This is a genomic window from Nonomuraea sp. NPDC003707 (assembly GCF_053587055.1).
Genome location: NZ_JBSFNK010000002.1, coordinates 731,671 through 789,341, shown reverse-complemented (window position 1 = coordinate 789,341; position 57,671 = coordinate 731,671). Strand labels below are relative to the sequence as shown.

Genomic DNA, 57,671 nt, shown 5'->3' with positions numbered 1-57,671 from the left:
GACCGGCACCGGCTCCGGACCGGTGATCGTGTACGCCTGGTCGTGGTGCTCCTCCGGCGCGCTGAGGACGGCCACGGCGACGTCCGCGATGTCGCGTGCGTCCACCCACGCGATCGGGGCACCCCCCGAGGGCAGGCTCAGGACGTGGTCGTCCCGTATGGCGTCGCGGTAGAACCGAGGGTCGGTCAGGACCTGGTGGAACCAGGACGGACGGAGCAGTGTCCAGGAAGCGGCCCGGGTGACGAGCGCGTCCTCGACCCGGCGCGCCCAGTGGTCCGGCGAGACGGTTTCGGCTCCCTGCTCGGACAGGAGGACGACGTGCGCGTCCGGGTTCACCTCGATCAGGCCGGCGACGAGTTCGGGGGCGGCGGGAAGGCCGGGGCGCATCAGGAAGATCGCGTCCACGGCTGTGGCCGCCTCGCGCCAGGTCTCCTGGTCGTGCCAGTCGAACCGAACCAGATCGGTCCCGGTGGCCGGCGTCCTGGCGGGCTGCGACGACCCGGCGCGGACGAGGATCCCGGAGCGGCGTAGCCGGGCGGTCACCTCGCGTCCTGTCTTGCCTCGGGCTCCGGTCACCAGCACTGCACGGGTCATGCCTGCTCCTTCAGCCGGACGACGGCCTTGCCGATCGTGGGTGCTCCGCCGTGCAGCAGGCCCAGCAGGGCTTCGGGCACCCGCTCGATGCCGTCCAGCACCGTCTGCCGGTGGACGATCTCACCCGAGCGCACCCAGGAACCCACCTCGGCGCGGAAGGCGGGCATCTGGTCCTGGTGGTCGGTGACCAGGAAGCCGCGCGCGGTCGCCCGTTTGGTGACCAACTGGTACAAGTTCGGCAGGCCGTGCGGCTCCCGGCCGTCGTACTGGCTGGCCATCCCGCACAGGGCCAGCCGGGCGCCAACCCGGAGCTGGTCGATCGCGGCCTCCAACTGAGCACCGCCGACGTTGTCGAAGACCACGTCGATGCCGTCCGGCGCGGCCTGTGCAAGGTGCTCACCGGCCGCACCGTCGTGATAGTCGAAGGCGATGTCGAAACCGAGGTCGTCCACCAGATGGCGCACCTTGGCTGACGATCCCGCGCTGCCGATCACCCGCTTGGCTCCCCGCAGCCTGGCGATCTGACCGGCGATGCTCCCGACCGCCCCGGCCGCGCCGGTGACGAACACCGTGTCGCCGGATCGCACCGACGCCACCTGGGTGATGCCCAGCCATGCGGTCAGGCCTGTCACACCGAGCACACCGAGATAGGTTTCGGCGGGCAGATCGCCGGTGTCGATCGGGACGACCCCGGCCGCCTCGATCACGGTGGCCTCGCGCAGCCCCAGGAAGTGCTCGACCACCTGGCCCGGCTTGACGCCGTCCGCGCGGGACTCGACGACCACGCCGACCGCTCCCCCCTCCAGCGGCGCGTTCAGCGGGAACGGAGGGATGTAGGACGGGCGGTCGTCCATCCGGCCACGCATGTACGGGTCCACCGACAGGTGTGTGTTGCGTACCAGGACCTGGTCGGGCCCCAATTCGGGAATCTGGGCTTCGACCAGTGCGAAGTCGTCTGCTGACGCCTGCGCGTGCGGCCGTCGTGTCAGGTGCCACGCCCGGGCCCGTCCCCTGCTGGTGACCGTCATCGGAATGCCCTTCCGGTAGATACTTGATTCACTCAAGTATCTACCCTGACATACATACTTGATTGCATCAAGTTCTTGGTAGAGTGGCCCCATGGCCGTACCCACGGGGCCCGTCACCGCCTCGACCGATGCCGAACGGGCGATGTTCGACTTCGTCGATGCCTACGACCGCGCCTACGAAACCGCCGCCCTGGAGCACGGGCTGAGCGTGGCGCAGGCCTGTGTGCTCGGGCGGCTCACCCGGCAGATCGGGATGCGGGAACTGGCCGACGAACTCGGCTGCGACGCATCCAACATCACCCAGATCATCAGCAGGCTCGAGGCGCGCGATCTCGTCCGCCGACACCCCCACCCCGACGACCGCCGCTCCCGGCAGATCGTCCGAACCCCCGACGGAACCGCCCTCTACGCCGCCTTCGAGGAGTCCTTCGAGTTCGCCCGGTCCGCCACCGCCAATCTGAGCTCCCGCGAACAGGACCAACTGGCCACCCTGCTCCGCAAGGCCCTCAACGGAACAGCCAAACCGTGAGTGGTGCCGCCGAAACCGGCACATCGGCAAGGGACTGAAGATCCCGTCCCGGGAGAAGCCGAGCGGTGGGAACGAACGCTGGGCAGTCAGCCTCGAGACACTCTGCCCCGGCTGCCGCCACCGGAGGTGATACCTCCTCTTCTTGTCTTTCCACGTCCGCCAAGGCGCTCGCGCCGCGCGTTGTCCCGTTGCGGGATCGTCAACCGGTCCGGGTGCGGAGGCTGCGCGCCAGGATGGGGATCATCACCGTCGCAGGGACGAGGTGTAGCCCGAGGAGGGCGGTGATGGTGGCGGTGTTCGCCCCGGAGAGGAAGGGCGGGACCAACGACATCGCGGTCAGCGACACTGCCGTCCACACGAACCGCTCGGCGGGACGAGCGCTCCAACGAAGCAGAGCGACGGCAATGACGATGCCCACGACCGAGAAGAAACCGGTCACCACGGCGAACCCGAGCAACGGGATCGTCTCGCCACCATCGGGGACCTCGAAATCGACGCCAACGGCCTGGGCGAGCGCAGCGGCGAGGGTGGTGGCCACCATCGCTGCGAGCGCGGCGACGAAGCCGGTGCCGGCGAGCCCCCGGAGTCGGTGGGTGTGGCTGGTCTGGCCCGATGCCGGGCCTGCGACGTCCCCGGTGTCATTCATGCTGTTCATGTCGTTCCTCCATCATTCGATAACTGGCATGACGGTTCTGGCCCCGGGACGACGATGCGCACTCTCGCCGTGCGACGGCCGGGGTTCCGCAGGGCGCGGACGCCGGTGCCGCGGAGCCAGAACCCGGCGCCGCGTCCGAGGACCGGCCCGGGCTCGCCGTCGCGCAGCTCCAGCTGCACCCGCCCGCGGGTGACGACGCCGAACGCGTCGTACCACTCCTCCGCGACCACCGCGACACGCGCGCCACCGCGCAGCGCGAGCGTCCACACCGGGACTACTCCGTGCCGTCCGCCGGCAGGCGCTCCGGCAGCCCGAGCCGCGGGAACCGGTCGTCGTGGAACGTGACGATCTCGGTGATCGCCCCGCCGGTGACGCGCAGGACGTCGATCGTCAGCGGCAGGTACGCGCCCTCCCGCTCCCGCCAGAGGTAGAAGGCGACGGCGGGCTGCCGGTTCACGGAGGTGGGGACGGCGCGCAGGTGCTTCATGCCCTCGAAGCCGCTCTCGACCCAGTCGTTCACCACCGCGTCGCGGCCGACGTACAGGCCCGGCGTGGGCGGCATCGAGCAGCGGACGTCGTCCCGCAGCAGTGCGGCGAGCCCGTCGATGTCCGTGGCCACGCTGGCGTCGGTATAGCGGCGCACCAGCTCGCGCGTCCCGGCGTCCTCCTCGCCGCCGGTCCAGTCCTGCCGCTCGGCGGGCAGGTGCTCCCGCATGCCGGCGCGGGCCCGCTGCAGCGCGCTGTTCACGGAGTTGACGGAGTCCCCGAGGAGCTCCGCAACGTCCTTCGCCGGCCAGCCGAGCACGTCCCGCAGGATCAGCACGGCCCGCGGGCGCGGGGCGAGGTGCTGGACTGCGACCAGGTACGCCAGCTCGATCGTCTCCCGCGCGACGGCGACGGTCTCCGGCTCGTCCGCGTCGCCCGCGGGCAGCTCGTCGAGCAGCCGGTCCGGGTAGGGCTGCAGCCACGGCACCTCGCCGCCGGTCGCAGGCTCCGGGCGGCACTTGGCGAGCAGATCCAGGCAGGCGTTGGTGGCGATCCGGTACAGCCAGGCCCGGAACGTCGACCGCCCCTCGAAGGTCTCCCGCCGCCGCCAGGCACGGAGGAACGTCTCCTGCACGGTGTCCTCGGCGTCCTCGAACGACCCGAGCATCCGGTAGCAGTGCACGTGCAGCTCCCGCCGGTGCCGCTCCGCCAGCCCCGAGAACGCCGGCTCGTCGACCTCGCCCAGACCGCTCACACCCAGCCCGCTCACGCCCAGCTCCTCCAGCCGCGTGTCCGCACTCATCACGTCATCCTTCCGCCTCGTCGTGTCCCGTCGTAGGTGTGACGGGTACGGGCGCGACAACTCATCACTTGGGTCGGCCGGCATGGCTGATCCGGTGGCGGAGCACGACGCGCGGTAGGGCGAGCACATCAAGATCGATTCAGGCCTGCCAGATCACAAAAGACCCGGGTCAAACCATAAGCAATATCGCACAATATTTACGATCCCATGAAAATAGGAGCGTCCAATCCAAATCCGGCATGGGCCACTCACAAGCCTGAGTGGATAACAGAAAATCCTCTTGTCAGCCAATCGACGACATTGCTATGGTCAGTAGTCGGAGACGAACCGCGACCTTCGGGAATCACATGGCCGATTCTGTTATTCGCCGGACCATGGGCTGGGAGTTGGAACGCTTCGCCGATCTGACGGGCGCCTTCATATTCGTTCGCAAACCCGTCGCAACATTGATCGTCGACAGATTCAAGCTCTATTTGCTGGAGGTCTGCGACGGCCAGACCGCAGCGGCGACGGCGCAGCGCGTTTCTCACATCATGCCCGCAGTAAACATCGATCAGTGCATTGCTCTGGTGAACGAGCAACTACGCCAACTCGCGGCCCACGATCTGATTTCCCTGGAAGGGTAATACCGTGTCGTCGACCCCAGTGCACCAATCGGCTGTTGAGGCGGAGACAACGGTTTCGGAGGTGGAGAGCCACCTGGCCACAGGAATGTTCGGCGATGGCGACAACGCCGACCGGACGGCCGACGTTTATTACCGAGGGCTTGGCAGACTGTGCGCCGATGTGATGCAGATCGATCGGGAGGCGCTCAACGCCTGTGCGGCCCCTCAGCTTGAGGCCCTGCGCCGGGGTGCTCTGGATCTCGCGCTCCGCGAATTCCAAGCCGGGCGGAAGGAAGCCGCTCACGCGGCCATCAACGATTTCCTGACCATCGCAAGCGGCAGCGACGGGCAGCTCACCGCCGACGAGTCGCGGTCCAGGCATTTCCGTCCTCGCGTATGCCGCGCCATGCGGGGCACATGCGCCGGCGAGGAGGTCCTGTCCCGCTGGAACGCGCAAACCGTCGCGGACGGCGAAAACCTTCTGGTGAAAGCCGTTGAGGTCGGAGACGACCTGGAGCGCGCCGCTGACCACGCGATGGACCTGCTCGCCGAAGCCCTGCCCGTAGTCGCTCCCGACGTCCTGCGGTGCGCCTACGGTCTCGTGCCGCTCACTGGAGCGATCATCAGCGGGCACTTCGCCCAGACGCCCAAGCTGATTTTCGTCAATGTGTCCGCCCTGCGGAATGTCTACGATGCCGCCGAGTCGATCTTGCATGAGTCGCTCCACCAGAAGCTCTTCGACATCGGGCTTGCCCGCACGATCTTCCGGCCAGGCTACGTGGACGCGGAGAGCCACACCATTCCCATTCCCTGGAGCGGGGACGAACTGAGAGTCCGCCGGTTCAGCGCCGACCGCGCCATCAGCGCCTACCACGTGTACGTGCACCAAACTCTGCTCTACCTGGCGTTGCTGACCCGCCGTCGCTCTTATGCCGAACCGGACCCGGAGATTCTGCACAGAACCGCGGTCGCATGGGCACGGGCGCGTGAGTTCAGGCGAGGCCTGCACGGCGATGGCGCCCGGACCGAACTCGGCGAGGACGGGCTGGCCTTCCTCCACTGGCTGGACAGGGCGCACGACGCTCTCGGAGCTGTCGTTCTGCCCGACGGCTCCGCGCTTGCCGGCCATGAAGGGAGTTACGCCTCGTCCGCTTACAGACGACCCGCGGCGTCCGCCACGGGTTAGCCAAGAAAGGGGAGCCAAATGAATGCGATTGAGCTGCTGGAACGGGATCTGGCCGACTTGTTCGCCGATGTGGAATCGCTCGACATCCGGGAGACCCCCGTGGTCGGCACCGAGATCCGTGAGATCCGCGACGACCTCACGATCCTGGCGATGAACAAGCCGAAGACCAACTGACTCCTTCCGGCGTGCCCTGCCGCCACGGCGGCGGGGCACGCCTCTTTATCATCAAGCAGGATTGATGGATGATTTCTTGGCGGTTGAGCAGAACCTGCTCGCCGAGCTTGTCCGGGAGATAATGGAGCTGCCTAACGAGGACCTGCCGGACTGGCGGTTGCTTCACCACCGGCTCGCGGGCGTCGACGTCACTCGGGGCCTCTTGGCCGAACACGAGCTCGACCGAGCCGCGGAGACACTCAGGTCGCTATTGCTGAGACGCGCTCACGCGATGAGCGAACAGAGATTCCGCTCGCCCGACACGATGCTCCGGACGGTACTGCCCAGCGGGTGCGAGCTCGACCACAGCTATGAACGGAACATGACGGCTTCTCACCTGGAGGCACGGCTGGCTGCTGCCGTGGCGGAGCATGTTCCCACCGGATGGGCGCTGGAGAGCGTTGCTTTCTCCAGCGGAATGGCCGCACTCACCCATGTGCTGCAATCGCTCATTCATATGATGCATCCGACCGAGGCACACCCGTTGAAAATCGCATACTGGGGTGACTACTTCGAAACCGATCTCCTCCTGGAGTACCTTGCGTCTTCCGCCGTCTCTCACGAGAAGATCCCGCCGTCGGCGTTGACGGACCCGGCATCGTTTTCCGGCGCCGACGTCCTCCTTGTCGAGCCGGTTCGTTACAGCCGCACTCTGGATGTTCTGCCGCTGCGGCGGTGGCTGCGCGCCTGGGCGGAAGATCCGGCTCGCCCCCGGGTGGTGATCGCGGATACCACGCTGATCTCCCCGGCCTGGCCGATGCGGCAGGTGCTGGAAGCGATGGCGGGTCGTGACGCTGTCACGTTCATCGAGGTGCGCTCGGCGCTCAAACTCGACCAGCAGGGGCTGGAACTGGCCAATCTCGGCGTCGCCAATGTCCTCCATCACCAAGGGATGGTCGGTGGGGTGCCGCGAGCGGGCGAACTGGCGAAGGTGCTGCGGCTGGTGCGTGGGGTGACCGGCGCCGGGCCGAGCGCCGCCGATATCGCGGCGCTGGACGCTCCCTTCCTGTTCCGCCCGGCCTGGCATCGACGGCACGCGGGCCAGGTGTACGCCAACAATCGGTATGTCGCCGAGAGGCTGGCAACGGTCAACGGCGTGTTCAGCTCAGTGGTTCACCCCTCGCTCGCCTCGGAGAACGACATCATCCGCGACGCCCCGTTCGTCATCATCGAATTGGCCGAGGACAGCGCAGAGGACAGCGTCGCCAATCATGGGTTCGTCCTGGGTGTGCTGCGCCACGCGGCCGCCACCCGAGGAATCCGCCTCGTCCACGGCGCGAGCTTCGGTTTCCGATCGCACCGGTTCGACGCGGTCATCCCGCGTGTCAGCCGACCGCGCGGTCTGCTCAAATTCGCCGCGGGATCACGAAGGGGACCATTCCTCGACGCCGCAGCCGACATCCTCGCCGAGATCGGCCGCGTCGCTGGAATGGACGCCCTGCGAGCGCTTTATCCGGACGTGAAGGAGATCCCCCTCCTACCCCTTGAGGCGGATGTCGAGGAGCAGTCGTGAACCACCTTGCGCTGTCTGACCCCATTCGGGAGAACAAGAGGGCAGTCGGCCTTCTCGTCGGGCTGGCCATGGTGCAGTGGGGCGCGGAAGCGTTGATCCCATGGTCGCTGGGCAGAATTCTCGCGATTCTGATCGACGCGACCTCCGGCGTTGTGGGCTCGATTGCGCTCCTGGCGACGCTGGCGGCGGTCACCATCGCGGCATCGATCACCCGTTATGTCGTGGCGGCCAAGTTGAAGATCCGGGTGTCATTCGACTTGAAGGCCCGTCTGGGCGATCGGGTCACCAGAGGCGTGCAGGGCTCCACGGGCGAGCTGGGCACCTCGGTCAACTCCGACACCGACGCGATCGGAGGGTTCCCGAATGCCATCGCACGGTTGCTCGGTTCGATCGCCGCGATGGCGGTGATCGCCACGTACCTGCTGGCGGAGTCCCTGGCGCTCGGCGGGGCCGTCCTGCTGGGCGTCGTGCTCGTCTCCCTCCTCACCACAAGGATCGCGGTGCCGCTGGAGGGCCGGCAGCGGGCCCACAGGAAACTCCTCGGCACGCTGAATGAGCTGGGGGTCGACCTCGCGGGAGGGCTGCGGGTGCTCCGTGGTCTCGGGGCGCAGGCCACCTTCGAGGAGCACTACCGAGTCGTGTCGAAGCAGACGCTCCGAGCGGGCGTCGCGGTGGGAGGCACCCAAGCGCTGTTGTCGGCCTCCGCCGTCTTCCTGCCGAACCTGCTGCTCATTCTGGTCACCTGGGCCGGCGGACGACTGGCGCTGAGCGGCGAGATCGAACCAGGCGCACTGGTCGCGTTCTGTGCCGCGGCGGTGTTCCTGGTCGAGCCCGTCGGATCGGTCGCAGACTTCGTGAGGACCCGGGCCGGGGCATTGGTCGCGACAGAGAATTACAACGCCTGCTTGGGAGGCCCCGACCGGGAGCAGCTTCCCGTAGACGAATCGGGCGTGCTCACGGGTGAACTGACCACACCTCGTACGGGGATCGTGGTCCGACCGGGAGAGCTGGTCGTCGTCGTTCCCGAATCGCCGGCCGACGAGACGCGGATCGCGGAACACCTGGCGGGGCTACGAGCCGATGATCCCGCGTGGCGAGCCTCGATCGGCGGCACCGCACTGGCCGAAGCCCCTCGCTCCGACGTACGCAAGACGGTGCTCTATCACGGCGCGCAGCCGTTCCTCTTCTCCGGAACCATCCGTGAGGCCGTTGAATCGGCCGGTGGCCTCAGTGATGACGAAGTGCTGGAGGCCCTGCGCACAGCCGTCTGCGACGACCTGCTGACCATGAGCTCCGAAGGCCTGGACCTGACGGTGGGACCGCGTGCACGCAATCTGTCGGGCGGTCAGCGCCAACGGCTGGCCCTCGCCTCCGCTCTCGCACGTCAGAGCCCCTATCTGGTCATGGTACGGCCGACAGAGGCGCTGGACAGCGCCACCGAGCAGGAGGTCGCGTCGCGCCTGCGCTCCTTCCGGCAGAAATCGGGCACCGTGGTGCTGACCCGGAGCCCGGCGTTCCTGGAGCTCGCCGATCGGGTGCTCTACCTGGAACGCGACCTCGTCAGCGGAACCCACCGTCAGCTGCTGACGACCTGCAAGACCTACCGAGCCGTAGTCGCACGGGAGATCCAGGATGTCTGACGCCACCCTGCCGACAGCCGACAACGCGAGGATCCGCGCCGAAGTCCTGCGGCTGCTGAGGTCCAACCGCGGCACACTGGGCGCCGTCGTCTGCCTCTACCTTGTGGCGGTAGCGGTCGGGCTGGTACCGCCGATGCTCCTTGGCGATGTCGTCGACAGCATCGCGCACAGGTCGCCAGGATTTCCCCTTGACCTCGCCGTCGCGGGAATCGCGGCGTGTGTCCTGCTCCAGGGCGTCCTGGTGTTCTTCGCCAGGAAGTCGGCCTTCAGGCTGGGCGAGAGAGTGTTCGCCGACCTGCGCGAGACGTTCGTCAGCCGCGTACTGCGGATGCCGTTGCAGCGGGTCGAGAGCGTGGGGACGGGTGAGATCCTCTCCCGGTCCACCAACGACATGGAGGTCATCCATGAGGTCGTGAGATCCGGGTTGCCGGAGACGGTGGCCGCGCTGCTCACGCTGGTGCTCACGGTCACTGCTTCCTTCGTGGCCAACCCTCTGCTGGGCTGGACGGTGCTGGTCGGTGTTCCGATCATCGTGGTGGCGACGCGCAGGTACGCCAAGCGGCTCCGGAAGGCCTATCAGGACGAACTCGCCGCCCAGTCACGGCTGTCGACCCTGGTGCTGGAGACCGCGCAGGGCGCACAGGTGGTAGAGGCGTTCGACCTTGGCGGCCGGCGTGGTCGACTGATCGCTTCCGGTGTGGCCGAGGCCAGGGACGCTTCTGTCACCCCTGTTGATCTGTCGGCCCGGTGGTTTCCCCTCGTACAGATCGGCTATTTCCTGCCCTTGGTCGTCACCGCCGGCGTCGGGGCATGGATGGTCGGCATCGGGCTGGCGGACGTCGGTGAGGTGACAACCGTTGTCCTCTACACGCAAGCCCTGATCGGGCCGCTCGACGACCTCGCCGACTGGTTCGACGAGTTTCAGAGCGGCTCAGCCGGGCTGGCCAGAATCGTCGGAGTGCCCGAGACGCCGTGGGAGAGCGAGAAGTCCGGCCCCGAACCGGTCGACCGATCGGTAGTGGTGGAAGGCGTGACCTTCGCGTACAAGCCGGGCCGTCCCGTGGTCGAAGACGCCCACCTGCGCATCGAGCACGGCACAAGAACGGCCATCGTGGGCCCGTCGGGGGCGGGCAAAACCACCCTGGCTCTGCTCATGGCCGGAGTCCAGCCCGCGTCACAGGGACGCATACGTGTCGGCGGCACCGACATCGCCAGTTTTCCGCCAAGCGTTCTGCGCCGTCACATCGCGCTGGTCACTCAGGAGGACCACGTCTTCAAACGGAGCGCCGCGGCCAACCTACGCCTGTTCATGCCTGCAGCCACCGACGAGCAGGTGACCGCCGCTTTGGAAGCCACCGGCGCGATGTCCTGGATCTCGCAGTTGGACGGAGGCATCGACGCCGAGCTGGGAGAAGAGGCGTATGTCCCGACTCCAGCGGAGTCGCAGCAACTCGCCTTGGCTCGAATCCTGCTGAATCCCCCGGCGATCCTCATTCTCGACGAGGCCACCTCCGCGCTCCCCAGAACGACGCAGCGGCGGCTGGACGACGTGCTCCGCCGCTCACTTCATGGCCACACGGTCATCCAGATCGCTCACAAGCTGGACACGGCCGCCCAGGCGGACCTGATCATCGCCATGTCGGGCGGCCGTATCGCTGAAGTGGGCTCTCATGACGAGTTGCTCCGGCGCGACGACATTTACGCAAGGCTGTGGCGTGTCTGGGACACCGGCAGCAGCCCGGAGCGTACGCCGAATGCCTGAGCAGGAAGCGTGGTCGGCGCTGCCGCTCGTGATGGTCCGCATGCCCGTCCTGCCGTACGACATGCCGGACCACAGTCACGAGGGGGATCCCATCATCCGGCTGTGGTCGAACGCCGTCCTGGCCGAGGCTGTCTGGGTGGCCAACCCGCGCTTCGCGAGCCGCCTGGATCTCTATGCGTCGGGAGCCTGGCAGCCTGATCCCGAGGCCCGGCAGCGCATGCAGCGGACCTTCCTCAAGTACGTCAACCGTATGAGCCATCGTCCCACGCCCTTCGGTCTGTTCGCCGCCACGGGCTTCACCACCTGGGGCGCGGACCAGGGCGAGATCCGCCCACGCGCCTTCACCAAGAGGGTCAGGTTGGACGCCACCGTGGCGTGCCGTCTCGCTGACAGCACCGCTGCCACGGTCGAGGTGAACCCGAGCCGGCGGGTGACCGCTCGGCGGATCCTGTTCGCACCGCCCGGTAACAACGTGACCATGCGTTCGGTACGACGGCTGCCCGTCGTCGACACGATCTGCGACTACTGCACCGAGCCACGTGACATCGACTCTGTTGCCGAACTGGTTCACATCACGGACCCAGGGCTCCTCGATCCTCGCGCCTTCGTCAGCCGGCTGCGGGAGGCCGGGCTGCTGGTGAGCTCTGCACGTCGACCTGCGCCACATGAGTTGGGCTATCGGGTTTCCCTGCTGCGTCAGCTCGAGCAATATCCTCTCGGGGAGGGGATCGACGCGGTCAAGAAGGCGACTGAGGTCTTTGAGTGGCGGGATGCCCGCGCGTGCCTGGCCATGGATCTGGCGATGTCCGTGGACGGCCGAGCGCCGAATGCCCTGAAGCACGCCCTGCTCGCGGCCATGCCGATCCTCCTGCGGTTGGCCATGGCGCAAGGGCCGGACCGGTGGATCGCCGACTTCGCAGAGAGGTTCGCACGACGTTTCGGGCATGAGGAGGTCCCCTTTGAGCGAGTGCTGGACGAGGAACGGCCACCGGCACCAGGCGTGGCCGATTCCCCGCGACTGACAGCGCTCCGGGCTGCCCTGATCCGGCGTGCGGCAGCGAACAGGGTCTCGATCGTTCCGGAGGACGTCGCAACCCTGCCTGTGCTGAGCCGGGCTGCCGTGTCGTACGACGTCTTCGTCCAACGAACCAAGACGGGCGATCCACGGGACCCGGGCTGGGTGCTGGGGCCACGAGGATTGGCCGGCCCCGGCGGCCGGGCCTTTTCACGCTTCGCCGGGCTGGACCCGCGGGTAGAGGAACATGTCGCGGCGGCGGTGCGTCGTGAGGGCTCGGAGGCGCTTTTCCTGGCCATCGACTATTGGCAGGACGCTTTGCGCAACCTCGCCACCGGCTGTTCTCCCTACGAAGGGCTGCTCGCCTGGTCGTCGGCTCCCTCAACCGCGGAACGGCCCGTGACACGACCCGCCGATTTGGTGGTCGGCGTTTCGGATGGCGTGCCGTACCTGCGGTCGCGGACTGACGGGCGCAAGGTCGTCGCACGTACCCACCACCTGGTCAATACCGGTGATGCGCCCCCACTACTGGATTTCGCCCATCGGGTGTCCGCCTTCGGCACTGCCGTACCCGGCTGGGACTGGGACGCCCTGCCCGCGACGAACAGTGCACTGCCGCGGGTGGAGATCGGCGATCTGATCGTCTCCCCGGCCAGGTGGCGGATCGACGCAGCGCTCGGCGGTCCGGCGATGCCCAGGTACGTGCATGTCGGGGAGGGCGATACCCGGCTTCTGCTCGACCTTGAAAACCCCCTGCACCGGGACCTCCTCGCGGACGAAAGGCGCCGTGGACGCGAATGGGTCGAGGAGTCCTTTGTCAGCGAGCTGGCTGACCGCCCCGTCGAATTCGTCGCCACCATGGTCAACACGGAACATCCCCGCATACCGGCGGACGTCTCCCAGGTGACCGAGCCGGTCGTGCACCTTCCTGGCGACCGGTGGTGGGCCTTCCACATCGTCGCGGATCCCGATGACGAGGACGAGGTGATCCGTGTCCTCGGTAACCATCTTGAGCGCCGGAAGGCGCAGTGGTTCTTCGTCCGGTACGACGATCCCGTCCGGCATCTCCGAATCAGGATCCGGAGCGAAGACACGAATGTCATCGAAATGAGTCAGGTGCTTCGGGTACTGGCCGGAAAGGACCTCGTGACCACCTTCTCCATTGAGCCCTACCGCCCGGAGACCCGCCGATATGGGGGTGCTGAAGGCCTGGCAGCCTGCGAACGCTCCTTCTGCGAAGACAGCAGATCCGCACTCGCCTGCCTCAGGCCGCTCCGGCGGTCACAACAGGACAGGGCCTTGCTGGCGGCCGCCTTGACCCATCTCTATCTCGAGTCTTTGCGCGCTCCTGCTGATGTCGTCACTGAGGTGCTGACCCGTATGAGCGCGGGGCTGCCGGCTCGGAAGGTGTCACGACGACGTGCGCATGAGGCCCGCAAGGAGCTCATGAACTTGCTGACGGAGGGGCAGGCGCCCTGGCTCACGCACATTCGAGGGTTGTACGAAACCCGCACGGCGGACAGCCCCTCAGATTTGGCCGACAATATCGGCGTAGTCCGCAGCCTGACCCATATGCATCTGAACAGACGCGGCATAATGCCGGCCGATGAGCAAGTGGGAGCGCTGTGGCTATTGGAGACTCAGCGACGGCTTTCGGGCCGCCATCACTCCAGTAGGGCAGACAGGCGATCTCAGCGAATCTTCCGGTAGCCGGTCTCACGCCGCGGCCCGGGCGGCTGAGGTTCCGCAGGCCACCTGGTACCGCAAGAACCGCCAAAGCCCAGCTCAGGTCCGCCCGGTCAGAGCGCGCAAGCCGCACCTGGCCGCGCTGTCGCAAGCCGAACGTGAGCGCGTCCGCCGGGCTGACCAACTCGAGCTGCGTGAGCGCGGCGAGCCGTGGGGTTCAACCCCTTCGAGTCACGCTGAACGTCGCCGGCCGTCATCCCTGGTCGGCGACCGGAGCTTCGCTGTCGCCTATTCAGAAATCGCGGTTCCCGACCGAGAAATCGCGGTTCCCGGCTGAGAAGTCGCGGTTGCCGACTGAGAAGTCGCGGTTGCCGACTGAGAAGTCGCGGTTCTCGGCGCTCGCCGGAGCGGCGGCGAACGCGAGTCCAGCCCCGGTGAACGCTAAAGTCGCGGCCAGGGCAAGAACGCTCTTGCGCACTTTTCCTCCTGATGCTCGTGTCTCTCGGTCTCCTGCAGTGGATCGTACGGAGAGGCGGAATGCCGGACTATCCGGTAAGCGAGCGGCCTGCGGCGCGATCCGGATACCGGACGATCGTTTCCGGAACGGGCCGCGCGTCACGCGTCTCGCAGCCTCAAGCGTCGCCTTCACTATCGTCCTCGACGCGTGACGGAGGGCGCGTGACCGTAGGTCTCGCGGTAGAAGGAGGCGAACCGGCTCAGATGCACGAAACCCCAGCGGAGCGCCACCTCTGTAACAGTGGTCTGGCTGCCTGTCGCTGCGATGTGGACAAGATCGGCGTGGGCCCGGGCCAGACGTACATTGCGCAGATAGGCCATGGGCGTTGTCTGCAGGTGTTCGCGGAAGCCCGCCTGAAGGGTACGGACGCTCACCCTGGCCGCAGTGGCGATGTCTCCTAGAGTGATCGGCTCAGCGGCGTGTTCTTCGCAGAAGTGGCGTGCGCGTCGAAGCGCTGCGGAGGTCGACGGGGCACTGGGCCCGTCGAGGTCGGCAGAGTAGGTATGGGGCTGTGAGCCGAGCATGGTGTGCAGCAAAAACTGCTCGAAATGGTGTTCGGCGAGAGATGAGGCCGCAAAGGGGAACGGTATTCCTGCCGTAGCGGGGACGGAAAGTGCGGTGAGTGCTCGGCCCAGAGGGCTCCCATCGGTGACTTGTGGCTCGAAGTGCATATCTTTTTTCGGGGCGTCACCGAGCTGATCCTCAAGGAGGCGATCGACAAGTACCTCAGGAATCTGGATGATCATGACATCGTGATCGACGCTCCAGTTCATGTCGATGCGCTGCCGAGGGCCGATGATGGTAAGTGGTGCGGCAACGTCCTGGCGCCCGACCGTCAATCTTCCACCACCGGTCAACGGCACATGAATGTTGTAGAAGTCGGGCAGCGCCGGTACTTCGACACGGATTTCGGCCCCGTACGCCAGTGTGTGCAAGACGATGTTCCCGCGGTGCAGAAGCCTGTACCGGCCACCGTTCGAATGGCTTTTGATGACCTTGAGGCCGTGCGGCGAGAAGTTCTGCGAGACCTGCGCTCGCATTTCCTCTACGTCGCCTTTGAATATCAAGGCCGGTGCGGATGGACTCGGGAGGCTTCCCAAGCTCTGTGATCTCAATTCATTCATGGTCTTGATCCCCCAGCTCCCGTGGCTGGACCTACCCAATTGGCCGGACAGAGGTGTGTCAAGAGACAGCGTGTCCGGCCCTGATCGCGGACGTCGTGCCCATCCTGCGTCGATTTCCGCCTCACGGCATGAGGCGCGGATGAGCCTAGCGACGCACAGCGGCAGGCAATATCCGCGTTACGACTGATCCACTGCGCGTTCGGGATAGATTCCGTCCAGTCGGTGGACGCGGTAGGTGCGTGACGAGGCGTCGCAGGCAGTTCTCGCCGGAGTTCAAGGAAGAAGCCGTCCGCATGGGGCTGGACGGTCGCGTCGGTGGCGCGGGAGTTCGGGATCAACGGCACAGGCGCAGGTCGCGGATGGCCGGCGCTCTCTGCACCCCAGGGCAGGGGAGAGTTCGGCCTCAGGGCAGTTGGTCAGGGGTCGCCGTCAGACCGAAGTAGATGCGCGGGGCGCCGTCCAGCCGGACCTTGACCTTGCCTTCTCGGGCGGTGAGCCGTCGTTCCCTGCCGATGCAGTCGAGCTCCCTCACCGAGCTCCCGGCGGCGGCCACCTTCAGATCCGTCTTGGTCGGCCAGCCGTCCACCCACGGTTCCGGTGCGGCGAACCAGGTGGAGCCCGGCGCGTGGTCGGTGTTGAGCAGGTATCCGTCCTTCCTGCTCCACAGGATCGAGACGGGTCCTTCCGGCGTGCTGAACAGCAGTCCCTTCAGGTCGGGGTCGGCCAGCTTCAACCAGCGTACGAACGTCGCCCCGTCCAGCACCTGCGCGGCCGTGGCGTAGGCGAGCATGGACGGCTTGGCGCTGGTGTCGCGGTTCATGAGCCCGTAGTGGTACTCGGGGTTGGCCGGGTCGGCCATCTGCGGCTTGCCGAGGACGCTGTCGTGCAGCTGGTACCAGTTCACGCAGCGCACCCCCTCGGCCTTGGCCAGCGCCAGGGTGAGCAGGACGTTCTCCGCGGCCTGCCGGTAGGTGTCGTGCCACCAGCTGTTCGGCTTCGTGCAGGCGTAGGCCTCGGTCAGCCACAACTCCTTGTGCCCGTACTCCGCGATCATCTCGCGGGCCTTGCGCAGGCCGCCGAGGAAGTTCCAGTAGGAGCCGTTGCTGCCCTGCGTCCATTCCTCAGGAGGCGGCGCGTAGTCCGGCGTGAAGTTGCCCCTGCCCGGATGGAAGGCGAACCCGTCGATGAGGTCCCAGCCGTCGGCGTCGTGGAAGTTCTTGGTCCAGACGTGATCCATGCCGGCCAGGCCGGCGTTGAGCACCTTGGTGGGCGCTCCCGCGGCGGTCAGCCGGTCGCGTACCGGGCGTAGTCCGTCCCGCACGTAGGCGGCGGCGGTCTCGCCACTCATCCATGGCTTGTTCACCTCGTTGGCGACCTCGAAGTAGCCGGCACCCGACCCGATCGCCTTCTGCGTGTTCGTGTCGGCCCAGGCGGCGACCTCGTCGGCCGTTCCGCCCAGGGGGATCCCGGCGAGCTCGATGTTGTGACTGATCCCCGCCGCGTCGAGGGTGGCGGGCGGGAGACCGGGCCCGCCGTCGTAGGAGATGCGGACACGCTGGATGCCCAGGCGTTTCATCAGTCCCACGACGGCGGCGGTGTCGGGCTTGAGCAGCCAGGGGTAGTTGGCGATGCCGAACATGCTGTCGGCGCCCGCCTGGTAGGTGTGCGGCGGCAGGACGGCGAGGTTGGTGCGGGCGAACGCGCTGTCGGTGCCCGCGGTGGCGCTCACCTCGGTGAACACGATCCCGCGGGGTGGCGAGGTGACGGTGAAGGTCTGTTTCCACGCGGCTCCCGCCGCGACCGTGCCGGTCACGCTGCCGCTGGCCAGCGTCTTGCCGTCGAAGTCGCGCGCCCACCACGACAGCTTGACGTTGCGGGCGGCCTTCCCCCCGTTGGCGACCTCCGCGTGCAGGGCCATGGGCCGGCCGCCGGCGTCCCAGAGGGAGAAGGGCTGGTCGGTCCAGACCTCCACGCCGAGTGGAAGGCCCGCGCCCATGGTGCCGCCCGCCGCGGGCCGCATCGAGCCGAGCACCAGGTCGGCCTCCGTCACGGCCGCGCTCGCGGTCCCGGTGCCCGGCGCGTGGATCCAGGTGGCGTTGGTCCAGGCAGGGGTGGTGGTGGCCAGCCGGAAGTAGGCGCGGGTGTCGGCCCAGGTCTCCTGGTAGACGACCCCGGCGTTGCTTTCGTACGGCACTCCTCCCCCGGCGTCGCGGTTCCACGTCGTCAGCGCGGCGAAGGACTCGGGCGCCGAGGGAGAGACGACGGTGCGGCCGAGCATGAAACCGGCCGGGATCAGCGTGGTCGAGCCGCCGACCTCCCAGCGGAGCTTCGCGCGGTGCGGCGCGACGCTGAAGACGCCGCGGACGGTGATTCCGGCGGCCGTGCCGGGGAGCGTGTAGTCGACCTGGATGGCCTGCGTGCCGTCCTGGAGCGTGATGAGCGACGGCGTTCCGCCGGTGGTGCGCTGGATGCCGGTGACGGAGTCCTTGGCCATGAACCCGGTGAGCCTGACCCGCTCGACGCCACCGCCGTCGCGGACGGTGACGCCGCCGTCGGTGGCCGCGGTCAGCGTGATGCCGTCGGCGGAGATCGAAGGGGTGTCGGCCTGGGCTTGTGCCGCGGGAACCAGCGCCCCTGCGAGTCCGGCCGCTACGGCTCCGCCGAGGAAACGGCGTCGGGGGATGTCGGACATGAAGATCTCTTCCCTGTCGACCTAATGCGGATTAGGAAGAGGTGTACTCCGGCCGGAACGAGAGTGTCAAGGGTGATTTGTGTGCATCACGTAATCTGCCGGTAACGCCTTGACACGTCCTCCTAATGCGGATTAGATGCCACCTAATCCGCATTAACCCAGAGGAGTAGCCATGGATGTGCCAGCCCCCAGAAGGTGGATGGCGGGGGCGCTCGTGCTCGCCGCCGCGACGGCGGGCTGCTCGTCCGGCTCGTCGGGTGAGGACTCGGGCAAGACCACGATCACCGTGGCGGGCATGCCTCCCACGACCGCCGCGAAGACCCGCACGCAGTTCCTCGACGCGGTCGCCGCGTTCGAGAAGGCCAACCCCACCATCAAGATCAAGCCGACCGACACGCAGTGGGACGCCAGGACGTTCGCGACCAGGCTGGCCGGTGGAAACGCGGAGACGGTGCTGACCGTGCCGCTCACCGAGCCGCCGGGGCTCATCGCCCGGCGCCAGGTCGCCGACCTCAGCGCCGAGATCAAGAGCCTGCCGCACGCGGGAGACTTCGACCCCCGCGCGCTGGCTCCCGCGACCGGCGCGGACGGCAAGGTCTACGGCCTGCCCGTCACCGAGTACGCGCTGGGCCTGGTCTACAACCGCGCCCTGTTCACGAAGGCGGGGCTCGACCCGGACCGGCCACCCGCCACATGGGACGAGGTCAGGGCGGCGGCCAAGAAGATCGCCGGGGCGGGAGCCGCGGGGTACACGCAGATGACGGTCAAGAACACCGGCGGCTGGATCCTGACCGCCATGACCTACTCCTTCGGCGGGCGGATGGAGAAGCAGGAGGGCGACAAGTACGTGCCCTCGCTCCTGGACGGCCCGGCGGAGCAGGCGCTCCGGCACCTGTCCACGATGCGGTGGCAGGACGACTCCATGGGCGCCAACCAACTGCGCACCCAGCAGGACGCGGAGCGCGACTTCGCCGCCGGCAAGATCGGCATGATGATCGGCACCGTCAACAGCTACAGCCGCTACACCACCCTCTACTCCGGCAAGCCGGACGACTTCGGCATCGCGGCGCTGCCGCAGCAGGGCAGCGGCAAGGCGACACTGCTGGGCGGGCTGGTCGCGGCCGTCAACGCCAAAGCCACGGCCGCGCAGCGAGCCGCCGCGGTGAAGTGGATCGACTTCTACTACCTCAAACCCAACTACGACCCGGCGGCCGCCGAGCAGCTGGCCGTGGCCAACGCCGCCGACAAGCTGGCCGTCGGCCTGCCCACGCTCCCGTTCTACGGCACGTCGGTGTCAGGCCCGGTGAACGCCGCGATCGCCAAGCACGGCAACATCCCGGTGTCGAACTTCGCGCCCTACGTGAAGGACACCGACAAGCTGGAGTACGTCGTCGAACCCCCCGTCGCTGCCCAGGACCTGTACGGCGCACTCGACACCGCCGTGCAGGCCGTCCTGACCCGCAAGGACGCCGACCCGCGCGACGAGCTGACCAAGGCGTCGGCACGGGTCGCGCCGCTGCTTGAGAAAGCCCAGTGACGCGGGGCAAAGGCGTCGCGGCCGCGCTGTTCCTCATCCCGACGGTGCTGGTCTTCGGCCTGTTCTCGTGGTGGCCGATCATCCGCAGCGTGGTGCTCGGATTCCAGCAGACCAACCTGGTCGAGGCGGCGACCTTCGCGGGCCTGGACAACTTCCGCACCCTGCTCGCCGACCCCCTGCTGGGCACGGCGGTGCGCAACACCCTGCTGTTCACCGGCCTGGCCCTGCTGATCGGCTTTCCGCTGCCGATCTTCCTGGCGGTGCTGATGTCGGAGCTGCGGCGCGGCTCCGGGCTGATGCGGGTGCTGGTCTACCTGCCGGTGGTGGTGCCGCCGGTGGTGGCCGTGCTGATGTGGAAGTGGTTCTACGACCCGGACTCCGGCCTGTTCAACCAGCTGCTCGGGCTGGTCGGGCTGGGACCGTACCCCTGGTTGCAGTCCACGGGCATGGCGATGCCGAGCCTGGTCCTGGAGGCGACCTGGGCGGGCGCCGGCGGCGTCGTGCTCATCTACCTGGCCGCGCTGTCCAGCGTGCCGACCGAGCTGTACGAGGCGGCCGAGCTGGACGGGGCGTCGGTGTGGCGCAGGTTGTGGCATGTGACGCTGCCGCAACTCCGGCCCATCCTGCTGATCATGCTGCTGCTCCAGGTGATCAACACCTTCCAGGTGTTCACCGAGCCGTTCGTGCTGACCGACGGCGGGCCGGAGGACTCGACGGTCACGGTGCTGCTACTGATCTACAGGTACGCGTTCGTCAACGGCGACTACGGCACGGCGGCGGCGTTGAGCGTGAGCCTGGCCGTGGTGCTGGCGGTGCTGTCCGCCGTGTACCTGCGGCTCACCAGAGCTTGGGGGACGAAGTGAGGGGAGTGATCTCCGACACCGAACGGCGTGGGCGCGGGATGCGCCTCGGACTGGGCACCACCCAGGTGCTGCTCATCATGGCCCTGCTCCTGGAGGGTGCCGGGCCGATCTACTGGATCTTCAAGGGCGCGATCTCCTCCACCCAGGAGTCGCTGCGCCGTCCGCTGGCCCTGTGGCCGGCGGACGTGCGATGGTCGAACCTGGCGGAGGCGTGGACGACCCTGGAGGTCGGCCACTACCTGACGAACACCGTCGTCCTCGTCGGCGGCTCCTGGTTCACGCAGCTGTTCGTCGCGACGACAGGCGCCTACGCGCTGTCGGTCCTGCGACCCTCCTACGGCAGGTACATCTACGGCGCGGTCCTGGCGACGCTGTTCCTGCCCGGCACCGTCTCGATGGTCTCGCTGTACCTGACCGTCCTGGACCTGTCCATCGCCAACACCCCGCTGTCGGTGTGGTTGCCCGCCGGGGCGCACGCCTTCAACGTCCTGCTGGTCAAGCAGTTCTTCGACGGCATACCCAAGGAGTTGTTCGAGGCGGCGCGCCTCGACGGCGCGGGACCATGGCGGATCTTCACCCGGGTGGTGCTGCCGATGTCACGTCCGATCCTGGCCGTGGTATCACTGCTGGCTGTCATGAACGCGTGGAAGGACTTCCTCTGGCCCATGATCGCCATCACCGACACCGAGAGCCAGCCGCTGGCGGTGGCCCTGCCCCGGCTGGCGGACACCTCGGACCAGGCCCTGCTCATCGCCGGGATGCTGATCGCGATCATCCCGCCTGTCCTGGTATTCCTGCTGTTCCAGCGGCAGATCATCCGGGGCATCGCCTTCACGGGGCTGAAGGGATGAGGGTCCTGGTCACCGGTGCGGCCGGCCGCCTCGGCTCCGCCGTACTGGCAGAGCTCGCGTCGCGGGACATCGCCGTGACCGCGCTCGTCGCGCAGGATCCCGGCCCGCCGGCGGCGGAGCGGGTCGTCGTGGGCGACGCCCGCGACCCGGCCGCCGTCCGCGCGGCACTCGAAGGGGCCGACGCCGTCATTCACACGGCGGCGCTGGCCTCGCCCGAGGTGGCGGCGCCCGAGGTGGTGTTCTCGGCCAACACGCAGGCGACGTTCGTGGTGCTGAACGAGGCGGGAGAGCAGGGGGTACGGCGGGCCGTGATCGCCGGCAGCCTGTCGGTCACCGGCCTGCCGTTCGCCAGGTCCCGCCCGAGCCCGCCGTACCTGCCGCTGGACGAGCGGGTGCCGTTGCAGATCGAGGACCCGTACGCGCTGTCCAAGCAGGTGGACGAGGCGACGGCGGCGATGATGCACCGGCGGCACGGCATGACCGTGGCCGCGCTGCGCTTCCCCTTCCTCGGCGACCAGGCCAGGCTCGCCGCGCGCGCGGAGCGGCTGGCCGGGGATCCCGCGGCCGGGGCCGCGGAGGTGTGGAGCTACCTCGACCTGCGCGACGCCGCGCGCGCCTGCCTGCTCGGGCTGACGGCCCCGCTGCACGGCGCGCCGGTCATCTTCGTCGCCGCGGACGAGACGCTCGTGGCGACCCCCACCGAGGAATTGCTCGCGGCGCACCACCCCGGCGTGCCGCGCCGTACGGCATTGCCCGGCAGGACCGTGGCCATCGATCTCGAGCCGGCCAGGCGACTGCTCGGATTCACTGCTCGGCATCCGTTCCCAGAGGAGCGACAATCATGATCATGCCGGAGACGCAGGCGCCGTGGCAGGCCAGGGACGGGCTGCGCATCACCGGTGTGCGCGCGGTCGTCACCGCCCCAGGCGGGGTCCCGCTCGTCGTCGTGCGGATCGACACCTCGGAACCCGGGTTGTACGGCCTGGGCTGTGCCACTTTCACCCAGCGCTTCCACGCCGTGGTCGCCGCGATCGAGCGGCACCTCGCTCCCATGGTCATCGGCCGGCACCCGGCCGACATCGAGGACATCGGCCGGATGCTGCACTACTCCTCGTACTGGCGGGGCGGGCCTGTGCACAACAACGCGCTGTCCGGCATCGACCAGGCGTTGTGGGACATCGCGGGCAAACGCTTCGGCGTGCCGGTGTACGAGCTGCTGGGCGGGCGGGTCAGGGCGGCTGCCGCCGTCTACACCGGGGCTCGCGGTGGCGAGGTCGAGGAGTCGATCGAGCGGGCCGCCGCGCTCGCCGAGCAGGGCTACCGCTACGTACGGCTGCAGGCGGGCGGGCCGGGACTCGGCACGTACGGCGGCGTCGGCACGCCCGGCGGGTATCCGGGCAGCCCCCATCCCGACGGCTGGGACGTCGGCCACTACCTGCGGAGCACGCCGAAGTTGTTCGAGCGTGCCCGCGAGGTCCTCGGTGAGGAGCTCGGCCTGCTGCACGACGCGCACAACCGGCTCACGCCGAAGGAGGCCGTGGCGCTCGCGCGGTCGCTGGAGCCGTACCGGCTGTTCTTCCTGGAGGACCCGCTCGCACCCGAGCACTTCGACCGGCTGCCCGAGGTGCGGGCGGCCGCGCCGATGCCGATCGCCTCCGGCGAGCTGGTCTCCTCGGTGACCGACGCGGCGCGCCTCATCACCTCCGGCGGCGTCGACTACCTGCGCCTGCACGTCTCGGCCGTCGGCGGGCTGACGCCCGTGCGCAAGCTCGCCGCGCTGTGCGAGCTGACCGGGGTGCGGACGGCCTGGCACGGGCCGCCCGACGTGTCACCGGTGGGCGCGGCGGCCAACGTCACGCTCGACGTCACCAGCCCCGCGTTCGGGATCCAGGAGGCGCATGTCTACCCGGAGACCGTGCACGAGGTGTTCCCGGGAACATTGAGGACGGTGAACGGCTACATCGCCCCCTCTGATCGACCCGGCTGGGGCGTCGACCTCGACGAGAACGCCGCCAAGCGATACCCACCGGAAACGCACCTGCACGAGCGGTGGGCCGCGCGGGTGCGCAGGCCCGACGGCGGGATCGAGGCTCCGTGATCTACTACTTCTTGGGGGATATGCCATGAGACCCAGCGGTCGCCCTCGTCAGGCGGACATCGCTCGACTGGCCGGCGTCTCACAGCCGACCGTGTCCCTGATCCTCGGCGGCGGCGCCGCTGCCATGGGCATCGCCCAGGAGACCCAGCGCAAGGTCATGGAGGCCGCCGAGCAACTCGGGTACGTGCCCGACCCGATCGCCACCCGCCTGGCGGCCGGGCAGAACAACCTGCTCGGCCTCTACACCTTCACCTCGACCTTCCCCAATGAGATATCCCACGCCTACTACCCGTTCCTGGTGGGTATCGAGGAGGAGTCGGCGGCGCAGGGCTACGACCTGCTGATGTTCATCGCCTCCAGCACCACGGGCGAGCGCCCGCACGCCCAGGTGCTCAACCGGGTGCGACTGGCCGACGGCTGCCTGTTCCTGGGCAGGCACCTGCCCGTGCGGGAGATGGACCGCCTGCTGGCCACCGATCTGCCTGTCGTCTACATAGGGCGGCACGACGAGTTCGGCGACCGCCTGGCCTACATCGGCGCCGACTACGTCTCCGCCGGCGCCGCCGTGGTGCGGCATCTGGCGGGGCTGGGCCACGAGCGCATCCTGTACGTGCGCGAAGCCGACGAGGCGATCACCTCCGTCGACAGGGAGGCGGGCTTCCGGAGCGGCATGGAAGAGTGCGGGCTGGCAGCCGAGGTGGTGCGCACCGACGGCGCCGACCTGACCCCCGACCGGCTGCGCGCCTGGCGCGACCAGGGCATCACCGCGGTGGTCACCGAGGCCACCGACACCGACGCCGCCCACCGCGCCCTCCTGGCGGCCGCCGAGCGCGCGGGGCTCCGCTTCCCCGACGACCTCTCCCTGGCCACGTTCGGCGACCCCCGCGACCGCGCGGCAGGGCTCACCGGCTTCGCCGTACCCCGTCGTGAGATGGGGGCCGCAGCCGTCCGGCTGCTCACGAAACTCATCGCGGGAGACCGTACGGTCCCCAGGCATCAGCTCCTGACCTGCGAGCTTGAGCCAGGCGAGACCGCGGCGCCTCCCCGCTAGCCCTCTCGAAAGGCATCACCCATGACCGACATCCTCATCGTCGGCGGTGGGCTGGGCGGCGTCGCCGCGGCCCTGGCCGCCTGCCGTGCGGGCCACGACGTCGTCCTCACCGAGGAGACGGACTGGATCGGCGGCCAGCTCACCGCGCAGGCCGTACCCCCCGACGAGCACCCGTGGATCGAGAGCTACGGCTCCACCGCTACCTATCGTGAGGTGCGCGGCTCCATCCGCGACTACTACCGGCGCTGGTACCCCATGACCGGCGGCGCGCAGCGCTGGCGCGAGCTGAACCCAGGCGCCGGATATGTCAGCAAGTTGTGCCACGAACCACGCGTCTCCCTGGCGATCCTGCAGGCCATGCTGGCTCCCCACGTGGCCGCCGGGCGCCTGCGCGTCCTCCTTGAACACCGTCCTGTCGATGTCGAGGTGGACCGTGACCGCGTCAGGGCCGTCACGCTGCTGGACCTCCGCTCCGGCGACTCACACACCATCGCCGCCGCCTATGTCCTCGACGCGACGGAGACCGGCGATCTGCTGCCGCTGGCGAGGACGGAGTACGTCACGGGTGCGGAGGCCCGCGGCGAGCACGACGAGCCGCACGCGCCGGACGAGTACCAGCCGCTGAACATGCAGGGCATCACCTACTGCTTCGCCGTCTCCCACCACGACGGGGAGAACCACGTCATCGACCGGCCTTCGGACTACGGATTCTGGCGCGATTACCGGCCCGGCTTCTGGCCCGGGCCGCTGCTCGGCTTCAGCGCACCAGACCCACGCACCCTGGAGCCCGAAGCCCGCTGGTTCGACCCCAACCCGCCCGGTGATCCCCGCGGGGTGCTGGCCGACCAGAGCGCCCAATCGGGGGACAAGGACCTGTGGATGTTCCGCAGGATCCTCGCCCGCGACCTGTTCGAGCCCGGCTTCGCCGCTTCTGACATCACTCTGGTCAACTGGCCGCTGAACGACTACTGGCTGCGCCCGATCATCGAGGTGGACGCCGACACGGCGGCGCTGGCGCACAGGGAGGCCAGGCAACTGTCGCTGTCGCTGCTGTACTGGCTCCAGACCGAAGCGCCCCGCCCTGACGGCGGCACCGGCTTTCCCGGGCTCCGGCTCCGCCACGACGTGGTCGGCACCGCGGACGGATTGGCGAAGTCCGCCTACGTCAGGGAATCGAGGCGCATCCGCGCGGTCACCACCGTCACCGAGCACCATGTCTCCAGGGCCGTCCGCGGCGACCGCGGCACGCTGCGGCACCATGACTCCGTCGGAGTCGGCGCGTACCGCATCGACCTGCACCCGTCGACCGGTGGGGACAACTACATCGACATCGCCAGCGTGCCCTTCGAGATCCCGCTCGGCGCGTTGCTGCCCGTCAGGATGCGGAACCTGCTGCCCGCGGGGAAGAACATCGGCACCACGCACATCTCGAACGGGTGTTTTCGCCTGCATCCTGTGGAATGGAATGTGGGTGAGGTCGCGGGCCAGCTGGCCTCGTACTGCCTGCGCCGGGAGGTGGAACCGCAGGAGGTCAGGGAGAAGGAGACCTTGCTGGAGGAGTTCACCAGGGAACTGGACACGATCGGGATCGAACGCCACTGGCCGGCACCGGCGGGCTACTGATCCTCGGCCCGCGGTGTCGAAGCGCCACTGTTGACCGAAACGACGCCGAGTTCATGACCAACCCCCGCCTGGCCGCCATCGCCGAGATCGGCTGATCACCCGCCTCGACCTTGGTGGCCAGGGGCGAAGCGCTCATTGACGACGGCGCGGCCGGCCCCAGGCGGGGCTGTGCCGTCGGAGCCCGCGAAAGGCCCATTCACGACCGGTACGGGCACGGCGCCTCGCGACTGTCGCGGAGCCACTCGGCACACGTGAGTCCGACACCACGAGTGAGACCCGCTGACGGGTGCCTGTTAGCGAATTTAGGTAGATCTTTCCATATATCTCCCATCAGGCGACACATCGGACACCGCCTTCTACCTGGGACTTTACCTTCACCGGAAGCGTTGAACCCTCCTTGGGGCGCACTTGACCTGCGGAAACATCAGGCTACCCTCGCCCTATCGCAGACTTCCGGTTTATTCACATTGGTCACAAGATTACCAATTTTGTCAGGATCAATGTGCATATATCCGGCCTTGTTCAGGAGGTTCCCTCACTTCCATGACGCCAGAGACGCAGAGGTTCATCGAACTGCTCCAGCGCCAGCTCGGCTATGCCGACAAGGGCTCGAGCACCAAGTTCGGCGAATGGTACGGCAGCAACGTCGAGTTCGACGCCGACTACAGCTCGGCCCCGTGGTGCGACATGTACATCTCGTGGGCGGCGCACAAGCTCGGCTTCCAGGCATGGGTCGGCCAGTTCGCGTGGACGGTGGCACACGCGAAGTGGTTCAAGGAACAGCACGCGTGGGGGAAGGTTCCGACGCCCGGCGCGTTGGTCTTCTTCGACTGGAGCGGCTCCGGCAAGATCGACGACATCGACCACGTCGGCGTCGTGACGAAGGTGCGAGGCGACACGATCTTCACGATCGAGGGCAACACCGACGGCGGCGTCGTGGAGAGCAAAGAGCGCAGCACGAGCAGTGTCGTCGGGTACGGCTATCCGGAACGGGTCAAGGCCAACCTGGACACGACCAAGTCCGTACTCCAGCTGGTTCAGGCGCGGCCTGGACCCGAGGCGCCGCAGCAGGCGGCCGGCGACTGGTCCGCCGAAGCACGACCCGGGTCCCAGACGCGGCAAGATCAATACGCCGACCAGGCGTCCGAGGCATCACGCGACATCCACAAGAACCAGGAACAACCCGGTCACCGGCCCGCTGACTCGCGACCCGACGCGGACACGACCAACGACCAACCCTCCGACCGGGCACCCCGCCAGCCCTCCGGCGATCACACGGGACAAGAGCAGCCATCCAGCGATCACACGGGGCAAGAGCAGCCGTCCGGCGACAAGACACTCCAGAGCCCCCACGACCAGAACCCTCAGGCCACCGACGACCACGCGGCTCCGTCAGGCGCCCGGCCCGGGGCTGACGACCCGGGCCGGAACACCTCCGACGGACCGGGCACCCACGCCACGGACGAGCCGAGCTGGGCCGCCGCGGACGTACCGGCCACGAGTGCTGCGGACGGCTCGCACTCTCAGGGGCAGTCGGCTGACCCTGTGAGCCCAGGCGACAACCAGGACGACCCTCACTCCGCCACCGCACCCGAACACACTCAGGCTTCGGACTCACCGCCGAACGCGACAACCCCAACCCGGGATTCCGCCGACATTCCGCCCGCCACGGTTGCCCCGGCACCGAGTTCCTCCGACAACCCGAGCGCCAGTCCGACATCGGACACGCCGTCCACCACCCCGGCCTCCACCACCCCGACCTCCGACACCCCGACCGGCACCCCCACCCCGGCTTCCGACACCCCGACCGCCACGGTCACCCCGACCTCCGACACGCCCTCGGCCACGGCCACGGCCATTCCAACGCCAACCGTCTCCGAGACACCCCCCACAGCCAGCGCGACCCCGACCTCCGACGCGCCCTCTGCCACACCGTCGACCACACCGTCGACCACGCCCTCGACGACGACCCCGGCCACATCCACGGCCACGGCCAGCGCATCGGTGCCGCAGACGGCTTCGGAGACCACTCCTTCGCCGACCGCCACCACCGCCGAGCCGACCGCTTCTCCCGAACCCGAGCCGACCGCTTCCCCGACGGAGTCGGCGGCCACGCCCCAGTCCGAGCCGACTGCCACCCCCACGCCGACCACCGCCCCCTTCTCGGCCGAGCCGGTCCCCGAGGAGAGCACCCCTGCCGCGCCGAAATCGGCTGACACCGCGGTCGCGACGGCGTTCCCCACGCACCTCCAGGCCTCGGTCAGCGGCCCGCTGCCCAGCCTGTCCACTCCGGCGTTGGTCACCTCGGCCGTGGTCACCGTCGTGGTTCTGTTCGCGGTGTTCGTGGTGCTCAAGACGCGCGCCGGCGCCCGCTCGGCCGCCACCGCCGCCGCCGGGTACGCTCCCCCGAGCCCGCCCGTGCCGGTCGGCCCGCGGCACGGCGTCGCCGAGCCGGACGAGAACACGGTGTGGAGATGGGAGCTCCTGGAAGCCATCGAGGCTGCCGTAGCCCTCGACACCACCCCACCCGGCGAGCAGGACAGCGCCCCCTCCCAGCAGGAGAACCGACGACCCGACCCCGCTCTCGGCCCTCAGGAGGATGATGCCTTGACCGAGCCGCTGGAGTCGATCGTCAACCCTGGACCGCTGGAGTCGACCGTCGACACCGGGCCCGTCGAGCCCATCGTCATCCCCGCGGCGACGAGCCCGTTCAACGCCTTCACCCCGGCCGAGTCCATGGACGAGAACGTCCACGACCCCGCCCGCAACGGGCGCAGCGACCAGCACGCCGGCGATGAGGATGGCACCGGCGGGAAGACACCCCCGGGCCCCGACGCGCTCTAGCTTGAGCGCCCGCTCCTGACCGTCGGCACGCTGCCGCCCGCCGTGCGGGAGATCGTCCGTGCCGCCTACGCCGACGCCGGGTCGGACAGCGCATCCCGGTCTCGTGCTGTACGGCGGGACCTACGTACCGGCCTGCGGCCACCGTTGCCGCACGCCGGTACGTAGGTCCCGTCTGCTTCTACCGCCGCGTGACCTCCGCCCCCGTGAAACGGTAGTGCCGTGCCGGGTCGAAGTCGGGCCATGGCTGATAGGCGTTCACGCCGGGTTCGCCACGCAGGTGGAACGCGCTCGGGTAAGGCTGCTCGTCCGCCGTGATGCGGGTCGAGGTCGGGATGTAGCGGATGGTCAGCCCGCATCGCCGCTCTGGCGAGGTGTTCGCGTTGCTGCCGTGCACGATGTTCGGGTGGTGCACCTCGACGTCGCCCGGCGCCAGCACCATGTCCACGGCCGCCGACTCCTCCACCTCGGCCGCGATCTCTTCGCCGAGCACATTGTCCACCGTCGTGTTGGGGCGCATCGCCTGGATGTCACCTCGGTGGCTGCCGGGGATCAGCCGTACGCAGCCGTTGCCCGGCGTCGAGTGGTCGATGGCCAGCCAGAGCGTGACCACCCGCATCGGCTCCAGCGGCCAGAACGCCGCGTCCTGGTGCCAGAGCACCGGCTGCCCGGAGTACGGCGGCTTGCTGATGTAGTGCGAGGCGAACAGCGCGATGTCCGGGCCGATGAAGGTCTGCGCGATGTCCAGCAGCCGGTCGTCCGAGATCAACCGCAGCCAGAACGGGTCGTCGCGCAGCAGCGTGTGGCCCAGATGTTCGGGCCGCAGGTCCGGGTGGCGGCGCTGCAGCCAGTCAACGTGGCCGGCCGCCTCCCGCACCAGCTCCCGGTCGATGACATCGCGGAAGACGGCGTAGCCGTCGCGGTCGAATCGCTCGAGGACGTCACTCATAATGCTCTCCCGGAATGCGCAGCGGGGCCCGTCACAGGGTGATCTCTCGTTTCTCCTGCGCGGACCGGTAGGCCGCGAGAATGACCTTGAGCACGTCCGTGCCCTCTTCGTGGGTGTGCACCGGCCGCGATCCGTCACGTATCCGGCGGACGAAGTCGGCGCAGACGGCCGGAATGGAGTCGACGGCCGGAAATTCGAGCGTGGTGGCGGCCCCGCCGCGTGGCTTGTGGCACAGCGTCGTGCCGTCGCTCCACAGGCTGCCGAGCTCGCCGACCGCCGAGAACTTCTCGGTGAACGGCGCCGCCTCGTACGCCCAGCTGGTCACCACCTCCCCCACCGCGCCGTCGGCGAAGCGCACCAGCACCCGGGCGGAATCCTCGCCCTCCATGAACGCCAGCCGGTGGGTGCTGAGCATCGCCGTCACCGCGACCGGGCGGGCGGACGCCAGGTACAGCAGCAGGTAGGTGGGGTGGTAGCCGGTGTCGATGAGCTCGCCGCCGCCGCTGGTGGCCGCATGGGCGCGCCAGCCCATCGTCGACGGGTCGAAGTCGTTGAAGAAGCTGTCGGTGGTGCGCAGTTCGTACACCCGGCCCAGCGCGCCGGAGTCGATGAGCTCGCGGGCGTGGGCGACCGCGGGCAAGGTGAGCTGGTTGTGCGCGCACATCAGGGTGACCCCGGCGGTGCCCACCGCGTCGGCGATCCGCTCGGCCTCGGCGATCGTCAGGCACAGCGGCTTCTCGCACAGGATGTGCTTGCCGGCCTTGGCGGCGGCGATGACGGCGTCGGCATGCAGATGGTGGGGCAGACAGATGTCGACGGCGTCAACGGGGGCCTCCTCCAGCATGCGCTCGTAGGAGCGGTACGCCTGGGCGCCACCCGCCTGCTGGGCGCGCTCGGTGGCGGTGTCGAGGTCCACGTCGGCGACGGCGGTGACGACCGCCTCGTCCGGGACGGCGAGATAGCCGCGCAGATGGGAGCGGGAGATGTTCCCGCCGCCGATGAGGCCGATGGAGAGGGTCATATGCGGCTTCCTTCCTCGCGGCTGTCGCGGGTGGCGGCGACCATCAAGCGGGTCAGGTCGAGGCCGAGGGCGAGGTTCTCCTCGTCACGGGTGCCGTCGGCGACATGGCGTACGAACAGCTCGAACGGCGTGCCGGTACGCGGCGGCACGGGCAGTTCGCGCCAGGCGCCGCCGCTGCTGAGCAGCATCCGCGGCTCGGGCGTCCCGTACACCAGGGAGCCTTCGGTGCCGTGCAGCTCGATGGTGAACGGGGAGGCCGGTGCGACGAAGGACGCCTCCACCACGCCAAGCGTGCCGTCCGCGCAGCGCAGCACCGCGACGGCGTTGTCCTCGACGGCGCGCTTCGTCACATGGCCGAAGGACCCGGTCACGGTCTCGGGCATGCGGCCGAGGAACAGCCGGGCCAGGTACATGGGGTGGCAGCCGAGGTCGATGAGGGCACCGCCCGCGGTGGCGGCCGGGTCGTAGAAGTGCTCGGGGAGCCAGCCCTCGCCGACCGAGCCGCCGTGAGCCAGGCGGATCCGGACAAGGGTGAGGCGGCCGAGTTCGCCGTCGGCCAGCACCTTGCGGATGGCCGTCGTGTAGCCGTCGTACAGCCTGGGGAGCGCGAGCATCAGCGCGACGCCGGACTTCTCCGCGGCGGCGGTGATCTCCGCGCACTCGGCCGGGGTCGGGGCCAGGACCTTCTCGGTGAAGATGTGCTTGCCGGCCGCCGCGGCGGCCGTGATGACCTCGCGGTGCGCGGTGGTCGGGCAGGTGACGACCACGGCGTCGACGTCACCGCGCGCGAGTAGTCCGCCGAGGTCGGGATGGAAGTCGGTGCCGAGGTCGTCGGCCCAGGCCCGCCCGCGGGCGGCGTCCTCGTCCCAGACGGCGGTGATCTCGGTGCCGGGGTGCTCGGATGCCTGGCGAGCGTAGTCGGGAGCGTGCACGTGCCAGAAGCTGAGGATGGCGAGGCGCAGGGGCACGAATGATCCTTGCGTTATGGGTGGATTCAGCCTTCGGAGGTGGCCGTACCTTTGTCGAACCGGTCCAAAACCCTACTCGGGACGGTAGCCCTGGACCGGTTCGATGGCAATACTTGAACGAAAAACGGCGGTAATACTGCGGCAACTCTTGCGATGAATACGGGCCGATGTCAGCATCGGTCACGAGCGCCGGTCGTCCGCGCCCTTCGGAGAGATCTCCCCGCCCAGCCACCCGTCAGGCAAGGGATTGACGCATGCCTTATGCAGTTGACGAGTTCGCCTTCGACCTGCGCCAGAGCGTGGCGCCCGGCCACACCTGGGTCACCAGCGGCTGGACCACCGTCCACGCCCCACCGGGCTCGGTGTGCGGGGTCGGCGGGTGGTTCGCGCCACCGTACGCGGCCCCCGACGCCGCGCTGGCCGTCGAACTGGACGTGGACGGGCACCGGATCGCCGACGGCGCGGCGCCCGGCGTGGCCGGAGTGGGCCTGCTCCACGCGGGCGGCACCTGGTGGCCTGGCCGGATCGAGCGGCAGGGCACATACCACCGCCGCCACCACGGCGAACTCGTGTCGTTCGGGGTGCGGAGCACCCTCACCCCGCTGTACGGCCAGGCCGGGTTCGTCCTGGAGGTGGAGATCACCAACCGGTCTGAGCGAGACGTCGCCGTGACCCTGCACCCGCGCGCCGATCCCGGCGGCCCCCGCCGTGTCTCGCTCGGCGAATGGGGCTGGGTCCCGCCCGAACCCGGTCCGGAGGCCACGCGCACGGGACCGTGGACCTGGCAGGCCGGGGACGTCACCGTCGAGCTCTCCCACGAGGGACTCCGCCAGGACGTCCCGGCGGGCGGGAGTGCGGTGTTCGCACTGGCCGTTCGCGCCGGCGCGGGAACGCCGCCCGGGCGGCTGCGGGAGCTGGCCGCCAAGTCCCGCCACCAGTCGGAGCGCCGGCTGGCCGCGGCGCTGGCGCGGGTGCCGCGGCTGTCCAGCGACATCCCGGGGCTGGAGGCGTACTGGCGCGGCTCTCTGTCCAGCGGGCTGGCCTGTCTCTGGGACAACCCCGGCTTCATCACCTCGCCCTTCGTGGCCACCTCCGGGCTGGACGGCGGGGCGCTGTGCTCCTATGCGTGGGACACCGGCGGGTACGCCCCCCACCTGCTCTCCCTCATGCTCGGCGACGCCACCACCGCTGTTCTGGAATCCCTCATGAAGGTGGACCTCACCAGCCACTACGCGATCGCTCCCGACGGCACGGGCCAGGGCGTCCCGTACGCCTACAGCGGCTGGTCCCTGGTCACCCTCGCCACCGCCGTCGCCGCCCACCAGGACATCTCCCCCGCCCTGGTCACCCAACTCCACGAGCTGGTCGAAGGGCTGGACGCCCGCTTCACCCCGGCCGGGGCGCTCCGCGACTACGGCACCCAGCACAACCTGCTGGAGATGCGCGGCACCGGCTGGGAGCACGTGGTCGCCAGCCCCAACGCCGAACGCGCCTGGTGTCTCGACCGGCTCGCCGAGCTGGCCGAGGTGTCCGGCGCGCGGCTGCCCGTCGGCGAGTTGCGCTCCCGCGCCCGTGACATCAGGCACGCGATCGCCCGCGAGCTGTGGGACGAGCGCGAGGGCTGGTTCCGCTGCCGTTACCCCGACGGGCACACCGAGCTCGTCCAGCACGTCCAGGCGTTCGACGCGATGCGGAACGGCGCCTGCACGCCGGAGATGGCCTCGGCCATGCTGAGGCGGCTGCGTGACGGCTCGTTCCTCGCACCGTACGGCGTCAGCGCCGTGGCCGCGGACGACCGGCTGCACTACGAGCTCGGCGACACCGACTGGTCGGGCGGCGGGGCGTACACCGGGGAGGGCCCGCAGCTCGCCTTGACGCTCTGGGAGCACGGCGAGCCGTCCCTCGCCTGGAGTGTCATGCGACGGCTGCTCTGGATGGGGCAGCACTTCCCGTACTACCCCCAGGAGCACTACTGCGACCGCCCGGCGGCACCCCCCGCAGGCCGCCGGGTCAACATCGTCGCCGGGCTGGCCGGCGCGGAGGCGATCCTGACCGGCGCGGCGGGCGTGCGCTTCCGGCTCGACGGCAGCCTGGTCGTCACCCCGGCGGCGCTCCCCGACGGGGACGTGGAGCTGACCGGGCTGGTCCATCGGGGGCGCATGATCGACGTCTCGACCGCCTCAGGCGTCGTCACCGTCGACGGCCGTCCGCGCAAGGCCGGCGAGGTGATCGAGTAACGGCAACGCCGGGCCACGGGTCAGCGCCCAGGTGGCCGGGCCGCGCATGCCGGGCGGCACGACCGCCGAGCCGGCACGCCATCGGCCCGTATTCGTCGCAAGAGTTACGGGCGAGTTACTCCTGTTTTTCGTGGAAGTATTGCCATCGAACCGGTCCAGCGCTACCGTCCCAGGAAATGGTGTTGGACCGGTTTGACAAAAGGCCGGACGCAGTTGGGGAACGGGCATGGAGAAAATCACGATCCGCGATATAGCACGGCTGGCCGGCGTATCGAAATCCACGGTGTCGCTGGTGATCAACAACAGCCCGCGGGTCGACCCGGCCACCCGGCGGCGCGTGCTGGCGGTCATCACCCGCCACAACTACGTGCCCAGCGCCACCGCGAGCGCGCTGGCGAAGGGGCGGCCGCCGTTCATCGGCATGATCGTGCCCGGGTTGACGTGGCGGATGGTGGCCCCGCTGAACTTCGGGGTCGCCTCCGTCATCGAGCGCACGCCGTACGAGATCATCCTCTACACGAGCACCAACGACCGCGACTACGGGCCGGTCATCGACCGCATGCTCGCCTCGGGGTTGTCGGCCGGGGTCCTGGTGATCAACCAGGACCAGCCCATGAAACCCCTGCTCGACCTGCACGGGCAGGGCGTGCCCGTGGTCCTCATCAACACCCTCGGCTCCCACTTCGACCTGCCGTCGGTCGAGGCCGACAACTACGAGGGCGCCCGCGGCGCGGTCCGCCACCTGCTGGACCTCGGTCACCGGCGGATCGCGTCGCTGGCCGGGCCGATGACGTACCCGTGCTGCCAGGACCGGCAGCGCGGCTACGAGGACGCGCTGACCGAGGCCGGAGTCCCGATCGACGCCTCGCTCACCGCGCAGAGCGCGTTCGAGCCGCCGCGGGCCCGCGAGCTGGTGCGCGAGCTGCTGGATCGCGCCGACCGGCCGACGGCGGTGTTCGCGCACAACGACGTCACCGCCTACGCCGCCATGGAGGCCGCCACCGACCGCGGTCTGCGGGTGCCCGAGGACCTGTCCGTGGTCGGATTCGACGACATACCGTCGTCGGCCCACGTCAAGCCCGCCCTCACCACGGTCGGCCAGCCGTTCGAGGCGATGGGCCAGCAGGCGGCCCGGATGCTGCTCGCCATCGTCTCCCCCGAGTCCGGGTCCGGGTCCGGGTCCAGGTCCGGGGAAGACCCGCCACCGCCCACCCGCATCCAGTTGCCGACCACTCTCGTCGTCCGGGACAGCACGGGCCCCGCTCCCGCCTGACACCCATCTCACCTCGACTCTCACCTCCACTTTCACATCGACGAAGCGAAGACCGGCGCCCTGGCGGCACCGGTCATGATCCCCCCTGCCCGTCGAAAGAAAGGCCCCCTCATGGGTCGCTTCACCAAGGCGCTGGCGTACGTGATCCCCGGAGCGCTGCTCGCGGCGCTGATGGGACCGGCGGCGCCCGCCACCGCCGCCGCACCGACCGAGGTCATGCCGGCCGACATCCTCGAATCGTTCACCCAGTTCACGGGTAATCCCGCACCCCAGACGAAGATAGTCACCGTTCAAGGGCAGCCGGACTTCGACCAGGCGCTGCAGGTCACGGTGACCGGGCAGCCGAGCTCGTCCGGCCTGGACGGCGAGTACTCCTTCGGCGTGGGCGTCCCGTCCGCGCAGCCCACGGTCAAGGGCGAGGCGATGCTGGCCACCTTCTGGGCGCGGTCGGTCACGCCGACCCCGTCCGGATCCGGCCTGGCCCACTTCGTGTTCGAGCAGAACGGCGGGAGCTACAGCAAGTCCACCCAGGCGGCGATGAAGTTCGGGGCCGTGTGGCAGCGCTTCCAGCTGCCGTTCCGGATGGCCGCCGACTACGCGGCCGGGCAGGTCCGCGTCAACTTCTGGCTCGGGTACGGGCCGCAGGTGCTGCAGATCGCGGGCGTGTCGGTGCTGCGGTACGGACCGGGGACCCCGGCCGGGTGGCCGCAGGCCACCTACGCCGGTCGCGACGCGGCCGCGTCCTGGCGGGCCGCGGCCGACGACCGGATCGAACGCGACCGCAAGGGCAACATCTACGTCAAGGTCGTCGACTCCCAGGGCCACCTCGTCCCAGGCGCCACCGTTCAGGCGGAGATGACCAGGCACGCCTTCAAGTTCGGCTCGGCCGCGGACGGTGTGCGGCTGATGACCCAGAACACCGCGGGGCAGAAGTACCGCGACACGCTGCTGGCCAACTTCAACCAGTTCACGCTCGGCAACAACCTCAAGTGGAACCATTGGGAGAACGTGACCGAGCGGAACACGTACACGCTGCCCGCGCTCCAGTGGGGACGCGACAACGGCCTGTTCGTCCGCGGGCACACCCTGATCTGGCCCTCGTGCGGCAACATGCCCGCCGACGTCTGCGGCCTGCGCAACGACCCGGCCGCGCTGCGGAACAGGATCGACACCCACATCACCGACGAGGCCAGCACGCTCGCCGGCAAGATCGACGAGTGGGACGTGGTCAACGAGCCGTACGCCAACCACGACGTGCAGAACGTGCTCGGCGACGGCGAGATCGACCGCTGGTTCCGGCTGACCCGGCAGGCCGACGCGGGCCCCAGGCTCTACCTCAACGACTACGACATCATCGAGGACAACGGCTGGGAGGTCCGTCACCAGGACCAGTTCGCCGCCCTGGCCCGCTCGCTGAAGGACGGCGGGGCACCCATCGGCGGGATCGGCATCCAGGGGCACTTCGCCGGTGAGCAGCTCACCTCGCCGCAGGACCTGATCACGCTGATCAACAAGTTCGGCGGGATCGGCCTGCCCGTCGCGATCACCGAGTTCGACGTGGGCACCACCGACGAGCAACTCCAGGCCGACTACACGCGTGACTTCCTCACCGTGATGTTCAGCATGCCGCAGGTCACCGGGGTCAGCACGTTCGGGTTCTGGGAGGGCGACACCTGGGATCCCAAGCGGGCCCTGTTCCGGACCGACTACACGCCCAAGCCGAACGCCGTGGCCTGGCGCGACCTCATCTACGGCAAGTGGTGGACCAGGGCGACGGCCACGACCGGGGCGACCGGATCGACCACGGTGCGGGGCTTCCTCGGCGACTACACCGTCAAGGTCACGGCCGGCGGCGTCACCAAGGAGGTCGCCGTCTCGATGCCGACCATCGCCGGCAAGGCGATCACGGTGGTCGTCGGCTGACGTCAGCACATCGAGTCGGCTCATCGAAAGGAAAGTCCATGTCAGCCATTCAGCTCAGCCGCCGGCAACTCCTGGGGGCCGCCGTCGCCACCGGCGGCGCCGCGTTCCTCGCCGGCTGCGGCGACTCCCGGCAGAACGCCGCCCCGGCGCAGGGCACCACGCTGGCGTACTGGGACTGGTACGTCAGCCAGGCGCCGTGGGTGGACAACGAGATCAAGCTCTTCCAGCAGGCCAACGGCAAGACCACGATCAAGAAGACCACCCAGGTCACCGACAAGTACCTCGACCTCGTGGCGCTGGCCTTCCGCAGCGGCACCGCCCCCGACGTCCTCCTGCTGCCCACCAAGCCGAAACTGGAGACGCACGTCGGCGAGGGCTGGCTGATGCCCCTGGACAAGTGGGCCACCCCCGAGTGGCGGTCGAGGTTCCCCGCCAACAGTTTCGTCGAGGGCGTCAACATCTTCGGCGGCAAGGTCTACTCCGCGCCCTTCAGCGGCCTCGCGCCGGCGCTGCAGCTCTACATCCACAACGGGGTCTTCAAGGAGGCCGGCCTGACCAACCCCGACGGGTCGGTGCTCATCCCGAAGACGTGGGACGACATCACCCGCGCCGCCGAGGCGATCACGAGCAAGAGCGGCGGCAAGGTCTTCGGGATCGGCTTCGGCAACGCGCAGAAGGGGGCCCTGCCGTGGCTGATCGAGCTGTTCTGCCGCGGCGCCGGGTCGCCCGGGGGCACCCAGTCGGTCGACTACCGCACCGGGAAATGGACGTACGGGACCGACCGCAACTACGCCGACTTCCTCGCTCTCCTCCTCGACTGGAAGAGCCGCGGCTTCATCTACCCGAACTCGATGAGCATTTCGGACGAGCAGGCCAGGGCGTTCTTCTCGAAGGGCCGGTTCGGCATGATCGTCGGCGGCGTGTGGAACCAGGCGCCCTGGGAGGAGGCCGGTTTCAAGGACTACAGCCTCATGACGCTCCCGTCGCCGACCGGCACCCCGCAGGGCTTCTTCTACGGAGCCCCGGGCAGCTACCTGATGGGCATCTCGGCCAAGGCCAGGAACCCCGACCAGGCGTGGGCCTGGCTCGACTGGTTCTACAGCCCCGCCGCCGGCAAGCGCTGGGTGCAGGGCGGCTACGGCCTGTCGGTCTACCCCGAGAACAACGACCCGGCGGGGGTGACCTCGCCGACGTTCAAGCAGTACGTGGCCATGGCGAACACGGCCCTCGTCGGCCCGGTGCCCGCCATCCGCAACCCGGAGATCGCCAAGGTGGAGGTGGCGCCGGTCCAGCCGGACCTCCCGGACGTCGCGGCCGGCATCTACACCGGCCAACTCAAGGACACGCCCAAGGCGCTCAAGGAACTCGAGGACCGCCTCAACGGCGCTCTGGGCGAGGCCGTGTCGAAGGCCCGCGGGCAGGGGCTCAAGGTCAGCATGGACGACTACGTGTTCGCCGACTGGGACATCGCCAAGCCGTACACCACCAAGCGCGGATGAGCTGATGACGGACATCCAACTGGTCGGCCGGCCCCGCGCGCTGATCGCGGGCAGGGCGTCCCGCCTGCGACGGCGGATCGCCGCGGCGCGCTGGTCCTACCTGTACGTCCTGCCGATGCTGGTGCTGCTGCTGGCGTTCGTGATCTACCCGATCATCGCGTCGCTCGGCTACACCTTCTACCGGTGGGACGGGATCGGCGAGCCCGGCGACTTCGTCGGGCTCGCCAACTTCGCCCGGGTGATGACGGACTCCATCTTCTGGGGAGCCCTGCGCAACACGTTCTTCTACGTGCTGCTCGTGGTGCCCGTCCAGCTCGTTCTCGCGCTCGCGCTCGCCCTCGTGCTGAACAACCGCCGGCTGCGCGGAAGGACTCTGTACCGGACGCTCTTCTTCCTTCCGGTGGTGACGTCGGCCGCGGTCGTCGGCGTGGTCGTCCAGCTGCTCTTCTCCAATTTCGGCGACGTGGTCAACGACGTGCTGATGTCGATCGGCCTCACGGACGAATACGTGGACTGGCTCGGCGACCCGAGTTTCGCGATGATCATCATCATCGGGGTCGGGATCTGGCACACGCTGGGCTACAACCTCGTCTATTTCCTGGCCGGTCTGCAGACGATCCCCGACGAGCTGTACGAGGCGGCGCGGCTCGACGGCGCAGGCGCCCTCGCGAGCTTCCGCTACATCACCGTCCCCATGCTCAGGTCGGTGGGGGTCGTCATCGTCCTGCTGTCGGTCATCGGCTCGTTCCAGGTCTTCGACCTCGTGCAGGTGCTCACCAACGGCGGGCCGTACTTCGCCACCGAGGTCGTGAACACCTACGTCTACCACCTGGCGTTCGGCGGGTTCGGCGGCACCGGCGTCGAGCGGGACGTCGGCCTGGCCTCGGCGGCGTCGTTCTTCTACGGGATGCTGCTCATCGTCTTCGCCGTGGCCCAGGCCCTCTTCCTGCGGGTGCTGGTCAAGCGCAGGGGAGGTCGCGCATGACCCGGCGCGCGCCGTGGCTGACGCACGCGTTCCTGCTCCTCGGCGGGATCGCCTGGCTGTACCCGTTCCTGTGGACGCTGGGCAGTTCGCTGAAGAGCACCGACGAGTTCTTCGGCCGCGGCCTGAACCCGCTGCCCGGCACGCCGCTGTGGGCCAACTACGGGCAGGCCTGGCAGGGGGCGTCCTTCGGCCAGTACTTCCTCAACACCCTCACCATCACCGTCGCCACGGTGGTCATCACCCTGCTCGTCACCGCCATGGCCGGCTACACGCTGGCCCGCACCGAGTTCCCCGGCAAGGGGCTCGTCCTGGTCGTGATCGCGGGGACGGTCTTTCTCCCCCACGGCTACACCATCATCCCGATCTTCGACATCATGGACGCGCTCGGCCTGCTCAACAGCCTCTGGTCGATCATCATCGTGCAGTCCGCGGGCGGGATCGTCTTCGGCACCTTCCTGTTCATGGGCTACTTCCGGGCCATCGACCACTCGCTGGAGGACGCCGCCCGGGTGGACGGGGCCGGATTCCACCAGGTCTTCTGGCGGATCATGCTCCCGTTGTCGGGTCCGATGCTGGCCACGGTCGGCCTGTTCACCGCCATCTCGGCGTGGAACAGCTTCTTCATCCCGCTCGTGTTCACCCTCGCCCGTCCCGAGCTGCGCACCCTGGGCGTCGGGATGTACGCCTTCATCGGCGAGAACTCCACCGACTGGACGCTGCTGTGCGCCGGCTCCGTCATCACGCTCGCCCCCATCATCGCGATCTTCCTGGTGCTGCAGCGGTTCTTCGTGAACGGACTCGCCGGCGCCGTCAAGCAGTGACAGAAAGGTTTCCGTGTCCCATCCCCGGGGAGCCGGTCACCCTCTCCGGTGCAGAACAGGATTGAGCGGGGTGTCCGGGACGGCTCCCACCTCGGCTCCGGGCAGCCACGCACGCAGGTCGTGCCGCTGGTTGTCGTTGACCGGCCGGGCGACCGTGATGTCGGCGTCCATGTAGATCACGGTCATGACCCGGCGCGGGAGGTCCGAGCGGTTCGGCGCGGCGTGGTGGAACGTCCACCCGAGGTGGTAGCTCACCTCGCCGAGCCGGTACGGCGTCTCGACCGACGGGAAGTCCCGCTCGGCCAGCGCCCGCTGCAGCTCCCGCTCGGACTCGTCGCTGATGGGCAGGTCACGGCCGTACTCGAAGCGGTGGCTGCCGGCGGCGAAGGCCAGCGGCCCCATCTCGGCCGGCGTCTCCTGCAGGGGGATCCAGACCGTCACGGTCCGGTCGCCGGCCAGCGGCCAGTAGTACTGGTCGGCGTGCCACGGGGTGAACCCGCCGCCCGGCTCCTTGTACAGCGCCTGGTCGTGATAGAGCCGGACGCCGTCCACGCCGAGCAGCTCGGCCGCGATGCGGGCCAGACGCGGGGAGAAGGCGAACTCGCGGACGAGGTCGCTGTGCCGCCACAGGTTGGTGACCTGGAGGAACGCCTTGCCGTACGTGTCGCGTTCGGCGAGGGGGAGGTGCTGGGTGTTCAGGTCGATGACCTTCGCGGTGATCTCGGGTTCGTACGCCGCGATAGTCCCGGCGTCCAGCACGCCGGGCAGTTTCACGAAGCCGTTGTCGTCGAAGTGCCGCAGCGCGGCGGCGTCGAGGTCGTACCGGGACTCGAGATCGTGGGGTGTGATCGTCATGCGACCAGCCTTGCCGCACCCTGGTGTTCGAGCCACGCGACGGATGACCGATTCCGATACTTTCATGACGACGGAGCACCATGCGCGCGTTCTACGAGCACATCGAGGCCACCTCCCAGCTCTCTTGGACGCTGTACGTCCGCCAGGCCACGCGCTTCCGCTTCGCCTGGCACTTCCACCGCGAATACGAACTGACCCTGATCACCCAAGGCACCGGCACCCGGTTCGTGGGCGACTGCGTCGAGGAGTACGGTCCCGGCGACCTGACCCTGATCGGCCCTCAGCTGCCGCACACGTACCAGTCGGTGCCCGGTCACGGCAGGCACGAGGCGATCGTCGCCCAGTTCCGCCGGGACTTCCTGGGACGGGACTTCTTCGACCGCCCCGAGTTCGCCGACGTGGCCGCGCTGCTCGAACGCTCGGCTCGGGGGCTGAGCTTTCCCCCGTACGCCGTGGACCTCGGCGACCTCGACGCGATGCCGCCGCCCGAGCGGACCCTTGCGCTGATCGACGCGCTCGTCCGGCTGTCGCGTCGCGCCGATGCGCGCCCGCTGGCCGGCGACCGGTACGTCCCCTCCCTCAACGGGGCCACTCGCGACCGCATCGACGCGATCGTCCGGCTGCTCAACGAGGAGTACGCCGGGCCGGTCACGCTCGAAGCCGTCGCCCGCGCCGCCCATCTGGCCCCGGCCTCGGCCAGCCGGTTCTTCCGCCGCACCACGGGTGCCACGATCACCGGCTACCTCACCATGCTGCGGGTCAACGCCGCCTGCCGGTTGCTGAGGGAGACCGACCGCACCGTCTCCGGCATCTCCGCCGACTGCGGCTTCTCCAACCTGTCCAACTTCAACCGCCGTTTCCGGGAGCTGAGGGGCATGTCGCCACGCGAGTACCGGGCGCTCTGGCGGACCTGACAACGGGACCACGGCTGCCGGCCCTTCGCCGACGGTCGAGCGTGCCGGTCAGGGGTGGATACCGAAGAGCCGAGCAGGCCGGTGTCGATGCGCATGGACTCCAGCAGGCCGAAGGCGTTGTCCTCGGTGAACACGTCGGCGGCGGCCAGCGTGCCGAGGTATTCAGCCAGGTATCGCTGTTGCAGTGGCCGCCGACGAGGGGGCGCCATGGATATCTCATGGCGATGTCTTGGGCCCGCAGCCAGCCTGGGATGTTTCGCCGAGAGGCGACACGCACACCGGTACGCATACATTCACCGTGGGTCCGTCGGCTGATGCCGGCGGGCCCACGCTGTGTTCTTGGGCAGGCCGCCTCGCGAGGCCCTGAACGGTGCGGGGGCCCGGTCGAGGAAACGAGGGGCCGGCCGTCTACGACGACGTTGCCGCCCGTACCGGCGGCGTCGCAGCCTTCGCTCGTCGTGCGCCGCCCCCGGTCGCGCGGATTCCGTGCCGCAGACGCGAAGCCCTCCGGCGACGTTTCCTCCCTGGCGATTGGCCCGAGGGTGGTCCTCAGCCCGCTCAGGGACGCCGACGGCAAGTTCCTCGGGGCGTCGCCCTCACCCCGAATGGGGCCACCGCGTACGTCATCAACAGCGACTCGGACACGCTCGCTCTTTGGCGTGGTCAGTTAGCCGTCCGAGCCGGCATCTGACGGCGGTGCCTCGACGACGAAGACCAGGAAGGCAAGCTTGTCCGCGAAGTCCTGGAAGTCGTCCGGGAACAGCTCGCGGGCGGCCGGGTCGGGCTGCGGCTCGCTGATGACGGCGAGGCGGAAGCCGACGGCGGTGAAGGCGTCGGTCATCGCGTGCAACGGCCTGCGCCAGAAGGTCATCGGGAAGGACTTCCCGTCGAACGTCCACTCGTCGGTATGGCTGGTGGTCGCGAAATAGCTGCGCCGAGGAGGACTCTGGGTCACGTGCTCCACGAAAGGGTGGTTCACCGACGCGATCAGCCGGCCGCCGGGCCTGAGCACTCGCCGTATCTCGGCCAGTGCCGGCCCCCAGTCCTCCAGGTAGTGCAGCACCAGCGACGCGACCACGTCGTCGAACGCACCGTCGTCGAACGGCAGGGGGTCGCTCAGGTCGGCCACCTGCAGGTTCGCGTCGTCACCGAGCCGCCGCCGGGCCAAGGCCAGCATCCCGGCGCTGGAGTCGATGCCGGTGACGACGGCACCGCGGTCGCGTAGCGCGGCGGACAGGGGGCCTGAGCCGCAGCCGGCGTCCAGGATCCGGCGACCGGCCACGTCTCCGACGAGGGCCAGGATCGAGTACCGCGCCCAGTACTCGTTCAGGATGTTGTTCTCGGTTTCCGCCGAGTACGCCTCGGCGAAACCGTCGTAGTCGTTCACCTGGTCCGGATCCGCAGGCTGGGTTGCGGGCGAAACCCAGGAAGGATGCCCTGTGGCGCCATTCTCGGACACGTCGGTTACTCGTTCCATCGTCGCAGCCTAGCGATCCCCTCCCCCACCACCCTGCTCCGTGATAGATCCTCAGGCTGGGCAAGGCCGACATCAAGATCCGCCCCATCGGCCTGGAGACGGCCAGCGCAGTCGTGCGGGCCGCCCCAAAACCCGCAGGTTGGCCCTTCGTGGGCCCGAGGTCCATTTCACGGCTTTGCGATCACCCCTGACTTCACGCTTGCTTTAGGGGTGTCCGCGATGCATGCAGCGCGGTTACCTTGGCTTCATTCGAGCTCGCACGCGGAATATTCAACGCGAATCCCAGGAATGGGAATTTTGCCGACACCGTGCTCTGAGGGGGACCGGAATGCTGAGCTCCGTTGAAATTGTTGTGGGTCTTTTCCCGGGCCAGGGAGCCTATCTGCCGGGCGCTCTGCCACGGCTACACGCGCATGATCCCGGCACCGCCAAGGTGATCGAAACCATTGACACGGTGGCCGACGGCATTCTCGGAAAAGGCCTGAGCCGGGCCTTTTCCGATGATTCCGTCGATCAATTGGTCGAAGCGGCGCCGGACGTGCTCCAGCTGGCTGTTTTCGCCACTTCGGTCGCCGCCTTTCGTGCGCTCTCCGATCAGGGAGCGCGGTTCAGCGTGCTCGTCGGGCACAGTCTCGGCGAAATCGCGGCGCTGGTCGCCGGCGGCGCGCTGGACGTCGCCGAGGGCGCGGAGATCCTCTGCCACCGGATCACCGTGCTGCGTGAGCACGACACCAGCGGCGGCGGGCTGCTGGCGCTGGGCTGCGAGCCCGACCGGGCCCAGCAGATCCTCGACCTGCTGCCGACCTCCGGCGCCGTGATCGCGGTGGACAACGGGCCGGCGCAGACGGTGGTCGCGGGGCGGGCGGACGCGCTGCGCCGCACGGCGACGATCGCCACCGCGATCGGGCTGCCGTCGACCACACTGCACTCGCCGCATCCGTTCCACAGCCCGCTGCTCGCCCCGGCACGGCAGGAGCTCGCCCGCCGGCTCAGCGGATACGGCCGGAGGGGCCTGCGCACTCCCGTCTTCTCCCCTGTTCTCGGCCGCTACTACCGTGATTCCGACGACCTCGGCGAGCTGCTCGCCTCCCATCTCGTCACGCCGGTGCGGTTCGGACCCGCCGTGGAGCGGCTGCATCGCTCGGGCGCCGGCGTGTGGGTGGAGGTGGGCGCGGGACGCGCGCTGACGTCCCGGGTCCGCTCGATCGAGTCGTCCGCCTCCGTGCACACGCCGCTGCTGCCGGACCTGGACACGCTCCGCGAGACCGGCCGGTTCCTGGCTCCCGCCGCCGAGCCACGAACGGTCCGGCACACCGGCACGACCATGGCGTACCCGCCCGCGCCCGCCGCCGTGACACCGGAGCCGAGCACGCCTCCCGCAGTGACACCGGAGCCGAGCACGTCTCCCGCCCCGGTTCCGCCGCAGGACACGAGCGCGCCCTCCGCCCCGACGCCGCCGGCGGAGACACCCGCGCGGCCCACGTCGAGGGAGACGGTCGCCGTACGGGTGCGTGATCTCTACGCAACCACGCTGGAGTACCCGGAGGAGGTCTTCGAGGACGGCGCCGAGTTGGAGGCCGACCTCGGCGTCGACTCGGTCAAGCGGGTGGAGCTGATGGGCAGGCTCGGCGTGCTGTTCGAGCTGGGCCCGCCGCCTGACGACATGCGGATGGCCGATTACCGGACGTTCGGCCAGGTGGTGGACTTCGTCCTCGACTCGCTGGCCAGGGCGGGCACGACATGACGGGCTTCCAGGGCCGCGTCGCCCTCGTCACCGGCGGCGCGGGCAGCGTGGGCGCGCGCATCGTACGCTCGCTCGCCGAGTCCGGCGCCAGGGTGATCATCAACTGCTTCCACTCCTACGACGAGGCCAGGACCCTCGCGGCCGAGCTGGGCGACGGCGTCGAGGTGATCAGGGCGTCAGTGGCCAAGCCGGATCAGGTACGGCGCATGTTCGACCAGGTCAGCGCCACCCACGGACGGCTGGACCTGCTGGTGAACAACGCCGCGGGCGGGACGTTCACCGCCTGGGACGAGCTCGCGGAGGAGCACCTGGACCAGGCGTTCGAGGTCAACGTCAAGGGCGCGCTCTGGTGCGCGAGGGCGGCCCGCCCGCTGCTGGCCCGATCCGGCGCGGGCTGCATCGTCAACGTCTCCTCGCTCGGCGCGTCTTACGCCCCGGCCAACTACCTGCCGATCGGGCTGTCCAAGGCGGCTCTGGAGGCGCTGACCCGCTACCTGGCGGCGGAGTTCGCCCCGGACGGCATCCGGGTGAACACCGCCTCCGTCGCGCTCATGGACAATCCGGTCGGCCGCATGTTCCCGGGGTTCGAGTCGGTGAGCGCCAACCTGGTGGCGGCCACCCCGCTGGGGCGGCTGGCCACCCCGGACGACCTGGCCGACCTGGTCCTGCTGCTGGCCTCTCCCGGCGCGGGATGGATCACCGGGCAGACCGTGGTGGCGGACGGCGGCATGTCGTTGCAGCGCCGCGCCACGTCCCCAGACCCGGAGCAGAAACCAGACCCGGAGCCGAAGCCAGACCCGGAGCCTGAGCCAGAGCTGGAGACGTATTCCGATCAAGACGTGGATCCTGTCGCGGTGGTCGGCATGGGGCTGGCCGTGCCGGGGGCCAGCGATCCGGACGGCTTCTGGTCGCTGCTCATGGAGGGCGCGGAGCTGTTCGTCGACGTCCCGCCGGATCGCTGGTCGATGGCGGGCTTCCACGACGACGACCCGAGCGCCGCCGACAAGACCTACCAGCGCCGCTCGGGCTTCATCACCGGCTTCACGCCGCACCCCAAGCTGGCCGCCGAGCGGCCGGACGACGGGCTCGACTTCACCACGGTGTGGCTGCGGCACAGCGTGCACCAGGCGCTGGAGGGCGTGGCCAGGCGGGACGGCGACACGTACACCGCCTGTTTCGGCTTCACCCCCGACGGCAGCCAGCACCTGCAGGAAGCGCTCATCCGCGAGGAACTGGGCGAGGTCCCCGACTCCGTGCTGTGGCACGGTGACGCCACCCGATCGCAGCCGTTCCCGCACCGGATCGGCGCCAGCGCCATCGAGGGCCTGTTGCCGGCGGACACCCGGCTGCTCATGGTGGACACCGCGTGCTCGTCCTCGTTGTACGCGATCGACCTGGGACTGCGTGACCTGTTGTCCGGCCGGGCCGACGTCGCCGTGTGCGGCGGGGCGTTCGCGCTGGTCCCCAGCGGGTCGGTGCTGTTCTCCAAGCTGTACGGGCTGTCCAGGAGCGGAGAGGTGCGCGCGCTCGACAGGACCGCCGACGGCGTGCTGTTCTCCGACGGAGCGGGCGCCGTGGTGCTGAAGCGGCTGTCCAGGGCGCTCGCCGACGGTGACACCGTGTACGGCCTGGTCGCCGGGGTCGGCCTGTCCGCGGACGGCAAGGGCAAGGCCATCTACGCGCCGTCCAGCGCGGGCCAGGAGCTGGCCGTCGCCCGCGCGCTGGACAAGTCGCGCGTGGAAGCCGGCGAGGTCGACTGGGTGATCGCGCACGCCACCGGAACCCCGGCGGGCGACGAGGCCGAGTTCCTGAGCCTGCGCGCGGCCTACGCCGGGACGCATCCGGTCCAGGTGACCTCGAACAAGTCCCTGATCGGCCACACGGGCTGGGCGGCCGGGGTGGTGTCGGTCATCCACGCTCTTCTGGGGCTGCGGCACGAGGTCATTCCCGCTCAGCACCGCTTCTCGGCGGCCCCGGACAGCTTCGGCCTGGAGTCGTGCAATCTGGAGATCCCCGAGCGACCCGTGCCCTGGCCGGCGCGGCCGGACCGGCCGCGCACCGTGGCCGTGTCCGGCTTCGGTTTCGGCGGCACCAACGCGCACCTGCTGATCCAGGAGTTCCGGCCGGGCCGTCGCGGCAAGGCCGGCTACGGAGCCAGGACCGGCGAGCCCATGGTGATCGTCGGCTGGTCGGCGCACGTGCCCGGCGCCGAGAGCAACGCGCAGGTCGCGGAGTGGGCGCAGGGCAGGCACATCCTGCCGAACTCCTTCGGCGACGGCTACCCGAGCCCGCCGTTCGCCCGGCTGCGCCTGCCGGCCTCCACGATCCGGGCGACCGACCGCACCCAGCTCATGATCATCGAGTGCATGCACCGGATGGACCCCCGGATCCGCGAATTCTGCGGGCGGCACAGCCGTACCACCGGGGTGGTGGTGGGCCACACCGGGCCCACCAGGAACGCGGTCCTGTACGCGATCCGCGCCCACCTCGACGAGCTCGACCGCCAGGCCGTCCCCAAGGCGCAGGAGCTGCGCGAGCGCGTGACCGGACTGATCGCCGCGCCGGACGAGGACTCCTTCCCCGGCGAGATGCCCAACGTCATCCCCGCCCGGCTATGCAGCTACTTCGACCTGCGTGGGCTCAACATCGCCGTGGACGGCGGCGGAGCCTCGCTCGCCGACGCCTTCGAGGTGGCCGAGTGCTACCTGGGCTTCGGCGACGTGGACGCGGTCCTGGTCGCCGCGAGCAACGGCAACAGTCTCACGTCCTGGGGCCGCCTGCTGGGCTGCGGGGAGATCGGCGAGGGGACGTTCCTGTTCGCGATCACCAGGAAGTCGCTGGCGCTGGCCGAAGGCCTGCCGGTGCTCGCCGAGGTGTCCGTGGAGTCCACCGTGGAAGAGATGCTGGAGGCCATCGCATGACCCGCGCGAACTTCCTGGGCGCGCAGGGCGGGCGCGAGCTGATCGCCTTCCTGAGCGGCGCGCAGAGCCGGACGTCGGTCGAGCTCAGGGCCGACCGGCAGGCGAGCCCACGGGTGATCCGGCTGAGCAGGCAGCCGAAGGCGGCCAGTCTGCTGGACCGCCACGTGATCGAGCTGGCGCCCGCCCCACGCCGGCCCATCCGCTCCGCCCCGCCCGCGATCCCGGCGGACTCCGTCGTGCTCACCAACTCCACCGCGTTCCGCACCGCGCTGGCCCACCAGGACGGCCAGGCACCCCGGCACGTGCGGGTGCTGGTCGACGCCACCGATCCCAGCCTGCGCGAGGCCCGCTGGTCGGACCCGGTCCGCGAGCTGCTCGCCCTGCACGAGCGCACGTTCATGACGGCCAAAGAGTGCGCGCCACGCCTGGCGGGCGGCTCGTTCGTGGTGAGCGTGGTGGGCGGCGTCACCGAGGCGGGGGTGCCGCTGCCCGTCACCGGGTTGTTCACGGGCCTGGTCAAGAGCCTGGCGCTGGAGCTGCCCGACACGAACGTGCTCGCCACCGTGCATGCGGCGGCGCCGCTGGAGGAGGTGCTGGCCACGGTGAGCGCCGAGCTGGGCGCCGGCCAGCTCCTCCCGGTCACCTATCACGTCGGCGGGCGCCGGCTCACCCCGCGAGCGGTGCCCGCCGAGGCGGTGCCGGCCGGGATGCCGGACGGGATGCCGGCGCTGGGCCAGGACTCCTTGGTGGTGGCCGCGGGCGGGGCGCGCGGCATCGGCGCGCCGATCCTCACGGCGCTGGCCGGGCGCTACCGCCCGCGCATCGTGATCCTGGGCAGCTCCCGGTTGCCCGGCGACTCCGGGGAACTGCCCGAGCGCAGCACGTTCATCAGGGCCCAGCTCAACGGGCCGGGCCGGGTCAGCGTGGCCGAGGCGAACGCCAGGTTCGACCGGCTGCGCGAGCAGCGGCAGGTCCGGGACACGCTCACCGAGCTGGAGCGGCTGTCCGGGCCCGGGCGGGTCCGCTACCTGCGCTGCGACCTCCGGGACCCGGACGCGGTCAAGCAGGCCGTCGACTCCGTGGACGGCCCCGTCGACCTCCTGCTCAACATCGCCGGCACCAACCGGGCCTCCGACGTCACCGCGAAGTCCGTCGGCGACTTCCGCACGGTGCGTGACCTCAAGGTGCATACGTACCTGAACCTCAAGGAGGCGCTGCGCGGGCGGGAGCCGCGCCGCTGGTGCAACTTCGGCTCGTTCATCGGGCTGACCGGCCAGCGCGGCGAGACCGACTACGCCGCGGCCAACGACTTCCTCAACATGGCCGCGATGAGCGCGGAGAACGAGTTCACCATCGGCTGGACGCTCTGGCGCGACGTCGGGCTCGGTGCCACCCCGCTGATGCGCGCCTTCCTCGCCGAGATCGACGCGTACACCCCGATGCCGACCGAGGAAGGCGTCGACCATTTCCTCACCGAGCTGACCGCCGTGCGGGACGCGCCGGCCACGGTGTTCCTGGGCGACAAGGAACGGGAGCTCGTCAGGGGCATCCGGCCGGAGTTCCTGGACTTCTGCATGGGCGAGGCGCGCGCGCTGCCGTACATCGACACCGTGCTGCGCCGCAACGCCACGGAGCTGGTCGCGGAGCGCACGTTCACCCTGGACAGGGACGGTTATCTGGGGTTTCACCAGGTACGCGGTTATCCGACCCTGCCCGGCACGTTCGTGCCCGAGCTGGCCGCGCAAGCCGCGGTCTCGCTGGTGCCGAACCGGGTCCCGGTCGTCTTCGAGGACCTGCGGCTGGAGTCGTTCCTGCGGATCTACCGGAAGGACCGGCCCGAGGTCAAACGGCTCACCGCCACGCTGCTGCGCACCGACGAGCGCGAGTCGGTGGTGGCCGTCCGCGTGCTGGGCGACGTGGTGGCGCCGAACGGCGTGACCGTCGCCCGCGACAAGCTGCACTTCTCCGTCACCGTACGGCTGCGCGACGCTCCCGTGCCCGGCCCGAGGTGGACGCACTGGGACGAGCACGGCAGCAGGCCCCTCCGCGACCCCTACCACGCGCCCGGGTCGGACGTACTCCTGCGCGAGGTGTTCCGGTCGACCACCGGCACCCGGGAGCATCCGCTGGGACGGCGAGGCCGGCTCGCGCTCGACGCGCCAGCGCTGCGACGCTGGTTTCCCGACCTGCTGGTCCCCTCCGTCACGCTCGACGGTCTGGTGCGCGTGGCCGTCCTCCACACCGTCGCGGACCGCTGGACGCCCGTCGCGATCCCGCGCACGGTCCGCCGGATCGACCTGTACGGCGGCCACACCGACCTGACGCTCGCCGCGCTGACCGAACCGGTCGAGCTCTACGTCACCCCCGTCGACCTCGACCTTGAGGATCCCGAGCCGGAGAACCGGGCGATCGCGGTGGCCGCCGACGGCGAGGTGCTGCTCCAGGTGAAGGACATCACGGGCGCCATCGTCGGCTACGTGGACCAGGAGACCGGCCAATACGTCGACAGGGAACGATTCGACCGCCAGGAGCGCTCATGACCCGCCAAGGAACCTGCCCTGTCGCCCACGGCCCGGCCGGGCTGCCGGTGATCGGCGACGCCATCCCCTACTTCAAGGACCCGCTGGCCTACACCCTGCGCATGCAGGAACGCGACTCGCTGGTGTCGGTCAAGCTGCCCATCCCGTTCGTGCAGGTCACCGAGCCGGAGGCGATCGAGCGGGTGTTGCGTACCAACCCGGACAACTACGTACGGGGCAAGCTCTACCGCGGATTCTCCGGCGTCATGGGCTCCGGCCTGCTGACGCTCGACACCGACCAGTGGCGCGCGCCGCGCAAGGCCGTCCAGCCCGCGTTCAGCCTGCAACTCGTACGGAGCAACGCGCGCGAGGCCGTCGGCGCCACCGAGGAGGTCGTCCGCCGTTGGACGGAGCACGCGAAGTCCGGCGACGTCGTGGACGTGGCACCCGACCTGATGGACATCGCCGCCAGGGTCCTGGGCATGGCGCTGATCAGCCAGGACCTGTCGGGCACCGACTACGCGCGAGCCGCCGCGATCGCCAACAAGGTCATCTTCACCCGCACGATCATGGGCCTGCCCGCCATGATCCCCTCCTTCGTGCCGACCCGGTATCACCGCGACCGGAAGTGGGCGGACCGGGTGCTCGACGGCATCATCCACCGGGTGATCGGCTCGCGCCGCGCCAGTGGCGAGTACGGCTCCGACGCCGCCGGGCAGCTGCTCGGCGCCGGCCTTTCCGAGGCGGAGGTGTCGGACAACCTCCGCACCCTGCTGCTGGCCGGCTCCGACACCACCGGCCAGGCGCTCGCCTGGACGATGTACGAACTGGCCAGGCACCCGCAGGCCCGCCGCGCCGTCGAGCGCGAGGTCGACGAGGTGCTCGCGGGCCAGGCGCCCGCACCCGACCGGCTGGGCGAACTGGTGCAGACCACGGCCGCGATCAACGAGGCGCTCCGGCTGCACCCGCCGGTCTGGCAGTTCCCGCGCGACGCCGTCGAGCCGGACTGCCTGGCCGGCCGCACGGTGCCGGCGGGGACGACGGTCCTGCTCAGCGTGTACGGCACGCACCGCTCACCGGAGCACTGGTCCGACCCGGAGGCCTACGATCCCCGGCGTTTCCTCGACGACACCCAGGGCAAGCGGCACAAGTACGCCTTCCTGCCGTTCGGCGGCGGGCGGCGCATGTGCATCGGCAAGGGGCTGGCGATGGCCACGCTGGTGACCGCGGTGGCCATCCTGTCGCAGCGCTACCGGCTGCGGCTGTCGGGTGCGCACACGGTGCGCAGCGGGCACTACGTGACGCTGTTCCCCAGCGGCGGGATCCCCGCGGTCGTTCAGGAGCGGACATGACGGCCGCCGCGCCGGTCCGCCCGCACCTGGTGTCCTTCGACACCACCTCCTTCGTCCGGCCGGTCCGTCGCATGATCTGGGAGCCCGTACCGCACCCGCTTCCGCCTCCCTCCCCTGTGGCGCGGCGGCTGCTGGTCATCGGCTCCGACGCGGAGCCGGCCGCGGAGGTGGCGCGCGCGCTCGGCGCGGACCTCTGCGTGCCCGGCCGCGAACCCGAGCGGGACGACTGGGACGGGATCATCGACCTGAACGTCGTGGGCGTCCCCTACCGGTTCGACGGCGGGGAATGGCGGGACGCACTGGCCAGGACGACCCGGATGGTGCAGCGCAGATACGGTGCCTGGGGAGCCGACCCCCGCGCCGACCGGTACTGCTACGTCGCCGTCACCGCCATGGGCGGGCTGATGGGTTACCACGACGGGGCGATCGACTCCCCGCTGGGCGGAATCTGGGCCGGCTTCGCCAAGTGCCTGCCCCGCGAGCTGCCCAACCTCGCGGTGAAAGTCCTGGACGTCGACGCCGTCGACCCGGTCCGCCTAGCCGAGCTGCTGACGGCCGAGCTGGCGGCCTGGGACCTGTTCGAGATCGGCTACCGGCAGGGAGTCCGCCACGCCTTGAACGCGCGGCCGAGCCCGGAACCGCCGCCCCGCGTCGAGCTGGGATCCGACGACGTGGTGCTGATCTCGGGGGGCGCCCGTGGCGTCGGCTTCGCCCTGGCCCGCGGGCTCGCCGAGGAGGTCGGCTGCCAGGTCGTGGTGACCGGCCGCGACGAGCTTCCGGCCGACGCCGGCCGGCTGACCATGGACGACGCGGACTACTCCGAGTACTGCCGGGCCAGAGTGCGGTCCGCCCGCACCGCGAGGGAACTCCGGGACGTACGCGCCGCGCTCAAACGCGAGGCCGAGCTGCGGCAGGTCGGCGCGAACCTGGCAGCGGCCCGGCGGGACGGCCTGCGCATCACGTACGAGCCGTGCGACTGCGTGCGGCCGGAACAGGTCGACGCGCTGTTCGCCCGCATCCCCGATCCCAGCGTGATCGTCCACAACGCTGGCATCGACGTGCCGACCAGGCTCGACAACAAGACTCCGGAAGACGTGGTGCGAACGGTCGACGTGAAGGTGACGGGTTTCGCCAACCTCACCCGCGCGGTGCTCCACACTCCCGGGAGGCGGGACACGCTCAAGGTGTTCTGCAACGTCGGCTCGCTGGCCGGACGCATGGGCGGCATGATCGGGCAGATCGACTACGCCGCGGGCAACGAGGCTCTGTCCAGACTCGGGTTCTGGGCGCGCAACACGCTCGGGCTGCCCGCGCAGACGTTGTGCTGGCCGACCTGGGAGCGGCTCGGGGTCATCGCCAACTACGACGCGGCGGTCCGCTACGTGTCCACCATCGATCCGGCCGAGGGAGTCCGGCGGTGGATCCGCGAGCTGCGCTCCGGCCACACCGGGGAGGTCATGTTCATCGGCCAGGTCGGCAGCATGCTGGTGCCCACTCAGCTACGCGGCTTCCGGCTCTTCACCGGGCATCCGGATCTGCCCAGGTTGCACGGGCTCGCGCATTTCCTGGGCTCCGTCGAGCTGTTCGAACCGTCTCGCCGGCTACGCAGCAGCGTGATCCACACGCCGGGCTCTCATCCGTGCCTGAACGAGTTCACCGTGGACGGGCGTGCCGCGTTGCCGATCTCGGTGCTGATCGAGCAGGCGTGCTCGGTCGCCGACTGGGTCGTGCCGCCGGACCGGCCGCCGCAGCACCTGGTCGAGGTGCGGGACGTGCAGGTCCGGCTGTCCGCGCTGGTCCTGGCCCCCGACGGGAGCCGGTTCACCACCCGGGCGCTGGGCGAGACCCTGGAGGAAGGCTGGAGCGTCCAGGTCACGATCACGGCGGAGACCGGGGAGACGGCCGGGTCGATGCGACTGCTCTACCGGTCGTCGCCGCCGGCGCCTCCGCCGTCCGTGCCGCCATCGGTCATGCGCGGCGTGGCCGCTTCTGGCGGGCGGCTGGCCTGGTCGGGGCTGGTGCTCGGCGCGGGAGACCGGCTGCCCGCCGTGACCGCCGCCGATCTGTGGACGTCGCCGTTCCCGCCGCAGCACGGGATCGCCCCCGCCGCGCTCGACGCCGTGGTGCGCCGAGCGGGGCCGGTGACGGGCGATGTCGTCGAGATCGCCCGTGTCGTTCCGTATCCAGGGGCGCAGCAGGTCGACGAGCTCCGTCCGGTCGCCGGCGGCTGGGCCGGGCTGAGATCAGGCCGCCAGGTCCTGTCCATCGAGGGGGTGGCGGCCGGGCCCGCCCTGCCCACTCCATGAGCCCGCCCGAGGGCCGTTGCGGCGAGCGCGTCAAAGAAGCGTCAGTGCCTTGGCCACGCCTGGGTCGCGCCCGGTGGCCAGGTCGAGGGCGGTCATGGGGGCGTAGTGGTCGACCGGGACGCCGATCGTGTCGATGATCTCGCGGGCGGGCCCGAGGTGCCGGACCTTGGGCAGGAGCAGGATGCTGCCGTCGTCGAGGAGGTATCCGTCGCTGGGGCCGGAGACGGCCCCGGCGGTGCGGGTCCCGATGAGGGTGCCGAGGTCGTTGTCCTTGACGGCCGCGCTGAAGTCCTCGCAGGCCGAGGCGCATCCGCGGTCGGTGAGGACGACCAGGCGCGAGCCGAGCAGCGGGATGCTGTCGTCGGTCCGGTTGGGCACGCAGTCGCCCTTGAGCGGGCAGAAGTAGCTGGTGACCTTGCCGTGCGCGAACGCGCCGAGCAGCCGCGTCACCTCGCGAGGTGACCCGCCACCGTTGCCGCGCAGATCGAGGACCACCGCCTTCGGCTTGTCCTTCAGCTTGGCGATGACCTGGTCGGCGGCGCCTTCGTAGAATCCGGGCAGTTGGATGTACGCGACGCCGTCGGCGAGCTTCTTCGACGTCACCGCCGGAGGCTGCTGCGTGACGGGGCCCTCTCTGAGCTCGACGGTGCGGGTCCGTCCCGTTGTGGGGCGCTTGAGCGTGAGCGTCACCGTGCCGGCGGCGAAGGCTTGGACGATGCTCTGGTTCACGGTGTCCCCGATGAACGGCGGTATGCCGTTGGCCTTGACGATGATGTCGCCGGGCCTGATGTCGGCCTTGGCGGCGGGGCTGCCGGGCAGGACGCGGGTAATGAACAACGGCGGCTTGGCCGCCGGGTCGAGTTGCGGGCCCTGCTGGGCCGACACACCCACGATGCCTGTCCCGACCGGCCCGCCTTCCGGTGGAGGAGTCGGCCTGACCGCGCGGGCGTGGTTGTCGTGCAGTCCGGCGACCATCGCGGTGATCGCGGCGCGCAGCGCGGGCACGTCACCGGTGCCGAGGGCTTTCGCGAAGGCGGCCCAGTCGGTGTCGCGGTTCCCGGTCAGTTCGGGCAGCTGGAGGTCGGGCCGATCGGCGCCGCGCCGCATCAGGTCCTGGGTATAGGCGGCGAAGGCGCTCTTCAGCAGCGCCTTCGCATCCATGGCCGGACCGCTGTAGTAGTTGTCCAGCACGCAGAAGTACGCCTGCCGGAGCGTGTTCACCGAGGTCGGCGGCGCCGACTCCGGCGGTGGCCCGGTGAGGGCGGTGCAGCGCTCGGCAGGCGCGGAGGCGGGGGCGGACAGGGAGCAGGCCGCCATCAGGATGGCGGCGCAGAGGGATTTGATCACGCCGCCAGCGTGGCCGGAAGCGGGTTGCTCGGCTGTGAACGGATCCGTTAACGCCGCTGTTACCCCGATTCGGGTACGAACATCGCTATGCGGGTTCTGGTGGCCGAAGACGAACGAGACCTGGCCGATCTCGTGGCGGTGGGGTTGCGCCGCCACGCCATGGCCGTCGACGTGGTGTACGACGGGCTCGCCGCGTCGGAGCGGCTGGCGGTGAGCGACTACGACGTTCTCGTACTGGACCGGGACCTGCCCGAGATGCACGGCGACCTCGTGTGCCGCGAGCTGGTGGCGCGCGGGAGCCGTACGCGGATCCTGATGATGACGGCGGCCGCGGCGGTGCCGGAGCGGGTGGCCGGCCTCGGGATGGGGGCCGACGACTACCTGCCCAAGCCGTTCGACTACGCCGAGCTGGTCGCACGCGTGCAGGCGCTGGGGCGGCGCAGCCAGGCGCAGGTGCCGCCGGTGCTGACGCGGCACGGGATCGTGGTCGACACCCACCGGCTGCAGGCGTCGCGGGACGGGCGGCATCTGCAGCTGTCGCTCAAGGAGTTCGCCGTCCTTGAGGTGCTGATGAGGGCGGACGGCGCGGTCGTGAGCTCTGAACGGCTGCTCGAAGAGGCATGGGACGAGAACGTCGACCCGTTCACGACGGTGGTGCGGGTCGTGGTCAGCCGCTTGCGCGCGAAGCTGGGCGATCCGCCCTGCATCCAGACGGTTCCCGGCGCGGGATACGTGCTGTGACGACGGTCCGGGTACGACTCACCCTGATCTACTCCGGATTATTCCTGCTTACCTCGACCGTGCTGCTGGTCACGGTCAACCTGCTGCTGCGCCACGCGCTGGACAGGAGGATCGGGCGGATCGGGCCGCTCCCGGTGGCGCCGGCGGCGCCGGACCTCGCGGACCATCAGCCGCCGACGCTGCCCGATCTGGTGGACGAGGTGATCGACTACCAGTGGGGGGTGACCGTGGCGACGGTCGGAATCCTGACACTGGTATCAGTGATCGTCGGCTGGCTGGTCGCCGGGCGGATCCTGCGGCCCGTCCACCGGATCACCGCCACGGCGCAGCGGCTGTCCATGTCGACCCTGCACGAGCGCATCGCGCTCAGCGGGCCCAAGGACGAACTGAAGGAACTGGCCGATACGTTCGACGCGATGCTCGACCGCCTCCAACGCTCCGTCGAGGGGCAGCGGCGGTTCATCGCGAACGCGTCCCACGAGTTGCGGACCCCGTTGGCCGTCCAGCGAGCGGCGATCGAGATCGGCCTTCCTGAGGACGTCGGTGAGATCCGCGACAAGCTCCTGTTCCACAACCACCGCACCGAGAGCCTCATCGACGCCCTGCTGGTCCTGGCCCAGGCGGAGCACGGCCTCGAGAAGAGGACACCGGTGGCCCTGGACGAGGTGGTGCTGCTCGTCCTGGCCGAAGGCGGCTCGGACGAGGTCACCGTGACGACGCGGATCGAACCGTTGGTCGTCGACGGGGATCCGATCCTGCTGAGCCGGCTCGTCACGAACCTCGTCGACAACGCGGTTCGCCACAACCATCCCGGCGGAACCGTTGAGGTGACGCTCTCCCGTGGAGTTCTGACGGTCCGTAACACTGGCCCGCGCGTGCCCGAGGAACGTTTCGGCGATCTCTTCGAG

General features: G+C 69.4%; 44 protein-coding genes (2 of these 44 only partly in view). 30 read left to right on the top strand and 14 right to left on the bottom strand.

The window, feature by feature from the left end; genetic code table 11:
- Both ACWDRB_RS07655 and ACWDRB_RS07650 read right to left on the bottom strand, forming a co-directional pair.
- Positions 1-594: the 5' portion of an NAD(P)H-binding protein gene (locus tag ACWDRB_RS07655; RefSeq protein ID WP_449892290.1), read on the bottom strand. 261 nt of this gene lie to the left of the window's left edge; 594 of the gene's 855 nt are visible here — the first part of the coding sequence; it begins with the start codon at positions 592-594; its stop codon lies off the left edge, out of view.
- On the bottom strand, positions 591-1,622 hold the full coding sequence (locus ACWDRB_RS07650; RefSeq protein WP_449892289.1) for an NADP-dependent oxidoreductase: 1,032 nt from the start codon (positions 1,620-1,622) through the stop codon (positions 591-593). Before ACWDRB_RS07650 ends, ACWDRB_RS07655 begins: the two co-directional genes overlap by 4 nt.
- A 91-nt stretch (positions 1,623-1,713) precedes the next feature.
- Between ACWDRB_RS07650 and ACWDRB_RS07645 the strand changes: the two genes are divergently transcribed.
- A complete protein-coding gene (locus ACWDRB_RS07645) occupies positions 1,714-2,151 on the top strand; it encodes a MarR family winged helix-turn-helix transcriptional regulator (RefSeq protein WP_350734908.1) in 438 nt (145 codons plus the stop codon).
- Positions 2,152-2,350: 199 nt separating this feature from the next.
- Here the strand turns inward: ACWDRB_RS07645 and ACWDRB_RS07640 are convergent, their stop codons facing one another.
- From ACWDRB_RS07640 to ACWDRB_RS07630, 3 genes are read right to left on the bottom strand one after another with little or no spacing between them, the layout of a single operon-like run.
- Entirely contained in the window at positions 2,351-2,806 is a 456-nt protein-coding gene (locus tag ACWDRB_RS07640) for a DUF6069 family protein (RefSeq protein ID WP_449892288.1), read from the bottom strand.
- Entirely contained in the window at positions 2,803-3,075 is a 273-nt protein-coding gene (locus ACWDRB_RS07635; protein WP_449892287.1) for a hypothetical protein, read from the bottom strand. The genes ACWDRB_RS07640 and ACWDRB_RS07635 overlap by 4 nt, the downstream gene beginning before the upstream one ends.
- Positions 3,076-3,080: 5 nt before the next feature.
- Positions 3,081-4,094 (bottom strand): RNA polymerase subunit sigma-70, encoded by a 1,014-nt coding sequence (locus tag ACWDRB_RS07630; RefSeq protein ID WP_449892286.1) that lies wholly within the window; start codon positions 4,092-4,094, stop codon positions 3,081-3,083.
- A gap of 347 nt (positions 4,095-4,441) precedes the next feature.
- Here ACWDRB_RS07630 and ACWDRB_RS07625 point away from each other — a divergent pair, with 347 nt between their 5' ends.
- The 7 genes from ACWDRB_RS07625 to ACWDRB_RS07595 all read left to right on the top strand — a co-directional run bounded on the left by ACWDRB_RS07625 (position 4,442) and on the right by ACWDRB_RS07595 (position 13,738).
- On the top strand, positions 4,442-4,720 hold the full coding sequence (locus ACWDRB_RS07625) for a hypothetical protein (RefSeq protein WP_449892285.1): 279 nt from the start codon (positions 4,442-4,444) through the stop codon (positions 4,718-4,720).
- Positions 4,721-4,781: 61 nt separating this feature from the next.
- Positions 4,782-5,885, top strand: a complete 1,104-nt coding sequence (locus ACWDRB_RS07620; protein WP_449892284.1) for a hypothetical protein — start codon at positions 4,782-4,784, stop codon at positions 5,883-5,885.
- Between the two features lie 18 nt (positions 5,886-5,903).
- On the top strand, positions 5,904-6,059 hold the full coding sequence (locus ACWDRB_RS07615) for a hypothetical protein (RefSeq protein WP_355192567.1): 156 nt from the start codon (positions 5,904-5,906) through the stop codon (positions 6,057-6,059).
- 64 nt (positions 6,060-6,123) lie between these two features.
- Entirely contained in the window at positions 6,124-7,611 is a 1,488-nt protein-coding gene (locus tag ACWDRB_RS07610; RefSeq protein ID WP_449892283.1) for a hypothetical protein, read from the top strand.
- On the top strand, positions 7,608-9,251 hold the full coding sequence (locus tag ACWDRB_RS07605; RefSeq protein WP_449892282.1) for an ABC transporter transmembrane domain-containing protein: 1,644 nt from the start codon (positions 7,608-7,610) through the stop codon (positions 9,249-9,251). The genes ACWDRB_RS07610 and ACWDRB_RS07605 overlap by 4 nt, the downstream gene beginning before the upstream one ends.
- Entirely contained in the window at positions 9,244-11,013 is a 1,770-nt protein-coding gene (locus ACWDRB_RS07600; RefSeq protein ID WP_449892281.1) for an ABC transporter ATP-binding protein, read from the top strand. The genes ACWDRB_RS07605 and ACWDRB_RS07600 overlap by 8 nt, the downstream gene beginning before the upstream one ends.
- Positions 11,006-13,738, top strand: coding sequence for a thiopeptide-type bacteriocin biosynthesis protein (locus tag ACWDRB_RS07595; RefSeq protein ID WP_449892280.1), 2,733 nt, complete (start codon positions 11,006-11,008; stop codon positions 13,736-13,738). The genes ACWDRB_RS07600 and ACWDRB_RS07595 overlap by 8 nt, the downstream gene beginning before the upstream one ends.
- A gap of 268 nt (positions 13,739-14,006) precedes the next feature.
- Here the strand turns inward: ACWDRB_RS07595 and ACWDRB_RS07590 are convergent, their stop codons facing one another.
- The 3 genes from ACWDRB_RS07590 to ACWDRB_RS07580 all read right to left on the bottom strand — a co-directional run bounded on the left by ACWDRB_RS07590 (position 14,007) and on the right by ACWDRB_RS07580 (position 18,047).
- Entirely contained in the window at positions 14,007-14,192 is a 186-nt protein-coding gene (locus ACWDRB_RS07590) for a hypothetical protein (protein WP_449892279.1), read from the bottom strand.
- A 170-nt stretch (positions 14,193-14,362) separates the two neighbouring features.
- On the bottom strand, positions 14,363-15,355 hold the full coding sequence (locus ACWDRB_RS07585; RefSeq protein WP_449892277.1) for an AraC family transcriptional regulator: 993 nt from the start codon (positions 15,353-15,355) through the stop codon (positions 14,363-14,365).
- A gap of 403 nt (positions 15,356-15,758) precedes the next feature.
- Complete coding sequence (locus ACWDRB_RS07580; RefSeq protein WP_449892276.1) at positions 15,759-18,047, bottom strand: hypothetical protein; 2,289 nt, start codon at positions 18,045-18,047, stop codon at positions 15,759-15,761.
- Between the two features lie 172 nt (positions 18,048-18,219).
- Between ACWDRB_RS07580 and ACWDRB_RS07575 the strand changes: the two genes are divergently transcribed.
- The 8 genes from ACWDRB_RS07575 to ACWDRB_RS07540 all read left to right on the top strand — a co-directional run bounded on the left by ACWDRB_RS07575 (position 18,220) and on the right by ACWDRB_RS07540 (position 28,914).
- Complete coding sequence (locus tag ACWDRB_RS07575) at positions 18,220-19,584, top strand: ABC transporter substrate-binding protein (RefSeq protein ID WP_449892275.1); 1,365 nt, start codon at positions 18,220-18,222, stop codon at positions 19,582-19,584.
- The gene (locus tag ACWDRB_RS07570; RefSeq protein WP_449892274.1) at positions 19,581-20,447 is read left to right on the top strand and encodes a carbohydrate ABC transporter permease; all 867 of its coding nucleotides are present in this window, start codon (positions 19,581-19,583) and stop codon (positions 20,445-20,447) included. Before ACWDRB_RS07575 ends, ACWDRB_RS07570 begins: the two co-directional genes overlap by 4 nt.
- A 5-nt stretch (positions 20,448-20,452) precedes the next feature.
- The gene (locus ACWDRB_RS07565; RefSeq protein ID WP_449892273.1) at positions 20,453-21,298 is read left to right on the top strand and encodes a carbohydrate ABC transporter permease; all 846 of its coding nucleotides are present in this window, start codon (positions 20,453-20,455) and stop codon (positions 21,296-21,298) included.
- Positions 21,295-22,143: an NAD-dependent epimerase/dehydratase family protein gene (locus ACWDRB_RS07560; RefSeq protein WP_449892272.1), complete on the top strand. Its 849-nt coding sequence runs from the start codon at positions 21,295-21,297 to the stop codon at positions 22,141-22,143. The genes ACWDRB_RS07565 and ACWDRB_RS07560 overlap by 4 nt, the downstream gene beginning before the upstream one ends.
- The gene (locus ACWDRB_RS07555; RefSeq protein WP_449892271.1) at positions 22,140-23,396 is read left to right on the top strand and encodes an enolase C-terminal domain-like protein; all 1,257 of its coding nucleotides are present in this window, start codon (positions 22,140-22,142) and stop codon (positions 23,394-23,396) included. Before ACWDRB_RS07560 ends, ACWDRB_RS07555 begins: the two co-directional genes overlap by 4 nt.
- A gap of 25 nt (positions 23,397-23,421) precedes the next feature.
- Positions 23,422-24,447: a LacI family DNA-binding transcriptional regulator gene (locus ACWDRB_RS07550; protein WP_350734880.1), complete on the top strand. Its 1,026-nt coding sequence runs from the start codon at positions 23,422-23,424 to the stop codon at positions 24,445-24,447.
- 21 nt (positions 24,448-24,468) lie between these two features.
- Complete coding sequence (locus ACWDRB_RS07545) at positions 24,469-26,070, top strand: FAD-dependent oxidoreductase (protein WP_449892270.1); 1,602 nt, start codon at positions 24,469-24,471, stop codon at positions 26,068-26,070.
- A 543-nt stretch (positions 26,071-26,613) separates the two neighbouring features.
- Entirely contained in the window at positions 26,614-28,914 is a 2,301-nt protein-coding gene (locus tag ACWDRB_RS07540) for a CHAP domain-containing protein (protein WP_449892269.1), read from the top strand.
- A gap of 178 nt (positions 28,915-29,092) precedes the next feature.
- Here ACWDRB_RS07540 and ACWDRB_RS07535 read toward each other — a convergent pair whose 3' ends face one another.
- Genes ACWDRB_RS07535 through ACWDRB_RS07525 form a run of 3 tightly spaced genes read right to left on the bottom strand, consistent with a single transcriptional unit; the run spans position 29,093 to position 31,849 of the window.
- A complete protein-coding gene (locus ACWDRB_RS07535) occupies positions 29,093-29,860 on the bottom strand; it encodes a phytanoyl-CoA dioxygenase family protein (protein ID WP_449892268.1) in 768 nt (255 codons plus the stop codon).
- A 31-nt stretch (positions 29,861-29,891) separates the two neighbouring features.
- Positions 29,892-30,881: a Gfo/Idh/MocA family protein gene (locus ACWDRB_RS07530; RefSeq protein ID WP_449892267.1), complete on the bottom strand. Its 990-nt coding sequence runs from the start codon at positions 30,879-30,881 to the stop codon at positions 29,892-29,894.
- A complete protein-coding gene (locus ACWDRB_RS07525) occupies positions 30,878-31,849 on the bottom strand; it encodes a Gfo/Idh/MocA family protein (RefSeq protein ID WP_449892266.1) in 972 nt (323 codons plus the stop codon). Before ACWDRB_RS07525 ends, ACWDRB_RS07530 begins: the two co-directional genes overlap by 4 nt.
- Before the next feature lie 254 nt (positions 31,850-32,103).
- Here ACWDRB_RS07525 and ACWDRB_RS07520 point away from each other — a divergent pair, with 254 nt between their 5' ends.
- The 6 genes from ACWDRB_RS07520 (at position 32,104) to ACWDRB_RS07495 (ending at position 40,587) form a co-directional block, all read left to right on the top strand.
- Positions 32,104-34,086: an MGH1-like glycoside hydrolase domain-containing protein gene (locus tag ACWDRB_RS07520; RefSeq protein ID WP_449892265.1), complete on the top strand. Its 1,983-nt coding sequence runs from the start codon at positions 32,104-32,106 to the stop codon at positions 34,084-34,086.
- A gap of 226 nt (positions 34,087-34,312) precedes the next feature.
- Entirely contained in the window at positions 34,313-35,359 is a 1,047-nt protein-coding gene (locus ACWDRB_RS07515; RefSeq protein ID WP_449892263.1) for a LacI family DNA-binding transcriptional regulator, read from the top strand.
- Positions 35,360-35,470: 111 nt separating this feature from the next.
- The gene (locus tag ACWDRB_RS07510) at positions 35,471-37,282 is read left to right on the top strand and encodes an endo-1,4-beta-xylanase (protein WP_449892261.1); all 1,812 of its coding nucleotides are present in this window, start codon (positions 35,471-35,473) and stop codon (positions 37,280-37,282) included.
- 38 nt (positions 37,283-37,320) lie between these two features.
- Positions 37,321-38,781 carry an extracellular solute-binding protein gene (locus ACWDRB_RS07505; protein ID WP_449892260.1) on the top strand — a complete coding sequence of 487 codons (1,461 nt, stop codon included), beginning with the start codon at positions 37,321-37,323 and terminating at the stop codon, positions 38,779-38,781.
- A gap of 4 nt (positions 38,782-38,785) precedes the next feature.
- Positions 38,786-39,766: a carbohydrate ABC transporter permease gene (locus tag ACWDRB_RS07500; protein ID WP_350734863.1), complete on the top strand. Its 981-nt coding sequence runs from the start codon at positions 38,786-38,788 to the stop codon at positions 39,764-39,766.
- The gene (locus tag ACWDRB_RS07495) at positions 39,763-40,587 is read left to right on the top strand and encodes a carbohydrate ABC transporter permease (protein ID WP_350734862.1); all 825 of its coding nucleotides are present in this window, start codon (positions 39,763-39,765) and stop codon (positions 40,585-40,587) included. Before ACWDRB_RS07500 ends, ACWDRB_RS07495 begins: the two co-directional genes overlap by 4 nt.
- A gap of 36 nt (positions 40,588-40,623) precedes the next feature.
- On the opposite strand, the gene ACWDRB_RS07490 is transcribed toward ACWDRB_RS07495, so the two are convergent.
- Complete coding sequence (locus ACWDRB_RS07490; protein WP_449892259.1) at positions 40,624-41,442, bottom strand: phytanoyl-CoA dioxygenase family protein; 819 nt, start codon at positions 41,440-41,442, stop codon at positions 40,624-40,626.
- Positions 41,443-41,522: 80 nt separating this feature from the next.
- Here ACWDRB_RS07490 and ACWDRB_RS07485 point away from each other — a divergent pair, with 80 nt between their 5' ends.
- Positions 41,523-42,356 carry an AraC family transcriptional regulator gene (locus ACWDRB_RS07485; RefSeq protein ID WP_449892258.1) on the top strand — a complete coding sequence of 278 codons (834 nt, stop codon included), beginning with the start codon at positions 41,523-41,525 and terminating at the stop codon, positions 42,354-42,356.
- 667 nt (positions 42,357-43,023) lie between these two features.
- Here the strand turns inward: ACWDRB_RS07485 and ACWDRB_RS07480 are convergent.
- Entirely contained in the window at positions 43,024-43,833 is an 810-nt protein-coding gene (locus ACWDRB_RS07480) for a class I SAM-dependent methyltransferase (protein WP_449892256.1), read from the bottom strand.
- A 223-nt stretch (positions 43,834-44,056) separates the two neighbouring features.
- Between ACWDRB_RS07480 and ACWDRB_RS07475 the strand changes: the two genes are divergently transcribed.
- Genes ACWDRB_RS07475 through ACWDRB_RS07455 form a run of 5 tightly spaced genes read left to right on the top strand, consistent with a single transcriptional unit; the run spans position 44,057 to position 54,675 of the window.
- Complete coding sequence (locus ACWDRB_RS07475; protein WP_449892254.1) at positions 44,057-45,577, top strand: acyltransferase domain-containing protein; 1,521 nt, start codon at positions 44,057-44,059, stop codon at positions 45,575-45,577.
- Positions 45,574-48,498 (top strand): SDR family oxidoreductase, encoded by a 2,925-nt coding sequence (locus tag ACWDRB_RS07470; protein WP_449892253.1) that lies wholly within the window; start codon positions 45,574-45,576, stop codon positions 48,496-48,498. Before ACWDRB_RS07475 ends, ACWDRB_RS07470 begins: the two co-directional genes overlap by 4 nt.
- Positions 48,495-51,038: an SDR family NAD(P)-dependent oxidoreductase gene (locus ACWDRB_RS07465; protein WP_449892252.1), complete on the top strand. Its 2,544-nt coding sequence runs from the start codon at positions 48,495-48,497 to the stop codon at positions 51,036-51,038. Before ACWDRB_RS07470 ends, ACWDRB_RS07465 begins: the two co-directional genes overlap by 4 nt.
- The gene (locus tag ACWDRB_RS07460) at positions 51,035-52,369 is read left to right on the top strand and encodes a cytochrome P450 (RefSeq protein ID WP_449892251.1); all 1,335 of its coding nucleotides are present in this window, start codon (positions 51,035-51,037) and stop codon (positions 52,367-52,369) included. The genes ACWDRB_RS07465 and ACWDRB_RS07460 overlap by 4 nt, the downstream gene beginning before the upstream one ends.
- Positions 52,366-54,675, top strand: a complete 2,310-nt coding sequence (locus ACWDRB_RS07455) for an SDR family NAD(P)-dependent oxidoreductase (RefSeq protein WP_449892250.1) — start codon at positions 52,366-52,368, stop codon at positions 54,673-54,675. Before ACWDRB_RS07460 ends, ACWDRB_RS07455 begins: the two co-directional genes overlap by 4 nt.
- A 30-nt stretch (positions 54,676-54,705) precedes the next feature.
- Here ACWDRB_RS07455 and ACWDRB_RS07450 read toward each other — a convergent pair whose 3' ends face one another.
- Complete coding sequence (locus ACWDRB_RS07450; RefSeq protein ID WP_449892248.1) at positions 54,706-56,022, bottom strand: S41 family peptidase; 1,317 nt, start codon at positions 56,020-56,022, stop codon at positions 54,706-54,708.
- An 87-nt stretch (positions 56,023-56,109) separates the two neighbouring features.
- On the opposite strand from ACWDRB_RS07450, the gene ACWDRB_RS07445 reads away from it, so the two are divergent.
- Both ACWDRB_RS07445 and ACWDRB_RS07440 read left to right on the top strand, forming a co-directional pair.
- Positions 56,110-56,763 (top strand): response regulator transcription factor, encoded by a 654-nt coding sequence (locus ACWDRB_RS07445; RefSeq protein ID WP_449892247.1) that lies wholly within the window; start codon positions 56,110-56,112, stop codon positions 56,761-56,763.
- On the top strand, positions 56,760-57,671 hold the 5' portion of the coding sequence (locus tag ACWDRB_RS07440) for a HAMP domain-containing sensor histidine kinase (RefSeq protein ID WP_449892246.1). 192 nt of this gene lie beyond the right edge of the window; 912 of the gene's 1,104 nt are visible here — the first part of the coding sequence; it begins with the start codon at positions 56,760-56,762; its stop codon lies off the right edge, out of view. The genes ACWDRB_RS07445 and ACWDRB_RS07440 overlap by 4 nt, the downstream gene beginning before the upstream one ends.

Excerpts from the sequence above, each read along its gene's own strand:
- ACWDRB_RS07490 (WP_449892259.1), bottom strand. The coding sequence starts at position 41,442 with ATGACGATCACACCCCACGATCTCGAGTCCCGGTACGACCTCGACGCC.
- ACWDRB_RS07475 (WP_449892254.1), top strand. The coding sequence starts at position 44,057 with ATGCAGCGCGGTTACCTTGGCTTCATTCGAGCTCGCACGCGGAATATT.
- ACWDRB_RS07495 (WP_350734862.1), top strand. The coding sequence starts at position 39,763 with ATGACCCGGCGCGCGCCGTGGCTGACGCACGCGTTCCTGCTCCTCGGC.
- ACWDRB_RS07485 (WP_449892258.1), top strand. The coding sequence starts at position 41,523 with ATGCGCGCGTTCTACGAGCACATCGAGGCCACCTCCCAGCTCTCTTGG.
- ACWDRB_RS07615 (WP_355192567.1), top strand. The coding sequence starts at position 5,904 with ATGAATGCGATTGAGCTGCTGGAACGGGATCTGGCCGACTTGTTCGCC.
- ACWDRB_RS07600 (WP_449892281.1), top strand. The coding sequence starts at position 9,244 with ATGTCTGACGCCACCCTGCCGACAGCCGACAACGCGAGGATCCGCGCC.
- ACWDRB_RS07535 (WP_449892268.1), bottom strand. The coding sequence starts at position 29,860 with ATGAGTGACGTCCTCGAGCGATTCGACCGCGACGGCTACGCCGTCTTC.
- ACWDRB_RS07560 (WP_449892272.1), top strand. The coding sequence starts at position 21,295 with ATGAGGGTCCTGGTCACCGGTGCGGCCGGCCGCCTCGGCTCCGCCGTA.
- ACWDRB_RS07500 (WP_350734863.1), top strand. The coding sequence starts at position 38,786 with ATGACGGACATCCAACTGGTCGGCCGGCCCCGCGCGCTGATCGCGGGC.
- ACWDRB_RS07550 (WP_350734880.1), top strand. The coding sequence starts at position 23,422 with ATGAGACCCAGCGGTCGCCCTCGTCAGGCGGACATCGCTCGACTGGCC.
- ACWDRB_RS07505 (WP_449892260.1), top strand. The coding sequence starts at position 37,321 with ATGTCAGCCATTCAGCTCAGCCGCCGGCAACTCCTGGGGGCCGCCGTC.
- ACWDRB_RS07630 (WP_449892286.1), bottom strand. The coding sequence starts at position 4,094 with ATGAGTGCGGACACGCGGCTGGAGGAGCTGGGCGTGAGCGGGCTGGGT.
- ACWDRB_RS07585 (WP_449892277.1), bottom strand. The coding sequence starts at position 15,355 with ATGAATGAATTGAGATCACAGAGCTTGGGAAGCCTCCCGAGTCCATCC.
- ACWDRB_RS07515 (WP_449892263.1), top strand. The coding sequence starts at position 34,313 with ATGGAGAAAATCACGATCCGCGATATAGCACGGCTGGCCGGCGTATCG.
- ACWDRB_RS07595 (WP_449892280.1), top strand. The coding sequence starts at position 11,006 with ATGCCTGAGCAGGAAGCGTGGTCGGCGCTGCCGCTCGTGATGGTCCGC.
- ACWDRB_RS07555 (WP_449892271.1), top strand. The coding sequence starts at position 22,140 with ATGATCATGCCGGAGACGCAGGCGCCGTGGCAGGCCAGGGACGGGCTG.
- ACWDRB_RS07625 (WP_449892285.1), top strand. The coding sequence starts at position 4,442 with ATGGCCGATTCTGTTATTCGCCGGACCATGGGCTGGGAGTTGGAACGC.
- ACWDRB_RS07540 (WP_449892269.1), top strand. The coding sequence starts at position 26,614 with ATGACGCCAGAGACGCAGAGGTTCATCGAACTGCTCCAGCGCCAGCTC.
- ACWDRB_RS07650 (WP_449892289.1), bottom strand. The coding sequence starts at position 1,622 with ATGACGGTCACCAGCAGGGGACGGGCCCGGGCGTGGCACCTGACACGA.
- ACWDRB_RS07470 (WP_449892253.1), top strand. The coding sequence starts at position 45,574 with ATGACGGGCTTCCAGGGCCGCGTCGCCCTCGTCACCGGCGGCGCGGGC.
- ACWDRB_RS07520 (WP_449892265.1), top strand. The coding sequence starts at position 32,104 with ATGCCTTATGCAGTTGACGAGTTCGCCTTCGACCTGCGCCAGAGCGTG.
- ACWDRB_RS07460 (WP_449892251.1), top strand. The coding sequence starts at position 51,035 with ATGACCCGCCAAGGAACCTGCCCTGTCGCCCACGGCCCGGCCGGGCTG.
- ACWDRB_RS07640 (WP_449892288.1), bottom strand. The coding sequence starts at position 2,806 with ATGAACAGCATGAATGACACCGGGGACGTCGCAGGCCCGGCATCGGGC.
- ACWDRB_RS07610 (WP_449892283.1), top strand. The coding sequence starts at position 6,124 with ATGGATGATTTCTTGGCGGTTGAGCAGAACCTGCTCGCCGAGCTTGTC.
- ACWDRB_RS07575 (WP_449892275.1), top strand. The coding sequence starts at position 18,220 with ATGGATGTGCCAGCCCCCAGAAGGTGGATGGCGGGGGCGCTCGTGCTC.
- ACWDRB_RS07510 (WP_449892261.1), top strand. The coding sequence starts at position 35,471 with ATGGGTCGCTTCACCAAGGCGCTGGCGTACGTGATCCCCGGAGCGCTG.
- ACWDRB_RS07465 (WP_449892252.1), top strand. The coding sequence starts at position 48,495 with ATGACCCGCGCGAACTTCCTGGGCGCGCAGGGCGGGCGCGAGCTGATC.
- ACWDRB_RS07645 (WP_350734908.1), top strand. The coding sequence starts at position 1,714 with ATGGCCGTACCCACGGGGCCCGTCACCGCCTCGACCGATGCCGAACGG.
- ACWDRB_RS07580 (WP_449892276.1), bottom strand. The coding sequence starts at position 18,047 with ATGTCCGACATCCCCCGACGCCGTTTCCTCGGCGGAGCCGTAGCGGCC.
- ACWDRB_RS07545 (WP_449892270.1), top strand. The coding sequence starts at position 24,469 with ATGACCGACATCCTCATCGTCGGCGGTGGGCTGGGCGGCGTCGCCGCG.
- ACWDRB_RS07530 (WP_449892267.1), bottom strand. The coding sequence starts at position 30,881 with ATGACCCTCTCCATCGGCCTCATCGGCGGCGGGAACATCTCCCGCTCC.
- ACWDRB_RS07445 (WP_449892247.1), top strand. The coding sequence starts at position 56,110 with ATGCGGGTTCTGGTGGCCGAAGACGAACGAGACCTGGCCGATCTCGTG.
- ACWDRB_RS07480 (WP_449892256.1), bottom strand. The coding sequence starts at position 43,833 with ATGGAACGAGTAACCGACGTGTCCGAGAATGGCGCCACAGGGCATCCT.
- ACWDRB_RS07455 (WP_449892250.1), top strand. The coding sequence starts at position 52,366 with ATGACGGCCGCCGCGCCGGTCCGCCCGCACCTGGTGTCCTTCGACACC.